The sequence below is a fragment of the Mucilaginibacter endophyticus genome, from assembly GCF_003351025.1.
Classification (GTDB): domain Bacteria; phylum Bacteroidota; class Bacteroidia; order Sphingobacteriales; family Sphingobacteriaceae; genus Mucilaginibacter; species Mucilaginibacter endophyticus.
This window is the reverse complement of sequence record NZ_QPCG01000012.1, coordinates 1-56,973: the sequence shown is the minus strand read 5'-3', so window position 1 is coordinate 56,973 and position 56,973 is coordinate 1. Positions and strand designations below refer to the sequence as shown.

Here is a 56,973-nt window from a genome sequence, read left to right as displayed (position 1 = left end):
ATATTAGATGAACTGTTGGCCAATCCGGCCGAGACAGGTTCTTTTTATGGTTATAACCTGCAGCAGTTGGTTGATGCCTATCCTCAAAGCGGGATTTTGCGCGCATTGCTTGCGCATGCCGGTACGAATAAGGATGTGCAGAAGGCGGCCGTTTACTATCAGCCTGTTTTACTGCATAAGCTGATTCATGAACCCGATGGGCTTGCTCCAATAAACGCGTCGCAGATTATTAACCTGGTTAATGCTGAACCAGCTGTTAATACTCCGGTTACCGAAAACTATTTCAATATAGGTTTGGCTGATGATCAGGAGGATGCTTTACCGCCGACACCTGAAGAGGCATCATCCGGTTCAACTGAGGAAGCAACCAGTTTTGATTTCAGCATTGCCGACGAGCCTGAACAGGAAGTGATAATCGATGCACCGGTAATAAATGAACCGGAAGCCGTTGCATCTGCACATGATATAGATGACGAAGTTTATGATGAAATTGTTGGGATTGAAAGCATAAGTATCGCTCAGGCTAATGCGAACGAGCCTGTTAACCATGTTGAGGCAGAGCCGGAACCAAGCGTTAAAAATGAAGCTATTGCCGATCCTGAACTTCTGACGCCGCCGCCGGTTCCAAATGAAACCAGGCCGGTAAAAGACGATGTAACTGAAAAATGGATCATCGGCAATATCGCATCAACCGATTACTTTTTATTTGATAACTCTGTTGCTGATACACGCATTGAGGAGAAGGCCACAGCCCAGGAATATGTTTCGCAGCTGGCAGAGATCGAAGCTCCGGAACAGCCGGAAGTTGTATCAAAATATCATGACGAAAAAATGCCGTATACCTTTATGTGGTGGTTAGATAAAACCCGTAAAGAATACGCATCTACTTATCAGCCCTATAATATCGAAACCAGTGCACCGCCAAAAGCACCGGTTGTGCAAGGCGAGCAGCCCGCCGATGCATTACAGCATCAGTATTATGAAAATATTTTCCATGCACAATCGCTGGAAGAACTGGAGAAAACCCCTCAACCTGATGTTCCGGAGATAAAAAGCAAGGAAGATCTTATTATTGAGAAATTCATTAAGGAAGAGCCTCAGATAAGGCCGCCATCAATTGAGAAAATTGATAATGAGAACAAGGCAAAGAAAAGTTCGGAAGACAGAAATGACCTGGTAAGTGAAACTTTAGCCCAGATTTACATCGATCAGATGCTATATCACAAGGCTATTGCAACTTACAAAAAATTGATGTTGAAATTCCCGGAAAAAAGCCGTTACTTTGCAAGCCAAATTGAGCAGTTAGAAAAGAAAACTAATTAATATAAAGAAATGTATATCGTTTTAATCATTGTTACCGTAATTGTATGCGCTCTGTTAGGGCTTATCGTACTTATCCAAAACCCTAAAGGCGGTGGTTTGGCATCAAATTTTTCAAGCTCATCACAATTAATGGGTGTACAAAAAACTGGCGATTTCTTAGAAAAAGGTACATGGGTGTTAGCTATAACCCTTATGGTATTGTCACTGGCTATTAACGTAGCTGTAAAAGGTGGTTCATCTTCAAGCAATAATGATAACCCGGCTTTGCGTGAGCAAATTGAAAAAGCTTCAAAACCAACTAACTCGGTTCCATCAGCAACTCCTGCGTTAACACCATCTGCTACACCAGCTCCAAAACCAGCAGATAGCAGCAAAAAATAATAAAGTAATTAACTAAGATATATTGAAGGCCCCTGGAAATATCCAGGGGCTTTTTTGTTAAGATTAAATACTAAAAAATGTCATTTCGATAGAGCAGGGGAGGGGAAGAAGCACCAGGGCGAAAGAGAAATCTTATGCGCTGTGTAAGCTAACATGCATGATGTATAAGATTTCTCCTCATGCCATCGCACACTCCCTGCCGGTTCGTCGTAAATGACAAAACTGTTTTATTCAAACATCAGAAGATAACCCCAACAAAAAAACGCCCCTGACGAAAATCAGGGGCGTTTTTTTGTTATACAAGTTATTCCGATTATAATATCAGGATCAATACTAAAATAATGATAATGATAGCACCTACTGAAAGGTAAATGCCGCCACCGCCAAGGGCGTTAGCTTCTTTCTTCATAGATTTTAATTCGGTACGCAATTCCTTACGCTCGGCTTTGTTAAGCTCCGATTTATCCATCGCTTTGATTTCATTCACCCGGGCTTTTATCTCCTCAACACGGGCTTGCTTTTGCTCTGTTGTCATGGTGGCTATCTCTTCTTTGCTCAGCGGGGTAAGCGCGTGACTATCGGCAGCAAAAGTATTCAAGGCTGTAAATGACAGCAATAAGGTGAGGGCTAATAAATAAACTTTCGTTTTCATAGTTTTAATATTTAAGTGATTTCTCTATGAAAGAGAAAAACTGTGAAAAATGTTTTAACCAAGTCTAAATTTTTTGTAACGCCAATGTTTACAAACAAATAAAATAGGCCGACTCAAACACATGCCCTACGCTTAATTTTTGAATGGCTTCTTTCTCTTTAATATCAACATGTTTCCCCTCGGTATCGGCACAGCCCAACCACGGTTCTATGCAAACAAAATCGGCCCCGGGCTTGGCCCATAAACCAAGATAATTGAAATGCGGAAACTCAAGAGCAAGGGTTTGGTCATGCTTATCACTTTTGATAGTTATCATGCGCGATTTCACATCTTTAAAAACCAGCGCGTCGTCATTAAATAAGTCGCGGGTTAAATAAAGTTTTTTATTTGGAGTAGGTACCGGATGTGTTATGCCATTAAAAAAGCCATCTTTTGATAAAAGGTGGGTATTAAAATGTTCTTCGGTTTCAAACTCAAGATAGTAATCTTCATAGTTTTCGCCCTTGTTGAAAGGTACGTTAAAAGCCGGGTGCCCGCCAACCGAAAAATATATTGTTTTTTTATCAAGATTGATCACTTTATAGGTAACACGGAGCGCATTGTCAATAAGGTGGTACAGGATCTGAAAGTCGAATTTAAAAGGATAAACTTTTAATGTGTTTTCGCAATTAGGTAACGAGTAACTTGCTGATGTTTCATCCGACTCCAACAAAAAAAACTCCGACTGCCGCGCAAACCCATGGCGCGACATGGCATACTTTTCACCACCTACCAAAAGCTCATTATTAATGAGACCGCCAACCACCGGGAAAAGGTTTGGTGCATGCCATGGCCAGATTTTTTCATCGGCCTGCCACATATGCTCAACGCCGGTGGCTTTGTTAATAAATGAACTTAGCTGTGCGCCTTTGGTGTCAATAGCTACTTTAATGTGCTCGTTTTCTAAATGAGTGATCATAGGAGTATAATTAGTTATCTGAACCGGAATTCTAAGAAATTATTCGAATTTCACGAATTTTCAATTGCTATTAAATTTAATTCGATAAATTCTTTAATTCTAAAAATTCGAGTTCAGACACAAGTTAACAAATCAATCATCATCCTGTTCTTTTTTAGGTTCTAAAATTACAAAGGCGCTCCTTTTTGGCGCAGGCATGACAGATGATTCGCCTTTTACGTACTTCCAAACCACCTCATTCAGCTCAATATCCGGTGCCGCGTCTTCTTTAGCAAAATTAAATAGCTCGGAGCGTTTGCTGCTTTCGTTTACGGCTATGTTGCGCTGTTCAAGGTCAACCTGTGCTGCTTTGGCTGTATAAGGTGTAAAGTCGGGCTTGCTGGTAAAGCAATCGTATAACGGCATAGCTGCGGCATCGTACTGGCTCATTGGAGGAAGACCTAAAATAAGCTCCATGGTGCGCAAAACGCCCGAGGTTGAATACATGCCATGAATCACCGCGTTACGCTTTACATACGGCCCTGCAACAAACACAGGCGAACGGTGAGCATCGATATGGTCGGGGCCGTTTTGAGCGTCATCTTCCAAAATAAAAACTACCGATTCCTTCCAGATCGTGCTGTGCGATAAATGCTCAATAAACTGGCCTATGGCAAGGTCATTATCGGCAACCGCCGCAATAGGAGATATCGCGCCTTTGCGCTGTCCGCTGGTATGATCGTTTGAAATACGTACCGTATTGAAATGCGGTACAGCGTTTATAGTCAGTAACGAATCAAAATCATGTGCCCAGATCTCGGTACGTTTTACATCTTTAACATTTAAATCGAATCCCGGCGATTTCTGGCAAAAATGCCCTTCCAGCGATTTTAAGTTTGCCTTGCCCGGGTTGCCATCGCTTACAAACTCACCGTAAGTACGGTAGCTTACGCCCGCGCGTTTGCAATAATCCCATATAAAGCCATCGCGTGGATAGGCTGCTTTGCGGGTGCCCTCAAAATCATAGTTACCACCGCGACCGCCATAGCTGGTTGGCCAGGTTTTTTCCACAAAATCCGTAGCATAGGCCGCCATGCTCCAGTTATGGCCGTCGGCACTTACTTCGGCATCAACATAGAAATTATCCAGCAGCACAAATTCGTTGGCTATGGCATGATGGTTAGGTGTTACTTTATTACCGAAGATACACAGCGAAGTATCGCCGTTACCCTGTGGCATATCGCCTAAAACCTGGTCGTAAGTACGGTTTTCTTTAATGATGTAGAACACATATTTAATAGGCGATTTATCACCTACCCGGCGCGGGATTGGATTGCCTTCTTCGCCTTTGGCTGTTTTTTCAACTTTGGCGGTAAAGGGCGTATTGGCGTAAACCTGTTTGGTATAAGTTTTCAGCTCGGCATCGGTTGGGGTATTGATAAAGGATAAGGTACCTTTAAACAAGCCGCCGATATACTGCTCGCGGCTATTGATTGCGCCTTGTTTGTAACCGCTGTTGTCAGTTTTTTTAACCGGCTGTGGCCCCCTGGGGTTAGCCATTGATGAAAAGCCCTTACCGTTTGACACCAGGATTTTATCACCTAACATTTTTACGTTGGTAGGGTACCAGCCAACCGGGATAAAACCCTTGCTTTTGCTGCTGCCCGGCATGGTTACATCAAATACGGCGAGACAGTTGTTATCGGCATTGGCTATGTATAATGTTTTCCCGTTAGATGACAGCGCCAGGCCGTTACTTGTTGAACCTGTGAGGCGGGTAGGGTAAAGGGCTGTAGCAATGGTTTCGACGATTTTATGTGTGGTTGTATTTACTACAGATACCGCATTGTCGTTAGCATTGGCCACGTACAGGAATTTTCCTTTTTTATCTAAAAGCAGTTCATTAGGATGGCTGCTGGTTTTGATAGTACTTAAAGTTTGGGTTGCAATGTTATAAAAGCCAAGCATATCGCCACCCCATAAAGAAATATAGAGCGTTTTTTCGTCCGGAGATAAAACGCAGCTATAAGCTTCGGCCGGAAGTTTTACCTGTTTAAGGATATCTTTTTTATCAGGATCGATAATATAGAGGGTGCTGTCTTCTTTGGTAACCGAATACAGGCGGCTGTTGCTTTTGTTGGTTACCATACCTGTAGGGCATACCTTGTTTTTAGGCCAGGCATTTGGCGCTAACTTAATGGTATCAGGTGTTCCGAGTTTATTATTTGCGATATTGAACACCAGGATCCAGTTATCATTACCGCCCGACGCATACAATTTTTTCTCGTCGCGGCTGAAAGCGAGGCCATACCATGATTTTTTTACCACGGCTTCATCAAGCAGTTTTTCATTTTTAGGGTCGATCAGCTGTACCGATTGTGTGCTTTGGCCGTTATTGGTAACTGCCAATAACTTGCCCGATGACGATAGCTGCATATTAAGAGGCAGATCGCCAAGAGGCAGTGAACGCCCGGCGGGACTAAGCTTCCATCCGTTAGGTAATAATACTTGTCCTGTTTGTTCAATTTTACCCGGAGTTTGGGCGAACGATTGTAGCGCCGCACTTAAAAGGGTAATGCCGGCGATGAATTTTAGTTTCATAAGAAAACGATTGTAGCCAAAATTACAAATTCGTTTTATTCTGAAAGGCTTATTAACGGAAACTTAACATGACTTTTGAACTACAGATTTCCTACAGAATTTAAAATGGTTATTTTAGTAAACTTGAAATGTTGAACAAAAGTCCCTGCCATGTTTAATTTATTCAGAAAGAAGCACATACCACTCATAATACATCAATATAAAAACTTGATTATTGCCCTTCCTGCGCATTGGCAGTATGAATCTGAAGGCGAGGATCAGGAGGCTTGTTTTGACCCGAAATCGAATAGTACCCTGCGTTTTAATATTATTGAGGCAATACCTCCACCGGGAATAACTGAAGAGGAAAATTTGAAATTGCTGATCGCTGATCTGCCTTACGCAACCACAGTACATGGAAACCTTTTGGCAGGGCCTGCTTATAAAGAGTCGGGCGATAATGGTACAATGATTACGCTTATTACCTGGCGATTGATAAAACCCGAACGAATGATGGCGGTTATCACGTATACTGTTTTATCTGCCGAGAAAGATTCATCATCAGAAAAGGAAACGCTTAAGCTGATCAGAACCTCGTTGCTAAATGCGCAATTAACGTAGTTAACAAGGTTTTGAAGTTTTAAAATGCTATATTGAACATACTTACTACTTAAACTTTATATCTATGAAAACTATTAAATTCTTCGCTTTTTTAACATTTATGCTGGCTGTGTCCTTTAAAGGTTTTTCACAAACTAAAACAGGACAGGTCTACCTGATTCGGGTAACGGGGTATGCAGGATCGGCGGTTAATTACAGGTTTTATGTTGATGATAAACTTGTCTGCAAAATGAAAAATAAATCTTTTTCTATACATGATATAGCTCCCGGTCAGCATACAGTTAGCGTAGTTAGCGGCGGCCTGTCAAACGGAAAAAAATCGGCTCCGTTAACAATAACTGTTGAAGAAGGAAAAGTGAATTATGTAAGCGTTGTTAGTACGGAGGCCGGATATGTAAACAAAATAACCTGCCAGGAAATTACCCAAAACTCAGCGGATCCGCTTTTAGCAAAGGCCAAACAGAAAAAAAATTGTGAAACAGCAGAGTAAAAGCCGTTAATTAACCAACTGTTTTTTAAATTGGTTAGGGCTGATACCTGTTTCCTTTTTAAACAACCGTGAAAAATATGGCAAGTTCTCAAAGCCGAGCTCGTACGCTATTTCTGAAACACTTTGATAATCGCTTTTGAGGCGGTTTTTGGCTTCGTTTACCAGGTAAATATGGATCAGTTCAATAGCTGTTTTTCCTGTTTCCTGCTTAAGCAAGTCGCTCAGGTAACGCGGAGAAAGGTTGAGTTGCGAAGCTAACGCGTTAACAGATGGCAGCCCCTGCGTTAGCAGCAATCCATTTTTAAAATAAGCGGCCAACACTTCATTAAATTTCGATACAGTTTTGCCCGAAAGTTCGGTGCGGTTAATAAACTGGCGTTTGTAAAACCGTTGCGAGTATTTCAGGATCGAGTCAATATGGGTGAGCATAATATCGCGGCTGTACTCGTCGGTATTATTGCGGTATTCGGCTTCTATCTTGTAATAAAGGTCCCACATAATCTGCTCTTCTGAGGGCGAAAGGTGCAGGGCTTCGTTGGCTTCGTAATCGAAAAAAGCATATTTGCTTATTTCGGTATGCAGAAAGTGGCCGTTCAGAAAATCTTCGTGAATGAACATGATAAATGCGTCTTCATCATATTCAACACTGTTAAACTGAATTACCTGCCGGGGTTTGATAAACATCATGCTGCCGTTATCATGGTCATATTTGGTGCGGCCATACATGATATGCCCAGCTTTAAGTTTTTTAAAGCCGATCATATAAAAATCGGATGTAAACTCCCTCTCGCCAAACCCGCAGGTATGGGTGCACCTGTACAAGCTAAAAAGCGGGTTCTCCGGCATCGGAAAACCGTTAGAGCGGTGCATGTCGGCCAAATTTTTAAAATGCTGCATGATGAATAAAGTTAAACAAATCTACGCCGGAATACGGCGTAGATTATGTCAGGATAATACCATTTAATATTATTTACCGTGTGCTGCTGCTGCAACCTCATTCCAGCTATCCCATTCAGCGGCGCGACCTTCATAAGTTTGTTTAACCCAAGGGTATGCGTATTTACCAAGGAATAAACGCAATGGAGGGTTATCGCTGTCAATCAATTTAAGTACAGCATCGGTAGTTGCTTCCGGTACACCGAAAATTTCGTCGGTTAAACCAGCCTGGAAAGCAGCACGGACAGCGTCATATTCTGGCATTGCCGCAGTTTGCGCGGCAGAAGCTCCCGCCCAGTCGGTTGCAAAACCATTTGGTTCAATCAATGATACTTTTATCCCAAAGCCTTTTACTTCGGCAGCTAATGTTTCGCTTAAACCTTCCACTGCAAATTTTGAAGCATTGTATATGCCCAGCACCGGCAGGGTAATGAGCCCCAGCACGCTTGAAAGCTGAATGATATGGCCGTGACCTTGCTGACGCATAACCGGTAATACGGCTTGTGATAACCATAGCAAACCAAAGAAGTTGGTTTCCATCTGCTCGCGGGCTTCCTGCTCGGTGGTTTCCTCAATGCTGCCAAATAAACCGTAACCGGCGTTATTGATCAGCACGTCAATGCTGCCGAAATGTTCTTTAGCTTTGTTGATAGCTGCAAAATCAGCAGCACGGTCGTTAACGTCTAACTGTAGTGGTAAAATATTGTTGCCATATTTGTTAACCAGGTCATCCAGCGAGCTTAAGTCGCGGGCGGTTGCTACTACTTTATCGCCTCTTTGCAATAATGCCTCGGCCCATAGTTTACCGAAGCCACGTGATGCGCCGGTAATGAAAATTGTCTTTGCCATTTTTGTTGTTTTTAAATGTTGAGACAAAATTAGATTGATCGGGGCCGCGCGATTTATACAGAAGTGGGGAACACTGATACATTTTTACGCAGGCGCTTATAATTGGTAATGGGAGTGTCATTAGCGTGAATTTCCGACCGGGTTGATAAAATAATTCAGATAGGAGTTATATTTATTAGCGAATTAAAGTAGTCGCTTTTAGGGATGATAAATATAAAAGTGTTGAATAAGTATATCTTATTGTTAGCCTTGTTAATTACCGCTTGCAAAGGGAAAAATCAAAGCATTGCTTTGCAAGTGCGGCATGCGCCAGAATTACGAATGAAACATAATGCCACCTTTGGCAGACCTAAACTAATTGAGGCATTCGCTGATAGTGTAAACGTTGGAAGGAAAAAAAATAATAAACTTGAGCTTGAACGATATGCGATTGGGGATAGTAATTATGTGGTTATCCGTTTTTTCTCGAAGGACAAAAACAAGTGGATGATCAGAAATGAATTTCACTTTCCAAAAAAAGATAAACTTACGGATTGCGGTACTGACATATCAGATTTTAATGGAGATGGATTTAATGATATGACTTTTATTTCAGCGATTGGTGCGAGAGCTGTTAACGAAGTAAGGAGGCTTTTTATCTATGACAGGAAAAATGACGGTTTGATAAATATTAAAAATTCGGAAGATTTTCCAAACATGCTTTATAACAAGGGCTTGAATTGTATTGATGCTTTTCTTATTTCCGGTTGTAATGCAACAGTTTTTCTCAAACTGGAGGCGGACAGCTTAAGAAAGTTAGCAAGCGTAGACCAGTGCGATAGTTTAACGGTAAGGACCTACGATAAAAAAGGGGTGTCGAAACTGATATTAACAAAGCAAACAAATCATGATGACTTTAGCCGTTTTAAAAATTATAGTCCGCTAATGGAATATACAACAGATGAATTAACGGAACAGATAGGTCAATAGATATCAAAAGGAACTTCCTGTTTCCAATACCCATTCTGTAGGGGCCTTGCCAAATTTTTTCTTGAAGGAATAGGAAAAATGAGCAAGGCTTTCGAAGCCAAGGTCGAGATATATGGCTGATGGCTTTTTGTTTCTTTTTTCTATCAAACGCCGGGCCTCTGTTAGCCGCTTTTCCTGCAGCCAATGACGGGGCGCCATACCGAATATTTTTTGAAAATCGCGCTTAAACCCGGCAAGACTTCTCCCGGTTAACCTCGCGAATTTTTCGACAGGGATGTTAAAATGGAAATTGCTGTGCATAAACTTTTCCAGGTCCATTTTATACGGCTCTGAAAAATCAAACAGAAAATTCTTTAACTCGGGCATCGTATTGATAAGAAGGTACACAGCCTCTTTTACTTTTAAAATGCCCATGGCATTGGTGATCTGTTCGTTCGGATGATGAACGTAGGGGATTACCGATTGAAAAAAAGCATGCAGGAAATCATTTTTAGGAATAAGTATGTTGGGCGGGCCGGCATACTTATTCCCTATTTCTATTTGTTCGTCAAGCGCAATTTTCCTGAGCAGGTCTTCTTTTAAACAAATAACAATAGTTTGATATTCCTCCCCTTCAAGTGGTGTTTTGGTGAGTTCGCCCAACTGGTTTCTATGAATCAGCAGCATTTCGCCTTTTTCCATCGAAATTTTCTCGCTGGCAGTCTCCATCGTAAAACGACCGGAAACCTGCAATACCAGGGTAGTATGTTCCAGGAATGCTACTTTATCCTTTCTCATTGACGAGAGGTAAGAGTAAAAGAGCACGCCCGGAATTATTTCAGTTGGGTTAACCATTACGTAAAGATATAAAATGAAGAGGGCTTATGGTAGCAAGCAATTATCGCTGCAAATAGGTACTGCCCAATATTGCGCCGGGCGCAAAGGTTGTATTAAGCGTGTCTATTTCAGCAGCAGTAAACTCAATGCCCATAGCTGCTATGTTTTCGGGCAGGCGCGAACGGCGGCTCATGCTTACCAGCGGCATGATATGATTGCCCTGGGCATTTACCCAGGCTATGGCTACCTGTGTAGGCGTATATCCTTTATCTTTTGCTATTTGTTTTAACACCTCAACTTTCTCCAGGTTCTTAACCAGGTTTTCGCCCTGAAAACGTGAAAAATGGTTGTGATAGCTATCTGCCGGAAGTGGGGCTTTCATGTCACCGGTTAGCAGGCCTTCGGCTGTATTGGCAAAGGCCACAACGCCAATTCCCAATTCTTTTGCTGTTGGGAGCAAGTCGCTTTCAATTTGCCTGTCGGCTAAAGAATAGCCTATCTCCAACGCTGATACAGGATATACACTATTGGCCTTGCGCAATTGCTCTGATGTGATTTCAGAAACGCCAAGATGACGCACTTTTCCTTCTTTAATGAGGTCGGCAATGGTGCCTATCACATCTTCTACCGGAACGCTGTTATCTAAACGGCATGGCTGATAAAGATCGATGGTATCTATACCCAAACGCACTAAAGAGTAGTTTATGAAATTTTTGATAGCTACCGGGCGCAGGTCAAGCCCAAGCCATTGGCCGCCATAAAATATCGCGCCAAATTTTACGCTGATAAAGGCATCATCCCTGCGGCCTTTAATGGCTTTACCTACCAGCAATTCGTTATGGCCTGCGCCATAAAAATCGCCTGTGTTCAGAAAATTAATGCCATTATCCAATGCCTCCTGAATGGTGGCAATACTTTCATTTTCGTCGCCGGCACGGCTTCCCCAAACAGAGGACATACGCATGCAGCCTAATCCAAGTTTTGAAACTAAGGGTCCGTTTTTGCCGAGGGCTATTTTTGATATTGTTGTCATCGTTGTTTTGTTTTATAAATTAACAATACAAAGATGCAGCTTGTTCGCCCCCGGCCGATTTCTTCTACGGCTCAAATTACTTACCTGTACGGCTCAGTTATGTTACGCGTATACTACTGGAGTTAATATTGATTTTGATACTAAAGTTGATCGGAAATATTATGTTCATTGCCGTTGACTTTAGTCAACGGTGCGAAATGCGCCTCAGCAGGGCTTTAGCCCAATTAATCAGGTTGCGTTTGGCTAAAGCCCTTTGTTTTTCCTATTATTCCGTTGACTAAAGTCAACGGCAATGAAGTAATTTATTGGATCGGATCTAAACAGTTTTAAGACTGCCGTGCTCTTCGTAAGAATTTAACTTCGGATATAAGTGTTGCCAAAAAAATGAGACTGCCGCCTAAAAGCAAACGCCAGGTAAACCCTTCGCCCAAAATGAAAAAGGCGGCTATAGCTCCGAATACCGGTTCGAAAAGGTAGATGATGGATACCCTTTCGGCGCTGATATGGCGCTGCGCAATATTGGACACCGTGTACATATACGCGGTAGAGAACAGGGAACAGTAGGCAATCCCTATCCAGAAAGTATTACTTTCCGGCAGCCAGTTGGTATTAACATCGGTTACAGCAATGCAACCGGTAAATAATGCGCACGCGGCAAACATGGGTACAATGGTGTTTACTATATCTTTCGATCTGGAATGTGTTTCTACCTTAATAAGGTAAACAGCAAAGGCAACGGCCCCGGCAATGGTATACAAATCGCCAATGTTGACTGAAAAATCTTTTTTGATTGAAATGATGGATAAGCCGATTAAAGCAATAGTTGCCGCGATCCAGATTTTAACCGGTGCTACAGTTCTGTATAATATGATTTTCATCAGGGGGATAATTACCACACACATGCCCGCAACAAACGAACATTGTGAAGCTGTGCTGTACTTAATACCCAGAGTTTGAAAATAGATACCGGCAGTAAGCGGAATAGCTAAAGTAAAACCTGTTTTTACAGCACCCCAGGAGATTGTTTTTAAGCGTTTCCAAAAGATGACGGAAAGCACCGTTGTAGCAGCCAAAAAACGATAAAATAAAAACGCCGATGAGGATGCCTGGCCAATAGCCAGTTTAGTCACCGAAAATGAGATCCCCCAAAAGGCGGTACCCAATATCAATAAAACAAGCAGTATATTTTTTTTACCCATCTCTTATCAGTCTGTTAACATTTTTTTCATCATTAAATCAATTTGCTCATCAGCACCTAACCGGAAGATATGCTGATCAAATTCTATAAAACCATTCTTTTTATAAAAGCTGATAGCCCTTTGATTTTTTTCCCATACCCCAAGCCATATATATTTCGCGTTGATCTCGTTTGCTATTTGGATGGCCTTGTCATAGAGCAGTTGGCCCACTTTTTTACCATGAAAGCCCTGCAATACATAGATCCGTTCAATTTCAAGCGCATGTGTGTCTTTAATTTCTGTTTGCGCCTGCCCCAGGTTTAACTTCAGGTAGCCAATTACTTCGCCGTTTAATGCCGCGAAGTAAAATTGAGACCACTCATTGTTTAGTTCGGCGGACAATCTTTCTACAGAAAAACTCTCGTTGAGATAGGCATTCATATCCTCTTCGGAGTTAACGGCCGAAAAAGTTTCAAAGAATGTATGGACGCTTATTTGCTGAAGTTGAATGACATCGGCTTGTGTAACCTTTTCAATCGCTAAATTTTCCATAGCACAAATTTACGATACCATTATATGCTATAAAATGCTATTTTTTGATCCATTAATGCGTAAATTGCATTAATGGATTTTCAGCAGATCAGATATTTTTTAGCATTAGCAAAAGAACTTCATTTTTGGAACACGGCCGGTAAAATGAATATTACCCAATCGGCGCTGAGCCGCCAGATCCAGTCGCTTGAAAGTGAGTTGGGGGTATTGCTATTTGAAAGAAACAAACGAAATGTTAAACTAACCCCGGCAGGTAAGTTTTTAAAGGATAAGTGGGAGGTGGAACTGAACGAAATGGAGTTTATTCATCAATTTGCCCGTCAAATACATTTAGGCGAAAGAGGAACGATAAGGATAGCGCATCCTGATTCTATATCCGCCTCAATTATTCCTGATATCATGGCGAGCATTTCTAACGCTTTTCCCAGGTTACAGATAGAACTGGTACAGGTACTCTATGAAAATCAGCAGGAATTTTTGCTGAACTATAAAATTGATCTGATCATTACCCGGGATATGAATAGCGCGCCCGGCATCCGGTCGGAGAAGATTTATACCGATAACCTGTCGATCGTTGTTCCTGAAAACCACCCATATCGTACCATTGACGATCTTTCTAAAGAAACGCTCCAGCAGCAAAAATTCATATTGCCAATCAAAGATGAGGGCAGCAGCTACAGCGACATTATTCATCAAATGTTTAAGGCGCTGGAGGTTGTGCCCGATGTTTACCTGCATTCAGAATTTGGGTCGACCATTATAGCACTGGTGCGGAAAGGGCTTGGCGTGGCGATACTGCCCGATTCATATATGTATCATGAAAGCCCGGGATTACGGTTTATCAAACTCCCTTTTAAAACCGATTTGTATCTTAACTGGCGTGCCGAAGACCATAACCCCGTGCTGTCAAACGTGCTTAAATTGATTTTGAATTAATAACAAACCATCGGTCGGCAGCTTCGTGAAGTCCATTCAAATCTGATGCTTGATCGGAAGCCCAGGCGATGATGCCGTCGGGGCGTATCAACAAAGCGCTCAAGCCTAATTGTTCTTTAGCGCTGCCGGAAATATAGCTGATCTGACTGCTATATTCAGTTGCAAAGGTTTTAAGCGAATCATTGCCGTCGAAATCAAGCAGGATGCCTTTGCCATTGTGCATTAATCCGCCAATGGTTGAACCATCTTCAAACTCAAAATTGGGAACGCTGTGACCGGTTAGCGGATGATTGCCGTTAAGCTGGTAATGAGTGTGAATGCCCCACACGCGGCCTGCAAAATACGTAGCACCATCGCGCGTATTGATCAAATCACGGATAACGGCATTCAGCGCGCGGGCACCCGGATCAGGTTTCATGATAGCTACCTGGGCACGCGACCAATCTAAAACCTGTGCACCAATTGGGTATCGCTCGCTATAATAACTATCCAACAAACTTTCGGGGGCTTTCTCCCGGGTAGTTGCGGCGAGTTTCCAGCCCAGGTTCATGGCATCGCCCAGGCCAAGGTTTAATCCCTGCCCACCCAGCGGCGAGTGGATGTGCGCTGCATCGCCGGCTAAAAGCACCCTGCCGTTGCGGTAAGTTGTGGCTTGTCGCGCGCGGTCGGTCCAGGTGGTAGCTGTATGCAAGGCGGAGATGGTAACGTTGGTTCCTGATACGCGGCGCAAAACCTCCTGGATATGTTCAAGCGTAATTGGCTCATCTGAACCATGAAACACACCGCCATCAAAATCCTGGATCACTACGTAACCCGGTTGCGACTGCATGTACATGCCTCTTTCTGTCACGTTCCGTCCCGGTTTGAGTTTTTCCGGGTCAGCCATATCAATCCGGGTGGTGTAGCCGGTAAATTCGGGCTCGGTACCGGCAAATTCAAAGCCGGCGAGTTTGCGCACAACACTCCGGCTGCCATCACAGCCTACAAGCCATTTGGCTTTAAAAGATTGATGGCCCGCCTCAACAGTAACTTCATCGGCGTTTTGCTGAAAGCCGGTAATGGCAAGCCCGCGTTTGATCTCCACACCGAGTGATTCTGCCCGGCGGGCGAATACCGTTCCAAGTTCCTGCATTTCAGAAATTAAACTTGTTGCGGGAGAGCCTGGCAGGCGGCATTGCCATTGCGAAGTGTCAACGTTGCCTTCCAGAAACGGAATGCCGGCAAAATGTCCTACCTGCCGTTGAGCTCCTTCTTTAGCGTGTAAATGAGGGTTTTTAATGCGTTTATGCACCTCAAGCTGATCAAGCAAACCGCGGCGATAAAGCGCTTCAATGGTAGGCGCTGAAAGGCCCCTGATGCCGAAAGGCAATTGTTTTAAAGGAGTATGTGGGTCTTGTGCCTTTTCCAGTATCAGGACTGAGCATTTGGCCAGGGCGAGTTCGCAGGCGAGGAACAGCCCTACAGGCCCTGCTCCGGAGATGATTACATCATATGTAGATTGATCTTGTGCTTTCATTTTAAATAAATTGATGCACAAAATTGTGGAATGCCGCTGGATCAGGATTGTATAAACGCGACAAAGTCATTACCACTTACAGCCTGTTTCCTTTTATTGGCTTTGCGGGCAAATGCCGCCGGAGTGGTGCCGCTGTAGCGTTTAAATTCGCGGCTCAAATGCGATTGATCGGTATAGCCCAACTCATGGGCCAGGCCCGCGAGATTGATATCCGGATTATGCCATAATTGGTTTCGCACCTGCTCAAAACGGATCAGGGCAGATACATCTTTAACCGTATGGCCGGATGATTGCTTAAAATTCCGTTCCAATGTACGGACAGTGGCATGGGCCGCCTCTGCTACCTGGCTCACGGGCATGGTGCCATTTGCCTTCCGCATGGCAGATCCGGCTTTGGATAACAGATTGTTTGCAGCAAGCTGTAGACGTGCATCAAGGAAGTACTGCTTTACTACAGTTATCGCTTCATCTACCTTATCGGTATTAATCAACTCATTCAACTCAGGTTGAATCCGGGCGACAGGATGTTCAAACACATGCATCCCACCTTTGCCGGATGGCAGGCCAAGCAGATCAAATACCGTCCAGGGAAAAAAACGCACGCCGATGATCTCCAACCGGTTCTTTGTGTAAAAAATAGCCGGTTGATTGAGCAGTCCCATCATAAACGGCGATGGTAATGCTTGTAAGCCGCCTTTGTATGAGGCACTAAAAATGCTGCCGAAATAAAAAATGATCTCCGCGTAGCCGTCAGGTTGTACTTCAAAACCCGATTGTTGTTCGCCAAAATCGCCGGTGTTGTACCAAAAGCATTTTATGATATCCTTAAGCTCTTCGGGAGGGGTAAATTCCTGGTGCTGCATTTTTAAAGATAGGGTATTTTGTTTGCAGTAGGTGCTGGTAGTCCGTCCCTAAACTACAGAATTTCATCAAACAAAAGCCTCAGATCTTTCGACCCAAGGCTTCTGTCTGATTTACTTAATCACCGTAACTTTTAAGTATGTGGCGTTTATGGACGTACTGTTTTCGGTATCGCTTTTGTTTTGACTGTTGAACAGTGTTTCCAGTTCCTGCTGTAGCTCTGCGCTTTTGTTGTTTTTTTCGGCGGCTTCAAATGCATTCATGGTAGGGCCGTAATAGTTTTTGAAAGCCTCAACAAACTTTATTGGGCTATAAGGAGCCTTGAAAGTAAAAGTCTCTTTAGCAAAGGAAATATTTTCCTTCCTGATGCCCGCGTTAACGAAGCGCTCTATCACACTTTCTTCAACTCCCCACAGCATCGGACTGATAAAGCCCTCGGGTGGCGGCGGCATATAAGCCGAACTGATTTTGAGTATCTGCGCTACCAGGGTAGGGTCGCCGGGAATCCAGTTGCCCATAACAATTTTACCGCCGGGACGTACCACGCGCACCATTTCTTTTGCAACATCCAAAGGTTTTGGCGCGAACATGGCGCCAAATATGCTAACCACAAGGTCAAATGAATTATCTTTTAATTGGTTCAGATCACTGGCATCGCCTTCGCTGAATGTACATTGGGTTAGTCCTTCTGCCTTGGTGCGCGCGTTTCCTGCTGCCACAAGGTTCGCGGCTATATCAACGCCCGAAACATCTGCGCCGAGCCTTGCCTCCGGGATGGCGGTTGTGCCATCGCCGCACCCGAGGTCAAGTACCCTAAGGTTTTTGGTGATTCCTAATTTACTAACCAGCTCTTCGCCACTTTCGCGCATAGTTGCCGCAATTTGTGTGAAGTCGCCTTTTTCCCATAGTGCTTTGTTGGGGTTCATAATGTTGGTGATTTAAATATTTGATTTTCAAATTGTTTATTTGCATTTAGTAATGTCAAAGGTAGCTTTGAAAGCAAAAGGGCGTTTGTCTGAAAAGTCCAGATAAATGACTTTGAAGTCCAAATGTGATAAAATTTAGGTTTTAGGTGTTTTATGAAAAATCTGTATGAAAGTGTGTTGCAGCATCCGAATTATCACCGGCAATTTAGCTGTAATGATTCACTGATCACCATATTCAGTTGCCCGGCAGAAGCGCGTTTGATGAAGAATAAATTCTCAACGCTTTGGACACAATTCAACTATCTTTTTTATGTGGTGGAGGGTAAAAAGATCTGGCATACATCTGAAGGTTCTTACAGTATTGAGGCCGGCAATTGTGTATTTGTGAGGAAAGGAGCTTTTGTACTGGAGCAGTTTTTTGATATCGGCTTTTGCCTGGTGCTGTTTTTTATTCCGGATGATTTTATTTGCCAAACACTCGGTAAAAAATTTAATCCGCCTGGTAAACAATCTAGCCACCGGCAGGTGATCAGGTTAAACTCCTCCGATACACTGGCCGGGTTCTTTCATTCCATGGCTTCTTATTTCAGTGAAGCAAGGGAACCCGCACAATCGTTACTGGAATTAAAATTTAAAGAACTGATTTTAACCATAGCCGATAACCCCGTTAATGCCGAGTTGTTATCTTATTTCTGCACGCTGGTAAACGAGCCGGGCACGGCGGCCCTGGAACGGATCATGACTGATAATTTTCGCTATAACCTGAAGATAGAAGAATTTGCCCAGTTGAGTAATCGCAGTCTCTCTGCATTTAAACGCGACTTTCAGGCTGTTTTTAATACTACGCCGGGCAGATGGCTGCTGGAAAGGCGTTTATTTTATGCCAAAAGCCTGTTAAGCATTAATAGTAAGAAAGCGGTAAGCGATGTAGCTTTTGAAAGCGGGTTTGAAACGCTTGCCCATTTTAGCAGGGCGTTTAAACAGCGCTTTGGCGTAACCCCGTCGTCGATGGCTGGTATACCGGCGGGAGCGAAAGTGGCCCCGGAAGAGTAAAAAAATAAGAAGCCTCAGATCGTATGATCTGAGGGGAGCTGATGAATAGCTGAGATCGCTATAACCTTGACCCAGCTAAAGATTGTGTTCGGCTTTGGAACGCTTTATCCTATTGAAAATATAATAAATAGTTAAGGCAAGAACTGTCCAGTAGAAGGCAAACCCGATAAGAAAGAATGGTGGCGGTGTATCCGGCTCTTGCCTCAAAAGGTTGACATAAGGCAACAAGGGGCCTATTAAGATTGCTTTAACAGGTAGTAAAATGTTGGAGATTATGCTCTTCCATCCGGTTTGTGATCCCGTTCCCAGAAAAGATTCGCCGTGCGCCGGAAACATCCGGATTTCTGACAAAGAAAGTGAGTTCGTGATAAATTGAAAAACGAACGCAATAACGAGGAAGAGAATAACAAATTTGGTTCTTGAAATCTTCATAGCCGTGATTTTAATGAATATTGCTAACGAATATAAAGTTAAATAAAAGAACTTTGTATTTCAAAGTTGATGATAAAAATATTTTTACGCCATGAAAAGCGGTAGCTATTTCCTGATATCAATCAATGTGCCCGGCATTACATATTTAAATAGCGTATCCATATCTGTATTAATTAGAGCGATACATCCGTTAGTCCAGTCTGTAGAGCTATCGCGTTGTGAAGGGGTGCCATGTATCATTACGCCTACACCCGGTTTAACTCCCCTTTTTAGTGCCAGAGTACGATCGGCCTGGTTAGGGTAGGAGATCCAGAAGCTTTTGTAATACTTATCATCCCGGTCTGTTTTGTTATCCAGGTAATAAACTCCTTGCGGAGTGCGGGAGTCGCCGTCCGAAATCTTATTTCCCCGGGGATTTCTACCCAGGCTTATTCTGAATTGAAAAAGATTTTTTCCGTTTTTCCTGAGATACATGGTCCGGGCACTTTTATATACAATTACGCTATCGGCCGTTGCGCAAATAGCAGCAAGATTTTTTAAAATTTCATCAGGGCTTTTGGAATGGCTGCCACGAATAGCTGCCCAACGGTCCCAGCGCGAAATGGCATAATCATCTTTATTTAAAGAATCAATAGCCGTCGTGGTGAACCGCTGTAATCTTAATGTTTCCTTTTCCCGATAGATCATGCCTTCGTTTCTCAGAAGTACAGGCATATATTGCCTGAAATTGAGTAATACGCCGGCATTGTCCCTAACCAAAATTGTTGTATCAATATTAGTCGGAATCAATTTCATCACAGAATCAAGTTCAGCGGTTTGTGACCGTGAACCACAGGAGTAACATGACAAGGAAAGAAGTACAATCAAATAAAACAGATAGTGATAAGGCTTCATTAGGTTTATGATAATATTATAAAGCTAATAAATTTCAGGCAAGGGATTATAAGATCTATAGTTAGCGGGCTTTTGATCGCCCCGTAAATTGTAACTTTTGTCTCAGTTGTAAGATGTTCAGGTATTTTAATTGATTTTTATCTAACTTTCGTTTTATTTTGTTGAATCCGTTTTCCGGTAAACCGGAGATCAACCAATTAATTTAGCTATTTATCTTCCCGGGACGCAGAAAGTGACGAGATCAATGGGTGCAATAAAGGATTTCACGGCCGCCGCTAAAGAAACAGATCTTTGGGATCTTTTCAGAGCGGGTAACCGGGATGCTTATACCGAGCTGGTGAGCAGGTATGCCAAAGCCCTTTTTAACTATGGTTACCGTTTTAACCAGGATGAAGCTTTTATTGAAGATTGTATACAGGACCTGTTTTTTGATCTTTGGCAGGGGCGGGAGCGCATTAACGCCACGCCGGCGGTAAAAGGTTATCTTTTTAAAGCTATGCGCCATCGTGTTTTTCGCGAACAGGCAAATTGGCAACGAAATCAGGCGCTTGACGAATCCTATGATTTCCTGGTTGATTTCAGTATTGAAACCCGGCTGATTGCCGAGGTTGATGTCACATTACTTAGCACACGGGTACAACAGGTACTCAACGAGTTGCCGCCACGGCACAGGGAGGTACTTTATCTTCGCTTTTTTGAAGAACTGGATTTTAACGAGATCGAACAGATCATGGGTATTAACCGCCAATCGGTACACAACCTGCTGCAACGCGCCTATAAAAGCTTTAAAGCCAACTGGGCGGTGTTTGTTTTTGTATTGATGCTCATAAAAACTTCTAAATTAATTCACTGATATTTAGTGTTTTACAAAATAAATTGAAATTTCTTCATTTTTTTCGCCGGTAAGTGAGTATTCCGGGGCGGTTTTCTGATATATAGGGTGTAACCAACTGTACACCGACGCCCAGATGACCGATTATTCGAACTTCGAAGTTGAAGACTTTCTGCATGATGATTTTTTTATTGACTGGGTTTTGAAAAAAGAACCGGATCATGATGCTTTTTGGGCGGCGTGGCTGAACCAATACCCGGAAAAACAAAAAACAATTGATGAAGCAGCGGCAATAGCCGGATCAATCAGGATCAAGCCCTTGAAAGTTAGCCTGTCTGACGAAAAGGTAAACGCAATGATTGCCGGTTTGCAGCAAAGGATCAGCGTGCCGGAAAAAAAGAAAACCGCTATTTACCGGACAATGTGGGTCAGGATTGCCGCGGCCATTTGCGTATTTGCTACTGTTGGTACCTGGTTTTACCTGTCATACTATAAAAAGATTAATCAGGGCCCGGTAATTGAGATTGTCAATATGCTGAATGTCTCCAACCAAAGTCATGTGGCTAAACTGATACGGATGAGTGATGGGAGCCTGGCGGTTATAAAACCCGGATCGTCATTACGATATCCTGCTACGTTTGGCGATACAAGGGACGTTGTGTTAACCGGCGAAGCTTTTTTTGAAGTACACAAAAATCCCCATAAACCATTTCTTGTCCATAACGGAAATATTATTGTTAAAGTGCTTGGTACCAGCTTTACAGTTAAAAGCATAGCCGGAAAGCAGGATGTTAAGGTAGTAGTTAACACGGGGCGTGTTTCGGTATATGATGGCGCCGCGGATGAAAAGGATCCCGATCGGCCTAAAGAAGTTATTCTTACCCAAAACCAGCAGGTGGTTTTCTCGGCAGGTAAGCAGAATAATGAAAAACAATTGCTCCCCCGTCCGCTCATCTTGTCGCAGGTACGGGCCCCTAAAGAATTTACGTTTGATAATGCCCCTGTTATTTCAGTTATAGAGAAGATCAATAAAGCCTACGGCGTAAACATTGAGTACGACCGGGAGAAACTGGAAAAACTTACCCTGACAACCTCCATTTCAGAAAAACCATTGGATGAAAAGGTGAGGATCATTTGTAAAGCATTAAATATGGAATGCAGTTTTAAGGACGGACGGATCATCATAGGTTCGCCGGATAGTAAACTCAGCTCCGGCAGATAATCAATTAGTACAATTTAAATCAAACTATGAAGAAAAGCAGATCACCTGACATCAACCCTCAATAAACAAAAACCGGCAATATTTGCGGTACTGCCGGTTAAGTTGTTTGCCCCATTTTTCACACGTTCAAATGTTTCTTGGCCCAGGGCCGAGGTGGGGCTTTTTTTGCCAGTTACCAAATCAATAACTAACCAAAACTAAAGTATGAAATATAAACCTATACTCCTAAAAATAATGAGAATTACGCTTGTACAGTTAACTATAATTCTTACATTATTCGGAAGTGCTTTTGCCAAAACTTCAAGGGCCCAGGCGGCTCTTGAAACCCGTGTTTCGATATCAGAATCAAATAAATCGCTTAAAAGTGTTTTGCGGACGCTGGAAAGCAAAAGTCATGTTTCCTTTACCTTTGTTTCAGAACTGATCAATGCCGATCAAAAGGTTAATTTATCGGTAAGCGACCTTAAATTAAGCGAAGTGCTTGATTTGCTTTTATCGCCAATCAATCTCAGTTATGAAGCTTCGGGTAATGTCATTGTGATCAGCAACAAGGATATTCAGCAAAACGTCATGACTATTATCCGCCCGGAAATAGATTTATCACGGGCACCTGTAAAAGGCAATGTGGTTGATGAAAAAGGCCTGCCGCTTCCGGGTGTATCTGTCAAAATCAAAGGCACCCAAACCGGAACAGTGACCGACGTAAATGGTGACTTTTCCTTAAATGTAGCTCCGGGTACAGTTTTGATAGTAAGTTATATTGGCTTTGAAACCCAGGAAGTTACTGCAGGTGCCGAACCGGTGAAAGTTAAACTGGTATCCAGCAGCAGCAGCCTTAACGAGGTGGTGGTTGTAGGTGCTACGTTTAAAAAATCAGATTTAACCGGCGCGGTAGCCAGTATCGAATCAAAAACACTTGAAGAAAGGCCTGTTACCAACGTGGGTGAAGCTTTGCAAGGCCGCGTTTCGGGTGTTTTTGTAAGCGGAGGTTCAAAGCCGAGCGATGATGCCAGCATCCGCATCCGTGGCATCAATACCATTAACTCCGGCTCAAGCCCAATATATGTGGTTGATGGTTTGGTTATGGAAAACAACCTGGGCGGCTTTAAATCTATTAACCTGAATGATGTTTCATCGGTTCAGGTGCTGAAGGATGCATCTGCTACTGCTTTATACGGTTCAAGAGGTGCCAACGGCGTTGTGATCATTACTACTAAAAAAGGTAAAAGAAAAGCAGGCGACGGCACGGTTACTTATGAAGGCTGGGGTGGTTTTACAAACATCATGCGCATGCCTTCAACTATGAATGCCAACCAACTGTTTGATCTGCGTACCGATGCCTACGCCAATGGTTACCTAAAAGATAATCCAACCGCAAACCGCCAGGATTATATCAACAACACACTGCTAAAAACCAATATCGCTTTTTCACAGCAGGAATTTGATACCCATAACAGTGGTCAGAGTTTTAACTGGCTTGACCAGGTAAAACAAACAGGATATCAGCAAAATCATTCGGTTGCGTTTTCCGGTGGTTCAGAACGTGGTACTTTTTATTTAAGTATGGGTTACGCGGGCACAAAAGGTATTATCGACGAAACCAAACAGAATAAATATACCGGCCGCTTTAATGCCGAATATGATGTTAAACGCTGGTTAAAAGTTGGTACCAATACCGGCTTTACCCGTACGGATGATAACATACCTACCGATGATGTGTATAACAAGGCGCTTAACGGCAACCCGCTTTTAAATTATAATCCTTACAAAGATCCGGCAACCCGTTATAACAGCGATTATCTTACGGTATATTACCGGTCGCACGGAGAACAGAATAATAACGATTTTAACCCTTTCAACTCGCTTGACATCACCCGTCAACAAAACAGGAACAGGCTGGTAACATCAAATTATCTGAACATTAACCCGATCAAAGGCCTGGATATCCGCTCAACTTTTGCCGTTGATTATGCGCAGCAAACGTTCTTTACGTTTACCCCTAACAACATCCAGGAGGCTATCCGTAATTACAACGGCGATGCGCGTGCAAAACATGAGCGCTGGAGCGATCTTTACTGGCAGTGGGATAATACGGCTACTTACAACACTACGTTTGCCGGAAAGCATCATTTTACCGGCTTGTTAGGTACAAGTACCAGCAAACGCAGCTCGAATTATACCCTTGCCCAGGGTGATCGTTTTGCCAGCAATGATCTTTCTTATTATGACCTTGGTGGCGCGGCAGCGGTAGAAAAATCGGTACTTGGATCGGATTTCTATGCCTATTCATTATTCTCAGTAATTGCCAGGGCTAACTATGATTACGACAACAGGTATTATTTAACAGCTACGGCCCGTCGTGATGGTTCATCAAGGTTTGCGGCTGACAAGCGCTGGGGTACATTCCCTTCAGTTTCTGCTGCCTGGGCTGTTACCAATGAAAGCTTTTTTAAAGGTCAGAAGGTTTTTGATCTGTTGAAACTTCGTGTTGGTTACGGTGTGGTTGGTAACCAGGATATTGGTAACTACGCTTACCAAACGCTTTATGGTTCCAGGATTGATAACGGCAGCGCATTGATCGTAAATGACGGCCGGAGAGGTAACCCGAATATCACCTGGGAAAAGCAGAAACAAGCCAACGTAGGTTTGGATATGGCGTTCTTTAAATCTCGCTTAAACGTAACCGCCGACGCGTTTTACATCAACAACGACAACTTGCTGCTTAACCGTTCTTTAGCCACCACAACCGGCTATACGCAGGAGTGGGAAAATATCGGTCGTATCAACAACAAGGGTGTAGAGTTATCCATTAACGGTCAAATTGTTCAAAGCAAAGACTGGAACTGGAACCTGGGTGGCAATATATCCTTCACCAGGAACAAGGTTGAAAAACTGTATGGCGGCGCTACAGAGATCTATAACTTGAACGAGAACGTTATCCAGCGTGAAGGCAATATCTTCCTTGGTCAATCGCTGCATACCATTTATACCTATGTTTCGGGTGGTATTGCGCAGGAATCAAACCGTGCCGAATGGCAGGGGCTTAATTACAACGGAAAAACAGTTGGCCTTGGCGACCTGTTTGCCAAAGACGTATCTGGCCCGAACGGTGTAAAAGACGGTGTTGTTGACCAGTATGACCGCCAGGTAGTGGGTAAGTCAGATCCTAAATTCTTTGGTGGTTTCTCAACAGATTTTTCATACAAGAATTTTGCTTTAAACGCGGTATTTGTTTACTCGGTAGGAGCAAAAAAGGTGAGCAGCTACTATGAAGGTTTGATCAACAGTTATGGCGAAAGCATGGCTTCAACAGACCTGCTTAACCGCTGGACGCCTCAGAACACAAATACCAATATCCCGAAAGTGATTGCTAATACCAGCTATAACAGGTACAATCCGTCGGATCTGGATTACAGCATACAGAACGCATCATACCTGCGCCTTTCAACCTTGACCTTATCTTATAATTTTTCGGATAAGCTGTTAAGCCAGTGGAAGATAAACCGCCTGCGTGTTTATGCAACCGGTTCAAACCTGTTCCTGGTAACCAAGTACAAGGGCATAGATCCGGAAACCGGAGATTATGGCTATCCGCCGGTTAGAAGCTTTGTTTTAGGCGTCAACTTTGGATTTTAAACCTGAATGATTATGAAAAAGACATTATTTACCATATGCCTTGCAGGCGCGTTATTAAGTACTGTTTCCTGCAAAAAATTCCTGACCGAGGATAGCCTGACCAAACTGGATGAGTCGAAGGTTTATTCCGACGTCAACCTGATCGAAACCAGCCTGAAAGGGGTGTACTCGAACTTTAAAAACTTCCGTACCGATGAGCAGGGCCTGATCACGATGATGGGTACCGACGAAACCCAACAGGGCGCTTTTCAAATGAAAAGCGATCCGCAAAAGGGAGGCCTCGACAGGTATGACCTTAACCTGAATTCTTTATTACCTCACCTGGCCAACCAATGGAATATCCGCTGGCCCGTGGTTAATGAATCGGCCAAGATCATCAACGGTTTGGAGAAACTGAATGCAAAAGCCGGTACCCGCGAGGGCAACTTGTTGGGTGAAGCCTATTTTGTCCGCGGTTTTGTTGACTTTGAACTGGCGATGTACTGGGGTGAGATCCCGATCCGCGATATCAGCAGAGAATCTACATTGGGCTTTAAACGTCAACCACTTAAAGATGTGTGGACATTTATAATCAATGACTTTACCAAAGCCTCTCAATTGTGCCCGCAAACCAACACGGCCGGAAGGGCCACCATTGGTGCAGCTTTTGCCATGCTTGGAAAAGCATATATGTCGGCCCCGGAAAGTACCGGTTTAAGGAGTTTTGACAGTGCAAGGCTGGCCTTTGAGCAGATGATGGGCAAATATTCGCTGGTGGCTTACAAGGATTTGTGGGACTATACTAAAAGCAATACAGCTGAGTCGATATTCGAGTTTCAGTTTAGCCCGGTTTATCCTAACAACAATAAACTGCAGTTCCAGATAGGCTCACGTGCAGTACAGGCTGCCTTTGGCGATGGCTGTTACTATTCGGGCTATGATAAGATTGTGCCAACCGTTCATGCTTATGAAACTGTTGCCAACGGCGGTATTTGGGAAGATGGTGACTTACGCAAGGACGAAAGCATCCGTTATGATTTCACTTATTATGGAACCACGCCTACTTTAGACCCAATCCTTTGGGAAGACCTCGGAACAAATTATGATGAGCTGAAACCTCACGTGAAAAAATATGAGGATTTCCGCACGGATAAACATTCTGACCAGAAGATCAACAATGAGTGGAACTCAGGAAAAAATATCCCTGTGCTGCGCCTCGGCGATATCAAACTTTGCTACGCGGAATGTTTGAACGAACTTGGAAAAACCAATGATGCCGTTAATGTGGTGAACGAAGTACGTACCCGCGCCTGGGGCGGAACCTTGCCTGCAGATAAACGGTGGACAGCCCTATCGCAGGATGCTTTCAGGACAGCGATCATGGATGAGCGCATTCGCGAGCTATTTGCAGAAAACTGGCGTCGTATAGATCTTATCCGTACCGGTAAGTTTATCGAATATGTAAAGACACGCAATAAGTGGGCAAAAGAGTCAGGCTCATTACAAGCCTTTCAAATGCTTTACCCAATCCCTGACGTAGAGATGAAGCTAAACGATCAGATCACTCCGGAGGATCAGAATCCTGGTTATAAATAAAGCAAAAAAGCCCGGCGCGATAGCGCCGGGCTTTTTTATGCTTATCAAATCTTGAAACAATTACTGAGCATAAACTCCGCTAATAAAACCGTTAACAGATCGCCCCAAAAGATTGAATTTTCTTTATTTAATCGCAAAAACCTATCGGTACGACCTCAATTCAAACAAGGTGAACCTTGAGGAGAAATCGAACTACGGGAAAATAGGTTAATAATATTTCAAACGCATTTTTTAGACCGTTATAATTAAACGGTTCAGGAATTTCTATGCAAAAATCGAACTGTTTTAAAGCTAGTTGCAACTGCCTGTTTAACAGATTTTTATGGATATAAAAAAAGGAAACAACTCCAAAGTGTTGTTTCCTTAAGTAGAAGGAACCGGCAAAAGTTCTAACTTTCATGGTGATATTGAGGCTATTGTAGATGCAAAAAACCTGTATCAAAATAATTTCTCTTCTAACAAGTCTTTCCAAAGGATAAACCCTTTATGATCATTTGTATAATCATGTACGATGCGACTAAATTGTTGAGGATTAGTTTCAAGATATTGCTGTCGCCCTTTTGTCCGTATCTGTCCAAGCAGTCCATCGATCTGCTTTATACTTCGTTCAAATTCATAGGCCGACTTCTCGATATGCCATATATAAGTTGCCTCTTCCGTGTCTAACTTTTCCCATACCAAATGGTACTGGTTATTACCAGAAAGCAAAAACACAAATGAGAAAGGCTCCAATACAAAACGAAGTTTTAATATCGTTCGTTCATGTTTTTGGGAAAGGTAACGGAGATGACGATGATGCTTATACTGCTTAAGAGCTAGTATGTATTCAAGGAGATCATCCTCGTTTGTATAAATCAATTTTTCACTTCCGCCTTGCACTTGCCCGGCATCCAATAGATTTTCTTCACCTGCCAGGATACCTTTAATAATTTCTTTATTTAAGAACCGGAACTTTACACTTTCAATGACTTCGCGGTTTATTTTGTCAAGATCATTTGAAGTAGCTGATTTAAATACCAGCCTGTTATTTTGGAAAGTAGCCCGGATATTAACTAACACAGTTGTGCTTTTGAGGAAGCGGATAAAGTAAGGTTTAAGCACGGTAAACTCCGGCCTTACATTTAGATTCTCTATTTCAAACTCAACTTTTTTATTATTAAAGCCAGCTATGAGATGTTTAAACGCAATACTACCAAACCTGAATTCTAATTGTTCTATCTGATCGTTGAACCCTGCCAATGTATTGAATCAGCTTACCCTCAAAAGCAAATGGGTAAACTAAAAATAGGCACTCAAAAAAGGCTGAACCGTTGACCTGACAGGTTCTGCATCAATCCATTAATTATTTTAGGTCAATGGCTGCTTGTTCTGGTTGACCGAGGTTTGTATAAGCAATAAATGCTTGTAGCAAAGTAAGCGTATGAAAAATTTCAATGGCAGTAAAAAGATATCTTTAAAGGCGGGTACCGTCGACGCCGAACTATATAAGACAATATTAGAGCAGGACCCCGGGCTTAAAAAACTCCTTGTAGAGCCGGGGCTTGCAGCGTACCTGACCAGCGATGGGACAACCGTTGAGATCTATGGTGCAGGTTTTGCTTTTCCTGATTATCTTTTCATGAGGTCCAACGTAGTGGTAAGCTATAAGGTCGATGACCTTGAGCAAATGGTCGGTGGACTTATACACCAAGGAGCCCGCCTGCTGGGAGAGATCGAGCATGTTTGTACATCGTATAAATACTGCCACCTGGTTACCCCGGAAGAAACGGTGATCGGTATCTATGAGCAGGCCTGATCCCAAGGTCATGGTTGCTTTTTTCGCCGAACCTCTTTATCATGTTCTTTTCGTATCGTTCCGTCCTCTTTACGCGTAACCTAAAGAAAGATTGTTTATACAAGCCATCAAACCTTTTCGTGTTTGCCCGGTCTTAATTAAAACCGCTTATGATACATAAACTAAATATTATCCTGATCTCTGTCGCTTTTCTGGCAGCAAGCTGCAGTAGTCAAAAGCAGGCGACGGGACTGGGTCAGCAGAACCCAGCGTCAGGCCTGAAAGTTGAAATGGAGCAGGCAGCAGCCACGGCGACCAAAGACTCTTTGATGATCACTTTTACCGTGATCAATGACACGGATAAGCCGCTAAGATTTGTGAAATGGGAAACCCCTTTTGAACCCCGCTTAGGCAAATACTTTGAGATCAAAGGAACAGATGGCAATGAGGCTGTGTTCAAAGGCGCAATGGCAAGACGCGTGATGCCTCCACCGCCGGAAGCCTACATGGAAGTAAAGGCGCATGACCGGATAAAGACGACGATTGATCTTAGCGATTATTACACCATAAATGAAGGAAGTTATGAGATCAACTATGTCGGCGGAGGTGTGAGTGGGTTGATTGCGCCAAATGGCATAGCAGTGATTATTAAATAAAGGCTATAAATGCATATTAAGAAAAGGCCGGGATAGTTCTATCCCGGCCTTTTTTAGTTTTCCCACCTGTTGATCAAAAGATAATAGTGATTGATCAGCTCTTGACCATTCAAAAAGTCTCTAGTTCCAGGAATTCGAATTAAATAGTTCGCCAAGGATAAGTTGACAAACCTGTTTGAGCTCGTCAACGCAACTGAAAATGCGCAAGCACAGATCCGTAACGTACTTAAATTCGGGGCTGTACCAATTATCAACGTTTTCGGCAGTACCGTGGAGTGCGAAGTCCCGGGAAACGGACCTTTGGACCATCGCGGGATAGTCACTGAGCGGAACCTGTACAGGATAAGGAACGGATTATATGAACGACAATTCCAAAAAATTTTCAAACCGTGACTTTATTTTGCTTTCAGCCAGCAGAAGGCAAATAGGTTAACCGTGAAGGCAAAAAGCCCGGGGCAAATTGTCATTAACGTTCATTCTCTTCAAAGATGCCGAAGAGGCTTTGACCCGCTGCACGGATATGGCAAAAGCGGAAGGTTTGGTGAACTTGTTGTATGGGCGTAATGATCTCAGCGCCTTTACGCCGTAATTCTACCACAGCTTGATCAATGTCTTCAACTTTGTAGCTGACAACAACGTCGGACCCGGCGAATAGATAGGGCGGATATACCGCTCCCGGCCCGTATAGTTCCATGATCGTTCCATCGGGAAGCCAGTGTGCCGTCAGACCTGGTGCAATCAATACCTTTTTAGAACCGATGACACTTGCTGCAAGGGTTGTATAAACCGGATCAGTGTTTCCGTTCACCCTGACCGCTATCTTTTTTAAACCACCATTTTTTTTCATTTTCAATACTGCCGGTTTGCCGATCAAGAGGATCGCCGACAGGACAAAAATGCTAGTCGTGCAGTTAATCAGAATTGATTTAGGATAAGAAAGGGCATTGATATTTGTCAATATTTTTAAACGCGAACGGCCTTTTCGATGAAGAAAGGGCCGCTCTTTACACCTATCTGGTCAGGCGCTTTACTTTTTAGCGGTCTGATTGCGTATGCGGCTTAAGGTCTCCGGATAAGATCCTTAAACATTCGCGCATTATAGGCATTTTCAGCCGCTGACGTGCAAATAGCAGCAACTCAATAACAATCAGGAAATAATCTGATCGAAATCATTTTGTTTCCTGAAACTAAGAAAACTACGCCATGGGAACGGCAGGCGTATCTCATCTCTATAAGTATTGGACTATAGGAAGACAACAAATAGTCACCCTGTTATTACACACTCAATTAACCGCAAAGCTTTACGACGACGTAAAGCTTTGCTTCGTTATGGATGGGCTTCCTCCATTGACTTTTATCAATAGTTTTTTTTTGCATAGGTCAATGTACAGGCGGTAAATCCTCGTCAATTTTGTCGTACACAAAACATAAAATTATGATATCAAATCCTTCGACCCACGTCTTTTTAAATAGCCGAAAAACCACTGTCTTGAAACTTTTGGCTGCCGTACTTATGATCGGCTCACCATTTACAACCTTTGCGCAAAAGCTTATAAGTTTTGATAAGAAGAAAGTTTCTGATGCAGCACTTGTTAGCAAACTACCAGGGTTTAAGAATGGTTATGCCAAAGTTAACGGAACCACTTTGCATTATGTCTCGGGCGGCAATGGCAAAACACTGGTCTTACTTCCCGGATGGCCGGAAACATGGTGGGAGTTCCATAAAATGATGCCCGCCCTCGCTAAAGACTATCATGTTATAGCAATAGATATACGCGGTATGGGATCGTCAAGTAAACCAACGTCAGGCTACGATAAAAAAACGATGGCACAGGACGTTTACGAACTATTACACTCCCTCGGTATTGAAAAAGCCTATATCGCCGGGCACGACATCGGCTCGATGGTTGCCTACAGCGTTGCAGAAAATCATCCTGATATGACGGAGAAGCTGATCCTAATGGATGTTCCGCATCCTGATCCTACATTTGCCGCTATCCCAATACTTCCTGCAAAGGGAACCAATACTGAAAAGCTGGATCCTTCAAAATCCTTTTTATGGTGGTTTGCTTTTAATTCGGTGGACCATATGCCCGAAGATCTGGTTGCCGGCAGGATGGCTATAGTACAGAAATATATCTTCAGGTACCTTTTAAAGAACGAAAGTGCTATCGGTCCGTTTGATAAAGCGGTATACAATACTGCCTATGACAGTAAAGATGGTATTCGTGCAGGCAACGGATGGTATAAAGCTTTTCCGCAGGACATTGAAGATTTCAAAACCTATCATAAAGTAGAAATGCCGGTACTGGCCATCGGCGGTGCCTTCTACGGTTATTTTCAATTCGTACTTCCCAATCATGCGGTAAACTATAAACTTGTCCAGGCAGAAGGCAGCGGCCATTTTATTCCCGAAGAGAAACCGGAAGAAGCCGTTAATTACATTAGAGAATTTCTCCGTTAATTCATCAATACATCTCGCGGCAGGTTACAAACTGCAATGCTGCCGCGAGATACTTTGGTTAATATCTCGGTCTCGTACCGCGATCATATGGTATACCGACACTACCTCCTTACACCATTGTCTATGCAGAAATTACCGACGCTATTTTGCCGCAATCTCGCACTGATTTGCTTCCGTTTTCGGCGGCCATCAACTTTCATCGACAGGAGGTCATTACATTTCTGCTGTTTAGAAATAAAAGGCCCTCCGGCTCCACGAAATCAGGTCTAACTGAGTAAAAAACGCTATAAATCGATGATTTATAGCGTTTTTTTTGTTTTTCAGTCTAAAAGAGTCTATAAAAATGCATGTTTCAGGAGACCTATTCAAGACCTGTTTGCACTTTTGTAAATTAGGTCTCGCAAAACTCCACAAAAAGCCTACAATCAATGTTTTGAAAAAATCGGCAAGGCAATTTGAAAGCAGTTTTTAACGTATTTTTTAACTATTTGGGAGACCTATTATGATTAAAAATTTTGCCCTTTCGTTTCAAGTATTCCGGAATGTAATCACATCGCTATCCGGCAATATCACACATAGATCAGGCTGTAAAAAAACTATAAAACTTTATCACTCTGGTCGTTGTTGCCTACTAGTTAAGTTTTTACTAATCAAAATTGTAAGATTATGTTTTTTCCTGTATTATTCACCCTCGGTGCTATATTTATAATTGTAGGTATAGTGGCCCGGATTTGATACACCGCTTTGGACTGAATAAATTCAGGATATTTAATCATCCAAGTACCGCTTGCCAAAAGTAACGATACAACCAGAAAGAATATCAGCGCCCATCGTTCAAGAAAATCAGGCTTTCTTAAGATAACTTCCTGACCTAACTCAGACCTTGAAGGATAGAATTTTGACGCAGCATTGCCTTTTTGTCGTCAACTGTTTGAAAATAGATTGATTTGTCTTCCATAATGGCTATGATCCAAGTTTAAGCTGATTTTTAACCAACTCGAAATATTTACCTTTCAATACAGTTAATTCTCCGTGTGGACCTTGTTCAGCCACTTCTCCTTGATGAAGGTCGATGATCTTATTGGCATTTCCGACTGTGCGCAGTCTATGTGCAACGATGACTACAGTTCGCCCATGAAAATTCACCGAGGTTTTCGACAATGACCTTCTCATTATTTGCATCAAGTGCGTTTGTTGCTTCGTCAAAGAAAAGATACGATCGATCTTTGTAAATTGCGCGGGCAATGAGGAGTCACTGCTTCTGCCCTTGGCTTAACCCTATCCCATCAGCGCCGAGCCTGCTACTGAATCCATTTGGATGAGACTCGATGAATACCGGTCGGCAAAGAAAACCGGTTCAGGTTCTATTGAGGTAAGTTATGTTACCAAATAAATATACTATTAAATGCGGCCCATATTCTGTAAAAGAGCCGCATTTAATATTAAAGTTTGCCTAGTGCTGCACAAATGTTGCATGTACAACGAGCAATACGGGTATTTTCTTTAGGGGTGCCCGTTACCACCTGCTGCACCATACACCTGTCCGGTAGCGTAGCTTGCTTCAGTATCTGCTAGCTGCACAAAGATCGACGCCAGTTCAGCAGGTTGCCCGGGACGTCCTAATGGCGTTACGGAACCGAATTTCTCAATTGCATCCTGTGGTTGGCCGCCGCTTACCTGAAGCGGTGTCCATACCGGTCCGGGTGCGACGCCATTCACGCGGATCCCTTTAGGGCCTAATTGCTTCGCCAACGACTTTACGAAAGCAACGTTTGCTGCCTTGGTTTGGGCGTAGTCGAAAAGATTTTCCGACGGATCATAGGCCTGAACAGAGGTGGTAACAATAATTGCGGAACCCTCCGGTAAGTGAAGTAGCGCAGCTTTAGTGATCCAGAACGGGGCGTAGATATTGGTTTTTATGGTGGCATCAAAACCTTCTTCGGTAATGTCCAATATCGAATCTACAGCCTGTTGCCTGCCCGCGTTGTTTACCAGGATATCCAGCCCGCCCAATTCGGCAACCGCTGTAGACACTAAGGTTTTGCAAAATTCGGGATCGGTGATATTGCCGGGGATAGCGACAGCTTTGCGCCCGGCCGCCTGTATCAACGCAATCACTTCGTCGGCGTCGCTTTGTTCTTCCGGCAGATAGTTGATAGCTACATCAGCACCTTCACGTGCGTAGGCAATTGCCGCTGCGCGGCCTATGCCGGAGTCACCGCCGGTAATCAGTGCTTTACGACCTTCAAGCCTTCCTGAACCCTTGTAGCTTTCTTCTCCATGATCTGGCAGCGGGTTCATTTTCGAAGCGAGGCCAGGTACTTCTTGCGGCTGCCTTTTAAAAGGTGGTGCAGGATATTTTCGCGCGGGATTTTGTAGTGTTTTGTGAGTTAGTTCTGACATGTTTTCCTGTTAGGTAATTTTTAATGTTATTAGTTAACAGGAGTTGACACCAAATTGTTGGCCGTTCGTGATTAAAGCGCTGAACATATCAATTGGTTTGATTAGCCCTTCTTCCTTTAACGCCAGTATCGACGAACCTATATAACTAATTTAATTACGAAAGTGCGTAACCCTGTTATTGCTGAAGCAACTTTGGACCAAACATCCCTAATAAATTCTCAGTTTCGGCATTTAGTTCAAACAATATCGGCAACAAACAAATTAATATGGATTTAACTTAGTTGGATAAGTTACTAACAAGCAAACGGCGATTTTAAAAATGAAAAACAAAAACTTTTTTGAGAAATTTTCAAATTGGGCTACGGCGGCTACGGGAAGCTCCGGCGCATTTATCGGAGCAATGGCGGTGATTGTCATTTGGGCGGTTACGGGCCCGATATTTAAGTATTCAGATACCTGGCAACTGGTGATTAATACGGGTACAACAATCGTAACTTTCCTTATGGTGTTTTTGATCCAGAAGGCACAGAACAAAGATTCGAAAGCGATTCATCTTAAATTAAATGAACTGGTTGCCTCACATGAGGGTGCGAGTAACAGGATGGTTAACCTGGAAGATCTCAATGAAGTTGAGTTGGATAAACTCCATAAGTTTTATATAACCCTATCCAAACTGGCGGAGAAGGAGGATGATATCACCTGTACGCATTCTATCGATGCTGCGGAAGAGAATCAGGTAATGAAGTCCAGCAATTTCAAAAAGCGTAAATCCTATACCCCAACCACTAAATCTTGATATCTCTATGTCCTTTATTTCTGAACGGCTTATTGCCTTCAATAAACCGTTGTTGCCGGATATGGTACAACTGAAATACCGTGGCATGGCTGAAAACGCATTTCGCTATTTCAGAGGGGCCTGCCACCAGTTTTATCAGGATCTTGAACAGGTGGAAGATTTTCCGGCCTCTTCGAATGTTTGGATTTGCGGTGACCTTTACCTGGAGAATTATGGAAGTTTTAAGGCTGATAATAAACTCGTTTATTTCGATTTAAACAATTTTGACCAAGCGATACTCGTACCGGCTCTTTAGGAGGTGGTCGGTTGGTCACAAGCATCTAATTGGTTTTGACAGCCAGAAGATAGAGGAAGAAAGGGCATCCAATATGGTGCGCCTGTTTTTAAAAACCTATGCTGCGCAACTGGCCAAGGAGAAAGCCACCAATATCGAGCCCAGAACGGCTAAAGGTATCGTTGAAAATTTTCTGCATTCCGCGGCGGTGAGCAAAATTCTGCACTGGTACAAAAACGTACGCCAAGGCGCAAGAAAAAACTGGTGCTGTCCTTCAGCGATGAGCGCCATTTCAAAATTGAAAAGCCCTTGAGCCTGAAGCTTATAGACCATATCCAGCTCTTGATCAATAAGAGCAACCATAGCCCCTAAAATTACAAAGTGAAAGGGACTGTTTTTCCGGCTGGCCGGTACTGGTAGCATAGGTGTAAAACGATATTTGTTTTTACTGAAGAGCATCCTTACTGAAGATAAATATCTTTTTTATTGATATGAAACAAAGCAGGCCATCGTCCCTTGCTCCATTCGTGAAAGTGAAACAACCTCAGTGGGATAACGACGCCGAGCGCATCACGGGCATACAGCCTGATGCAGGACCGGTCGGCGGCATTATTAAGCACTACAGTTTTTCGGGGTGAGCCGTTTGTTTTACAAGAGTTGTAGCCTGGTAAAGATTCTATTAAATTGAAGCTTCTCCGGGATCAGTACCTGGATATGTAGCAGAATATCGACGTATGGCTGTTTTAACAGCGTCCAGCCAGTTAAGAAGGGGGGATGGATGAATCGGCCATTATCGACGAATTGAAAGCTTTTAGCAAAAGGGAGGACTGGCAGAACACGATTGCTGGCTACGCTTTTGCCTATGCGCGTAAAATCAGGAAAGATTACCAACAATATTTAAGAGATTATGAACAAGGGCTATAAAACTGAAAATATCCTGAAATGAATCTTGATTGATCACATATTTTCCTACCCACAAGGTCTTGGGATAACGATTCGCAGTACAAAACCAACAGTCCCACCTTACGAAAATTCAAGCGCTCATTTTCAATCGAACAAGATGACCCGTTTACTCGTACAAGGTGTAAAACCTGGCAATTTGGAAAGGAAAAAAACCGAGCTGGAAAAGATTATGGCGTTCTCGCTCGATATGATCTGTACCATTAATGAAGACGGATGCTTTGTCAAAGTAAGTGCAGCTTCGGTTGCGGTTCTGGGTTACCAGCCGGACGAGTTAACGGGCACGCCGTATGTTCAATTCCTCTATCCGGATGACCGGGAGAGTACCGTCAATTGTGTCGAAGCGATTATGGCAGGCCGAATGGTCCACAACTTCGGGAACCGTTATATCTGTAAAGATGGCACTATCAGACCCATGCTTTGGTCCTCCAACTGGGACCCTGAGGAAAGAGTCATGTACTGTATCGCCCGCGATGGTAGCGCAAAAATACAGTCGGAAGCCTTGCGACGGTCTTTGGAGGAAAGTAACAAACGCTATGAATATGTATCCAAAGCTACGTCTGATGCTATCTGGGACTGGAATCTGGAGAAGAATACCTTATACTGGGGAGAAGGATTTACCACGGTATTCGGCTACAACCTTGACGAAATAGCAAGCGACATCAGTTCCTGGACGGGGTATGTACATCCGGACGATGCAGCGGCCGTTGTTAGCAGTGTTTACCAGCTCATTGATGGCGGCGAAACAAATTGGAAAAAAGAGTACCGGTATCAAAGAGCAGATGGCAGTTTCGCTGACGTAGTTGACCGTGGTTTCGTGATCCGTGATACATCGGGAAAGGCCATCAGAATGGTCGGCGCGATGCATGATATTTCCGAACGCAAGAAGTCACTTGCCGAGTTAAAGCAATTTGCAGACGACCTTTATAAACGGAACCGGGAACTGCAGCAGTTCGGATATGTGGTTTCCCACAACCTGCGTTTACCTGTGGCCAATATTATGGGTATCGCCAACCTGATGGAAGCCGATCGCGACAGCCCCGAAACCCTTGATCTATGTATCGGCAATCTGAAGGCTTCCGTGGGCAGTCTCGATGAAGTGATCCGGGACCTGAGTTCCATCCTGTCGGTGACCGACGGAAGTGCTGAAATCATTAAAGAGCATATCGATATCCTGGAGATCATCCATAAGGTGACAGCTGACCTGAATCAGTCCATAACAGAAACCCAGGCCTTGATACATGGGCCTGAAGGCTGTCATCTGCTGCATTCGCATAAGGCATACCTGTACAGCATTTTTTACAATTTAATCAGTAATGCCATCAAGTACAGGTCTGGGCAGGCCCCTACGGTTTTGATCACGGTGGATGATTCGCCGGAATCGCTGGTGATACGTTTAACTGATAACGGGATAGGTATCGATTTGCAGCGGCATCAGGATAACCTATTCAGGCCGTACACACGGTTTACCAACGAAAGAAAAGGAAAAGGCCTTGGCTTATTTTTGGTGAAGAGCCATGTGGAGGCATTGCAGGGCACTATCACGGTTCAAAGTGAACCGGGAAAAGGAACGAGTTTCGAGATTAAATTTTTGAAAGAAAAAGAATCCGAATCATCAACGGCCAAACCTATTGAATGATGACTACAGCCGAAGTAAAATTATAAAAGATTGTTAAGGAAGGTTTCAGGTTTCTTTAACTCCAATTTAGAGAGTTTATCGAACATTTTAGTTATGATAAGGTAAACCATTCAATCCAGATATTAGGTAATACGGCCGTACAGGCAAAACTTTTGCGCGATTAACTTCGACGTTTATAAATAAAGTTTGCATTGTTAAAATTACCTATTAGCCGTTAGCAACAAACCGGTGAACAAAATATTTATTAAATTAAAATGAAACCCAGTGTAACATCGGCTTTTAATCATTGGCTTATATTATGAGAATGGTGCGGTAAAAACACCGACAAGAAGAAAAACGCCCCAAACTCATATAATCAGATAGTTGGTCGGTTTAAACAGATCCCATTTGTTGATATAGATCAACCTCCGTTAAAACTTGGCAATTATATTTGTCAGGTATATTATCCCGACCAGCTGCCCACGAGCTGGCATTAACCGTGACCACGCGCATATCAAATTCCAGCGTGTGAACGAGAATACTAAAAGGAAGTACCTTACGATAAGATCGTTAAAGGTTATAAATACGATGATGATTATGGTATCATTGAGGATGCGGATTTTGAAGCGGCAGCCCCGGAAAAAAGCAAAGTGATCGACATTGAGAGCTTTGTGGACGTGGCCTCTGTCAATCCCATTTATTATGGGACGTTTTAATATACGGAGCCGGCTACCAAAAATAACAAGGCCTATGCTTCGTTGCAGCATTAAAGAAATCAGGTAAAGCGGGTTTAGCCCGTTTTGTTTTACGCAGCACGGAAAGCCTTTGTATAGTTCACCCGGTCGATGCCGCTATTGTTGTGACACGCATCCGTTTCGCGCAGCAGATTCGTGATCAGGAAGAGTTAAAACTGGACGACAAGATTTCGGTGAGCGATAAGGAATTGAAAATGGGTCTGGCCCTGATAGAGCAATATGCTGAGCCGCTGGACCTATCGAAGTACAAGGATGAATACCACACTGAGCTGATGAACATTATCGAGCAAAAAGCGAAAGGCAAACGCCCAACGATCAAGAAGCTTAAACCAAAAGCTGCAAAAAGCGACGATCTTTACGATCAGTTGATGAGCAGCTTGACCGCTAAAAAAGGTGCTTAAGATGATGAATCCGGTTCAAACGAGCATCCCGCAGCCAGATGGAAGCGACCGTTACGTATTAATCGAACCGATCCTGGAAAAGGATGGTGAACACGGCCTGCGTTCAACAGGTGTTTTCAAAATCTATAAAGACGCTTTTGGTGATGAAACGCATTTGTTTACCGAACCGACAGAAAGCGATGGGGCGATAAGTGATTTACCGGATTGGCAGAACCCAGACTATTTAGGCAAATTTCTGTTCGAAAATGGCAATGTACGGCAATTCGAGGGCGATGTTTTAAGCGTTGCCGAGCAGGCGTACCTCGCAGTTTTTATCGAAACTTTTCAGGAGCCGGATATTTAAATGCGTAAATTAGTGCCATGCTAACCATGGAACAATATCATGCGCTAAGTGAACCCGAAAAGGAGGATGCGATCAAACAGAGCAATTTTTTGGCGGACCGTGAAGAAAACGGCCTGATCGTACAACTGTACAGTCTTGGTAAGATCTATGGCGAGGTCCATTATGACCCCCTGGCTAAAAAGGTCTTGCGCTACCGGGCATTCGACGATATCGTGCAATTAGGGCCCTATCTGGCGCATATCCGTTTTAACCGCTAACAATTGGGGGTAAGTATTGTTACCCCTTTATGAAAAATCCATTTAAAAAAGAAGACCATACTGGCCTAATCGTCGGACTTGCCGTTGGTGTTACAGCGGGCATCGGCCTCGGTTGGTTATATCTTACCGATAAAGGCGCACAATACCGCAGGCAAATTACCCGTAAAGTAAAAGAGGCGGTAAGCGATACCGCAGCCGAGGTAATCGATAAAAAAACCATCATCCCTAAAAAAGCGGCGAAAATAGCAACGGACGCAGTGATCAAAGATTAATCGTATGAAAAGAGGCAAAGCATTGATTGGCGTTGCGGCAGCAGCATGGGTTGCCGGGATCGCCTACGCACTTTGGCCGAAGAAGAAAATTCCCGGCAGCGCAGTTGTCGACCCGTTTGACAAGGAAAGATATTTGGGTAAATGGAATGAAGTTGCCCGCCTGCCAAACCTTATTGAAAAGGACCTACATGACTTAACGGAAGAATATTCGTTAAACGAGGACGGAACGATCAAAGTGGTAACCCGCGCCTTTAACCCTGTCAAAAATAAAGCGGTAGAAGCTACGGGCACCATTAAATTTAAAAGCTCTCAAACGCGCGGCCAGTTGGAGGTCGCCTACTTCCTGCCGATCTACCTCGATTATAACATTCTGGATATCGATGACGATTATCAGTATGCTTTAGTTTCCGGCAGGGGATTGGATTACCTGTGGTTGTTGTCGCGCGAAAGCAGTATGCCCGAGGAAATGAAACAACGATTTTTGCAAAAGGCTATGAGCCTGGGCTTTGAGATCAGTGAACTGGAATGGATGGATTATTAAATACCAATAATTATGAAAACAGCGCTGGAACAATTGCCGCAGCAGAAGACCGGGCGGCAAACTGATTTTACCTACGAACAAAAGTTTGACACATTGGATGCCGCGCACAAAGCCTTCCACGCAGCCGCCGGGCGAATGCTGTCGGTGAACAATTGGCATGATTACGCGGGCGCCGGTTCGGCAGAGTTTACGCTATGCAATAACCAGGGTCAGGAATTAGAAGTGATGGCCGAAGAAGGTTTTTTTATCAGTATCGACCTGCCCGCTCCGGGGCCAGATGCCGGCGGCGGCGTCGAGTGGGTGCTGGTTGAGAAGCTGGCTTCCGAAGGCGGCGCGCATACGGCAGAGGAATATGTATTGATGACGTTGCGGCCGGTAGCCGATCCGCGCAAGGCGGCTGCGGAGATCGCACATTTCTACACTGATGAATCGACAAACACCTTTATTGTACGGCGCGACGGCCTGGTGTTAAGTGCAGGGGCTCACGGCAGGAACGAAACTCCGAATAATGAAGTGGTCGGCCTACATGACAAAATCCGCAATACGGCCATCGCACTGATGGCAAGGGTGGGATTGTCCGGCGGACAGTGGCAAAAACTGGTGAACGGTTTGATCGAGTACCAGGAAGCTATATAGCCCTTGGAATTGATTTTAATTTAGCTTTATCCCCGGCTGTGAAAACAATTCCGGGTTTATTTGTTTACTACCTACAGACTTTCCTATTTCGATAAGGTACCGTTTAAGTTTCCACTCTCTTACCCAGCACATGTTTATTTAGGCTAACCCGCATGAGCACCTTGCTTAGGTGCTGTCAAATAAATCATTTGAGCTATGAGCAGTGAAAAACACATTTTAACACTTTATATTGCGGGTCAAACCCAAAAAGCAGACCGCGCCATTGAAAATATCAATAAATATTATCAGGAGCATCTCCAGGATGGTTTTACACTGGAAGTCATCGACCTTAAAAAACATCCTGAATTAGCATCCAGTGAACAGATCATCGCTATTCCTACTTTAATTCGGAAACTTCCCGCACCTGTCCGGATATTGGTCGGCGATTTATCGGATAAGGAAAAGGTCCTGGTGGGGTTGAATATTAAACCGGCCTGAGCCCGATCACGGAAAAAATGACAGCAGCGCTGAAAACTTTTCATTCAAAATCTGCAAATTTTTCAGCGCTAACGGGTTGGCACAACCCTTGTAATAAGCCTTTTAAGTTTAATTAATTTTTTGTTCAATATTTTTTAAAGTAAAATTTAAAGGAGAAAAGGCCATGACCTTAGTTAAATTCAACAACAAAGCTAACAACACATTAATGCCAGGCTTTAATGATGTTTTCGATTCGATCTTCAATGACACTTTCTTCAGCGACCGCATGGTGGCCCGCGTACCTGCGGTAAACATTAGCGAAAGCGAGAACAACTATCATGTGGAGCTGGCTGCGCCGGGTCTAAGAAAAGAAGATTTCAAATTGAACCTGGAACGCAACCAGCTGAGCATTTCAGTGGAACAAAACGCCGACCACCAGGACAACCAAAAGAACTACAGCAAACGTGAATACAGCTATAGCTCATTTGTGCGTTCCTTCACCCTGCCTGAAAGCGCTGATCATGCCAATATCGAAGCTTCTTATACTGATGGTATCCTGCGTATCGATATTGCTAAACGTGAAGAAGCAAAAGCGGTTCGCCGTCAGATCGAGATCAAATAAGTGCTTAATAGTTTTCAACAAAGGGCTCCTGCTTGCAGGGGCTTTTTGAATTTTAGATGCTATGGAAACGCGATTTTATATCTTACTGAGCCTGAAAACACCGCAGGGTTTTTGCGACTATGGTCAATATTTTTTTGGCAATGATCGCCACAACGCCTATGAATTGTTCAGTCAACTGAAAGGCAGCGAAACAATCAAAGAAAATTGTCTCCTGCATATCGACCTGATGGAAACAGTCGATGAAATACCTGTAAAGATTAAGACAATTTGCTGTAACCTGGATGAACTGGCCTGTAACAGTAAGTTAATTGCGCGGGAAATATTTCGGCTTAAAAATTTGGAGGAAAAGATATGAGTAAGGTTGAACTATTTAGGTCACTGCTGTTTGCTGCACTGGTTTGCTTGCTGCTATGGGATGGGCTATCATGGATGACCGATCCTGTCCACCGCCTGCCTGCAGGGCATAAACAATTGCTGCTCACCGGGACGTTGCTGTGGTTTACGCTGGTGCTGTCTGGTAAGAATAGGGATGACGACTGGGCCAGTAGATTCTAATGTTTGGTCCACCACTTTAAAGGAAATTCGATCTTATCTACCGAGTTAACAACAAGATGTGGCCGGTAGCCGTATTTGATCAGTTGTTCCCTGTCTGCGATCCCGGAAAGCACGAGTACCGTTTTGAACCCCATATAGATACCGCCAATAATGTCGGTTTCCATTGTGTCGCCGATCACGGTCACATCTTCGGGCTTCAAACCCATATAAGCCGCCGCCGAACGCATCATGACAGGACTGGGCTTGCCGATCACAAAAGGTTCGCGCCCGCTTGCTTCTTCGATCATGGCCGCTGTCGCAGCAATACCCAGGTTGTTCCAACCTTCCCGGCGTGGCGACGGGTCACGGTTCGTGGCGATAAAGCGCGCGCCTGCCAGTATCATGTCAACCGCTTTGTGGACTCTATCTAAACTGAATTCCTGCCCCTCACCAAGAATAACCAAATCTGGCTTTTTATCCACTATGCGGATTCCTGCATTTTTCAGGCTTTTCAACAAACCGCCTTCACCTAAAACGTGCACGCTGCAATCCTTGTAATGTTCTGTCAGGAAGGTAGCGGTAGCCATTGCACTGGTATAAATATGTTTCTCGGTAACGTTGATGCCCAGCTTAGCCAATTTTTCTACAGCATCAGCGCGGCTCTTGGAGCTATTGTTGGACAGAAAGGTAAAGGGAACTTTATCCTTCAGCAGGCGTTTGACAAATACATCGGCTCCTTTTATCAGTTCTTCACCGGCGTATATAACACCATCCATATCAATCATTAATCCATGCTTCATAGCGTCTTTTTTTCGCTTCTTTAGTAACATTCATAATTTGGTTAGGAGGCCTGTTGTCGAAGATAACCGATCAGGTGTTCTTCCAGCAACTCAGCATTATAATCACTTTCCACAGCCAGTAGTGTAACGGTCAGTTCCACGTCGGTTACGGCTATGTTAAGGGCCGGGCCGTCGATGACTTCTGGAAATGAAATGTTGATTTCGTTGAAAACGTGTGCGTATTCAATAGCGAGGTTGGATCCTAGTTTGTTGTTGATATAATTTGCGAAACCAGTTTTTAACAAGTCAAACAGCTCTTCTGCGCTGAGTGGCTGAACGTTTTTGATAGTTGCCATAGATATACATAAGCACCAGGAGCAGATTAAGTTTTAACTCCGGCAACTATATTATGCCAGAGATGTTATATGCTTGTGAAAATAGCGACTTACAACATCAACGGTATTAATGGACGGCTGACCAATTTACTGCGTTGGCTGGCGGAAGCCAAGCCAGATATCGTTTGTTTGCAGGAATTAAAATGCGAAGATAACAGATTTCCGGAGCGGCCATTACTGGAAGCGGGTTACCACGCTATCTGGCAAGGTCAAAAAAGCTGGAACGGTGTAGCGATCTTATCTCGATATGGAGAAATCCAGGAAACCCGGCGGGGACTGGATGGCGACCCGGATGACACGCACAGCCGTTATATCAAAGCGTTCATCAACGGTGTTGTTATTGGCTGTTTATAGCTGCCGAACGGTAACCCATTTCCCGGCCGCAAATTCGATTATAAATTGAAGTGGATAAAGCGGCTGACGACGCACGGAAAAAAATTGCAGGGCTTTGGCTTACCTGTGGCGCTTATCGGTGACTTCAATATCATGCCAACCGATTTGGATACTTACAAGACGGAAAAATATGCCGATAATGCACTTTTCGTCCGGAAGCCCGGAAACTATGGAGGGCCCTGCTCAAAACAGGATGGACAGATGCCATCCGCTTCCTGTATCCCGACAAATGTATTTATACCTTTTGGGATTACCTGCGTAACGCTTTTGCGGGATTAAACTTCCGCCCCCTCAAACTAAGGTTTAGTTTGCCTGTTAAAATGGCATGGCAAAAAAGGTCATGATTTTTCTGGATTTATCAGGGTTCGCGGAGCAAGAGAGCATAATTTGAAAGACGTCAGTCTCGAAATTCCAAGAGACTCATTGGTTCTTCAAATGCAGGCATTAATGTTACGATCAGAGCAATTATACAGCCGGGCATCGCGCCCGGCTTTGTTTCCCTAATTAATTTAAACTGTATTTAACAAAAAAGATACGTGAACATCTATTGTATAAAAAAACATTGCAAAGATAGTTGAATTTAGCGCCGTTCGATGGATTAATTGGAAAAGAAAACGGCTTTGATTTTTCCAAAATCAATTGGCTTGGATAAAAAGGTTTCAACCCTTGGGTTCGCATGTGATTTAATGACATCCGTTTTGTTAATTGACGACGATAACACATAGATCGTACTTTTGTGCATCGGATCAATATTCAAACGGTCATGCTCATCCATGAATTGCCAGCCATCCATCATCGGCATTGCCAGATCGAGAAAATATAGTCTGGCAAAAGTTCGGCCCTTGTTACTTTAGGGCAGTAAGCTTTTCTATCGCTGCAAGCCCGTTTTTGCAGGTCTCAATAACAGGATGATCGAGCGTTTTTTTGATCATTAACTTAAAGATGACCGTATCGATTTCTGAATCTTCAATAAGTAGAATTCTGGGCTGATGGGAATCAAGCAGGCTGACATGCTTATGCCAGCCCGCCGGATCAATTTATTTAAGGGTACCTATCGTACGGTTTCTTCCCGAAAAGGTTGTTTAATAAGCAGGATTCTACGAGGCTACTAAGAAGAACATACCTGCGGATGAGATTTTTCGTATCACTATAGCCGTTTTATTAAGATGACGTATCTACCGTACGCCTGCTTTAACAATCGAGGACGCTATTTATTGCGTTAACCAGCTCGTCAATATCAGGTGGCTTGGGCATGTACGTGCCGGCACCCGCCTCCTTAGTCAGTACGGATATATTGCCATTTGCCGAAAAATACCACCGGGAAGTGCCGGGTTATGGGTGACCGTTTAAGCAGCCTTGTCACAACGATTCCACCTGTTTCCGGTATCGAGTCATCCATCGGTATCACATCAGGGTTTATTTGAAACCCGGTCTACTACACCCATGCAATCGGTGAATGTGATAATTCCATCTTCTCCTGTAGCTGTATATATTCTATTTATCTTCATCGTCGTCAAAGATCATGACTTTCCCGGATAGTTTAGTTATCATTCATATTTGTAGTATAGCCCATCTAATTTTATAAATGTGATAGCGTTCATTTGAAAAACAAAATGCAACTTGTTGGCATTTAAATTGGAAATTCCGATAATAACCTACCATACCTGTCAATGGAAAAATTTATCTATGTTATCATATTAATTTATAGGACCTTTAAGGTCTGTGCACAGGAAGTTCCTTCCGATACTTTAAAAAAAATAAATATTGGGGACACCCTAAAAAAAGATATTTTCACAACACCAAATACCGTAACATCTGCACAGCAAATCTATAGCGCTAATACCGCGGGCGGTATTGGGCGCTTATGGTGCAAGCTCCTTCGCATTCCATCCACCGAGAAGATTAGATCGCTCCGTATATAAAGAAGCAGGTGAGCATAACTTCGCCGCCAGGAGCCACATCCAAATTATCTGCAATATGCTCCTCCTGTCTGGTCTACCGGCTGAATCTTGCTGTTATCCATGGAAAGAACCCATTTGTAGACCGCACTTCGATACATGTCATGGCTAGGGCATGCTAAATATAACTACACTTTACATTATCAAACGTAAAGCATATGTTAGCCAGATAATACTGATTATAATTCATTTCCCCTCTGGCCATACCTGCAGCTCCTTTGCCGGCGCTGAATTTAGGTCCCAGGAACTGGGTGATAGATCCGCTACTTACAGTGTGGTCAGATACGCGTTCGCGACTACCACAAAGGTATTCAGGGTATATCATACAGACCATTGGCTCAGCGATGTCATAGCTGGCGCGGGGTTTGGGATCCTATCAACAAAAGCAGCACACTTGTTATATCCTAATATTCGCAATAACCTGTTTAAGGCAGGCCGCGAAAAGGAACAAAACAGAAACCGGCCCCATGACATGAAAAGTAAGAAAAAGGAAAATAACGGATCTATCTTGTTTCCCTCGTTTGGGAACGGAGCACTGGTACTGCAATTCGTTATGTCATTGTAATTAAAGATTAAAGGTTGGACAAGACTAACCTGAGACTCTTCATTTAGGTTTAATTGTTTTTCCTCTTACGGAAAGCGAATTGTTTCATTGATATGGACGGGCGGTATGCTGCAATGTCCGATTGCAAAGGATACTATATGCTTCAAGTTTAATTCAAAATTGGTTCGGCAAAGTTTAATTGACGTTTCTTTTCTCCGAAAGCCCGACGTATTTTCCTAATGGACAAACCCATAATTGAATCTACCTCAAACAACGAAATTTTATCTGAAACATAAGTTAAAAAATTTCGTTTTAGGAAACTGATGGACTTTACCGAATACAACCCCAAGATTCTGTTAATTGACGATGCGAAACTGGACACAACTATTTTTAAGTTGGTCATCAGGAAGGTATTGGGAAAGGCGGAAGTCAGCATTTGTGAGAACGGAAAAGTAGCAATTGAGTTTTTGCAAGGCCTAACTGTAAATGAACCCGAAAAGCTTCCCGATTTCATATTCCTTGATCTTCGGATGCCTGTTATGAACGGTTGGGAGTTTCTTAAAAAATATGAGTCGCTAAAAATTGATCCGCTGCACAAAAGCAAGATCTATATTCTCTCATCATCTGTCGATCAGACAGACGTCGAAAAGTCTATTGCTAATCCCAGGGTCAAAGACTTTTTGTCAAAACCAATACATATGGGCAAGTTACAATCCATTTTAAAATAGTCCTGGAAATACAGTTATGCAAATAAAAATTCTTGTAATTGAAGATGACGCCGACATTCTTTATGCTTTAGAACAAACCCTTATAATGAATGGGTTTTCGGTGCTGGGATTAGAGGATGGTGACAACATCATTGCAAAAATCATTGACTTCCGTCCTGACCTGGTCTTATCAGATTACATGCTCCCCGGCATTAACGGCGGACAAATATGTAACTTGATTAAAAGCACCGCCGATATTTGTCAGATCCCGGTCATACTGATGTCCGCCTACCATAAAACTGCTATAGCATTAGCGAATTTTAAATATGATGACTATTTGCCTAAACCCTTTGAGAATAAAGTACTCTTGAAGCAAATAAATAAGCTGATCCAAGGTTCTTAGTAAAAGTTGCGCCAATTAGCATCAAAAGTCACCAGGAATTCAGATCCATATTTTACTTAAAGAAAGAATTATATGCCATAACTTTGGATCCTACAGCAGGCAATCGGCCGCTTCGTGATAATGTTTTAGGGACCAAAATCGATGCGCAAGGCATTGACTTTGGTATAGTTGTTATGGCGAGTCCAAAATTTATAATATCCTAACGACGATCTTTTGCGTTTGGTCCGAGGGGTACAAATTAATTCTATAATTCAGGTTAGATTAGTTTATAAGTGTCTGGGGGCTTCGCACAGCGGGGCGGCACAATTAGAACGCCAGTCTGGCTTTAAAAGTTGCTCAAAGACTTTTATGACCCCATATATATTCCTGCTTATCCCGATTTTAATTGTATATCCGAGGGCTTGATAACCTTAAAGACCTAATCCTTCTTTTTCGCCCTCTGCTTCTTTTGAACTAAACAAAGTCAGAAATAAATAATCAAAAAATTAGAATACAAGCTGCCTGTCATTCCTTATTTTTTCGACAACTTCAAATTTCCAAAAAAAATTTCAGTTGTTAGATCACTAATGCTTTTTTGCCAAACACTTACTGATAGGTTTATTTAATATCTTGTAAGCCCAAAGCACGTCGCCTTATCACCGGCCGTGTCTAAAATATTCGATCATATCTATTTTAGAAGAATAACTTAAACAACCATTATACAAAATAATGCGGCCTAAAATCCTGTTACATAATGACGCCAGCGTTTTTGCGGGGCAAATCTTTTTATGCATTCACCCTGGGGGAATAGCTACAAATGCGAAAGTGATTAATGAGTACTTCAAAATCAGGAGCCGGCAACCACCTTTAACCCCTGGAGCGGAAGGCTTATTGTTTGCTCAATTAGGTAAATTTTTTATGCTTTCGATCGCAAGGAAATCAGAACCTATGATGATTCTTGTAAATCATCAATTGGTTACCCTAGAGGAATTCGAGACTTATATAATCTCAATCGAAGGCACGATGGTAATAATTCATGAATTACTGAAAGCGTTCAATGCAGCACAATTAAATTTCCATCATTTTATAGATGATTTCGAGGTTTCGGAAGTGGCAAGCCAGAACCTTAATTGCTGATACAAAGTCCAATTGGATCCATAGCGAATATATTGGAAAATGAAGCTCGGTGGAAATAGATGGAGTTCTCACTTCAAAGTTCCTTCGGATTAACCTAAAAAGCAAACTTATTTTTTAAAATTGGTATGATCCGGTTTTACGAATAAATAATCAGCTATACACAAAGAGTTAAAAGCCTTTTAACACCTTCAAATTGGGCGAGGTTGCGCATCCGGGTTCAATTGCCTTTTATAACTTTATCCAAGTAGAGGAATTATTTCAATATCAGCTTTCTTATGGTATTGCGTGAATCGGTAAAATACAACGTACTTTCATCTTTGATTATGCCAGATTAAACGCCAAAACGCTGACACCATTTCCAATCCCATCGTGTCCGTCATTGTTAGCGGTTCCAACGGGGCGATAGAGTTTATTTTCTGATATGCCAAAGATATTGCCACCTGAAGAAACGTACATGGTGTGGCTATATTTGTTAGTAATTATATCTTTTATAGGCGAGTCGAAGTAAAAGTTTGTAAAAAGCTGCTTGAGCAAGCCAGATGGTGTTAGCTTATAAATATAATTGTCATTAACAACCAAGTATTTGATATTGTCATATCAACGAATATTGTTAAAATGATGGGTGTGCATGAATTCATATCTCCTGTGAACGCTGACGGAGGAAAGCTTTGAGCGTTTTGTTCTTGCCAATGTTGATGCTCCAAGTCCAGTAAATCTCATCAGGCAGCTCGTTAAGTTTTTAGATACCAAAGGTGTAGGCATCTTATGTCATCGCTGGCATTCTACAGCGGAAGGGCAAAGCTAAAGGTCGAACCTTTTCCTTCCTCACTTTCTACCCATATTCTGCCTTCATGCCGCCCGATAATTTCGGCACTTAGGTAAAGTCCGATGCCAAATCCTGAAATATGGCTCGTCCGGTTGCTTTCAACACGGTAATAACGTTCAAATAACCGCTCCTTATCAGCATCACTGATGCCTATGCCATAATCGCGTACAGAGACAATAATGTTATTTTCACTTTGAAACGCAGATATTTCAATGCTGCTTCCCCTGGATGAATATTTGACAGCATTACTCAGAAAATTAGAAACTACCGAACTAATCTTTTCCCGGTCCGCGTCGATCATTAACTCACCCTCCGCCTGCAAGATGAATTCGTGCCCGGTAACCGTTAGTTTTGTTTCATAAATCACTTCGGTGATCACATTAACCAAATCAAAGATGCTTTTGCGTATCTCCAGCTTGCCGTTTTCCAGCCTGGAAATATTGAGGAACCCATTGATCATGTTTTCCATCTTTCTTATTTGCAAGTTTGACGTTTCCAGTGCTCCTTTGAGAAATTTATCTTGACTGAATTCCAATTTACGGGAGGACACTTGCAAAAGGGCCTTTAATGACGTCAGCGGCGTTTTCAATTCATGACTAACAATACCGATAAAATCATTCTTACGCTGCTCATCTTTTTTTTGTTCGGTTATATCCAGCAGAATACCACTAAAGCGTATCGGCTCCTTCAACTCGTTAAAAAATGCTTTTCCTTTCGCCCGGACAGCTTTTTTGGTACCATCCAGGGGATGTATGATCGTATATTCGACATCGTAGTTCCCGCCGGAAGTTTGATCCATGGCCCGACTGATCTCTTCCATCACACGCTGCCGGTCTTCCTCCGCTATTGAGCTGGTTGCAACCGAGAGTGCGATGTCCTCATCCGGTTGAAGGCCAAACCATGCTTTCGTCATGGCATTAGCTGAAAAATGCCCGGTTTGAGGATTAAGGTCCCATGTACCCAAGGCTGCCGCGTCAATTGCCAGCTGTAATTCATTCTGACTTATTTTAAGATTATCGTTAAGCTTTGCCAATTCATAATTCACTTTTGCCTGTTCTTCGTTCGCTGCTGTCAGCTCCTCATTGGTAGCAGCGAGCTCTTCATTTAATTGTTGGACAGAAAAGCGTGCGCTTACCTGTGCAGTCACATCGACCGCTGTTATTATAATACCAATAGTGTTTGCGGAAACGTCAGTATAAGGCTGATAGACAAAATCAATGTATACATTTTCGATTTCACCATTTCTTTCGAGTAGGACCAGACGCTCACGCGCCTCGATAGTTTCGCTGTACTCGAATACTGATTCAAGCAATTCTTCCAACCCCTGACCTGTCGCTTCCGGCAAGGCCCGGAAAAGTGGCATGTTCATCACGGCGGCCCTGTTTTTGCCCCAGATTTCGATCATCCGGTCATTCGCAACATCAATCCGGTAGTCAGCGCCGAACAGGATACATTTGGCCACCGGTGATTTCATAATGATATTGAAAAGGTTTTTCTGGCTGTTTTCAACCTCCATTTTTGCATTCATTAACCCGGTTACATCAGCCGCTGTATTCATGACACCATAAACCTCACCACTCTTGTCAAAAAGCGGTGTAAAATCGTAATTGAAATAAAAAGGCTGCAATACGCCGTCAACCACCAGGTCGACTCGCTGCTGAACTGCATGGAAAGCTATGCCCGTTGTGTATACCTGATCGAGTTGCTCATAGATGCCGGTTTCCGCAAGCTCGGGCAAAGCCTCGCTGTAAGTTTTGCCGACTACGTCTGGACCTTTGCCCCAAACATCAATGAGTGACTGATTAACCATTTCCACCCGCATTTCCCGTCCGGTATAAACCCCGATAGGAAATGGGGCGCTTTGAACGAGGCTGCGCATCTTTTGCTCCATAACAGCCAGTTCTTTGATTGTCTTTTCGAGATCATCTTTGCTATATATCAACTCTTCATTGGCCGAGGAAAGCTCCTCATTAATGGCGGTAAGTTCCTCGTTTAACGCCTGTTGCTCGCCTTCGCTCTTTGTCAATTCTTTCGTCCGTTGTATGACGCGTTCTTCCAGCTGCCCATTAATCAATGAAAGTTCGTCCTGTGCCTGTTTAAGCTCTTCGTTAATGCTGGTAAGTTCTTCATTAGTGGCTGCCAATTCCTCATTACTGGAGGCGAGTTCCACACTTGACAAGCGTTGCAATTCAATAGCTTCATTGAGGCGCTGATGACCACTTTGAAGTTCCTGCCCGCGTTGTTCGGCAAGCTTTCGGGCCATTACTAATTCTGTCACCTCATATTTGAAGCTAAGCACCGCGTAGATCTGTCCGTTCGAATCATGTAAGGCCTGATATACGACGTTGAAATAATGATCAATTAACTGGCCACCAACTTCGTCTGCAAGTACTACGTGCATTTCGTTCTGGGCGAACTGTTCCCCTGTCCGGTAAACCTTGTTCACTATATCCCATACTGGCTTGCCGGAGATCTCCGGGAGCGCAGCAAGAAGTGGCATTCCCAACACATTTCTGTTAGGAAATAACTCGCTTTGATATCGCGGATTAATGTAAGAAAAAGTCAGATCAGGTCCGCTAACGATGGCGATCTGGGCAGGAACTGCATGGAAAAGCATATCCATCTCATTCTTCAGCTGCTCGGTTCTACGTAAAACAGCTTCCGGACCCGGTGCCTGTTGCAATACCTGTAACAGGTAAATGATTTCTTTCTTGACGCTCAAGAAAGGTTTATTGGTCAACTGCCAATAGTTCTCTGCCGCTTCGCCAACGTTGCCGGTTTCGAAGTCATAGCGAAGCAAAGGAACCGTATGTGTCTTTTTGGTGGTGAGTGCCTGACTCAAGGATGCCCTAACGATGGCTTCCTGTACTTCAGACAGCTGATCAAACAATTCGAAGAGATTTTTACCACGAACCGCGTGAAGGTCTTTACCGATTAGCTCCAGGTATTCAGTGCTGGCTGTGATCACCCGAAAATCGGGGGATAGCAGTATACAGCAGATCGGCAGGGTTTCGTATATGTACAAAGCAGCCGGTGATAATTCCGGTTGTTCTAAATGGTCCATGAATGATACGGGATGAAGTTGATTAACAAGAATACAAATAAATCGCCAAAACGTTTGGATTTTATCCTAAAAGGAAAAATATTCAATTAGATTATTTGCTTTTGTATCTTCGTCTCGTAAGAAAAGGCATATCCCTAATGACCCCAAAACATATTCTGCTTATTGAAGACAGCAATGCTATTGCTGACATTGTTTGCGCCCTTCTGGAGGAGCAAAATTATAAGGTGACACATATTCCTCATCAGCCAGTCGAAACGCTTGCAGCTTTTAATTGCCATTTAATTGTTCTTGATGAATGGCTTAACGCACGGCAAAGCCATATGTATTGTCTTGAGATCAAAGCACTCCGCGACCTCCAACATATCCCAGTAATTATCTTTTCTACGGCATTGGACATTGAAGAGATCAGATCGCGATGCGGAGCAGATGGTTCTGTCCGCAAGCCTTTTGATGTCGATGAGCTGATCAATGAGGTACGCCGCTGTTGTCCCTGATTATTTGAATTATTAGGCGTACTAACAAAGCCTACCACGAACTATTGTGAAGACTATTAGCTGTACATTCATTAGACAACTTTTATTATTTTGATCCCTGATCGATTAACCGAAGTATAGTTGAATAACAACTAATTAAAGAGGCCAATATAGCGGGTCTCTTGCTAATTTACTAATGTGCGGCGTTTTTCTTTTCGGTAACATCTTTACGCAAATCCGTTGCGATGACCTTGATTTGCTGTAACGCGTTGCGAAGGCGTGTTCCTGCTGCCTTGTTGTTTTTCTCATAAAACGCGGTTCCCTCTTTTTCCGCGGTCTCTACTAATGCTTTAAGTTTGGCTAATTTTTCCATTTGTATGTTTTTAATTGGTGAAGCGCAGTGCGCAAGCTTCAAATATAGTATTTTGTTTAAACCCAAAATCTACGCTTCCTTTCTCCCGTTCTTAGCAAAAACTTATTGGCTGTTACAGGATTCTACAGTTATCTTCGGAAATGCCAATACTCGGTCGCTCAAGCAATTTTACTGAATTCTTTTTTCGTTTAAGGGTCGCTCTATTGCCTATTTATACCTAAGTCGAATAATTATCTGGCGATATATATTGGCTTGTTTTTCTGATAGTTAATGTAGGGATTTAACATATAAAACCATTGGCAATTAAAATATTCTTCGCTTTGAATTTGATTTCCAACTTTTCTATCCTGAATGTAATGGGCCTTGGATTATTATTATGGAAAAGCCCTTAAATATTCCGCAAACAGACGATCCGGTTAATTTTAAAATCAAAGATTATTTTTAGGATAAAAAGGTGATCAGGAAGTTTTAAGACCTGGAGGATGGGAATGTTTTCTATGCGCAGCGCCTGCAAACTACATATGGTAAAGACACCATTGAGGTTATTGTTGTTATTTATGAAGAGAATATATTCAAAGAAATTTTTCCCCAATATACGCGGGAAAGCCTTTTTTAATTTAGAAATGCGATTGTGTTATAAGGCTTAATGGATATGCGAACGTTTTACTTTATAATGAGTTTTACAAATTTTGCATCCCATGATGAACCCGGCCTTTCCCAAACCAAGGTTTAACACAATCTACATATTGTTCTGCCCAACAGGGTCGGTCCCAAATGTTTTTTGGCGATCTTCAGAATAGCGGCCGTGGTATACGTAAGCATGTTCAAATGCGGCGCCGAGATCTTCAATGCCATGAAAGTCACCATAATAGCCCTCTCGCTTACCACCTGCACTAATCCGCAACGCGTGATGGAACTCATCAATTCATTGACTGTCCAGTCCGTACCCCCCCTCTTTGAGCGGATCGATAAAACGGTGATCGTTCAAGTCGCATTCCGCGATCAGGTAATGTGACTTCCCGGTACATTGCTTCAATCATTGAGCGCAAGTGTTAATTCTTTCAGCACGTGTACAGGGCTGAAATCTTTAATGGCATGAACAGCATCCAATTCCAAGGCATCGACATGGAAATCACGGCACCACATCAGTGCGTTTTCAATGAAATAGCGCCTAACCTCGTCACAGCCTGCATCATCGAAATTGATGGCATTTGCCCAGGGCGTTTTGTATTTTTCTGTAAAAAAGGAATCAGATTTTTCGAAGTAATTACCCTCAGGACCTATATGGTTATAGACTATATCCAAAATCACGGCAAGGCCTTTCCTGTGACATTGATCAACGAGTTGCTGCAGCGCAGCCGGGCCGCCATAGGAATTATGTACGGTATAAGGAAAAACGCCATCATAACCCCAGTTGCGATCACCGGGAAACTGTGCGACAGGCATGAGCTCGATGGCTGTGATACCCAGGGCAGCCAAATAATCTAATTTTTTCGCGATACCATCAAATGTCCCCTCAGGTGTAAATGTGCCGGTATGCAGCTCATAGATCAGGTAGTATTGTAGCGGGATATTGTCCCAGCGCGCTGATCCGTCCATTTCATACCCGATACATCGAACGCGGACGAGGCTCCGTGTACACCGTCCGGCTGGTACAGAGAATGAATGTCAGGCCATGTTTCACCGTCGATGACCACGTGAGAATTCATTCCGGGGCGAAGTTCTCCGGTACGCATTTGCCAATAGCCGCGCGTTTTTTGCTCAAGTAACAGATCGTTGCCGGTATCCGGGCGAATTGATACCTGCTCTGCCTGCGGCACCCATAGCAAAATCTCGGCTATGCCGGCTTCAAAATTTACGCCTAAAGTCCTTCTATTCATCATCACCCTGATTTTGTCTTATTGTATCGTCTTTTAACAATACCACAGACCGGCCTTCAACATGAACCGTTTCCTGCGGTTTATAAATCCGGTCCGGGGCTGTATCGGAAGTGCTCGTGTCGAGGACGACCTTCCATTGCCTGCCATAAGTTTCATGGGGAAGTTTATAATCTAATCCCAGGTCATGCGCGTTAAAGACCAGGTAAAAAGTATCGTCCACAACTTGTTTACCATCGGAACCGACGCCATGAATTCCATTGCCGTTGAGATATATGGCCACAGACTTTGCGTAGTTCTGTTGCCAGTGGCTTTCTTCCATCTGTGTTCCGTCCGGAAGGAACCAGGCTATATCTTCTATGTTCGATTCATTAAAAGCAACGCCTTTGAACCATTCTTTTCTGGAAAAAACGGAGTGGCTGTTCCGTAAGCTGATCAGTTTTCTGGTGAATTCCAGGAGTTCATGATCTGCAGATTCCCAGTTGATCCAGGAGATTTCGTTGTCCTGGCAATAAGCATTGTTATTACCTTGCTGGGTACGGCTGATTTCGTCACCCGCGACGAGCATGGGCACGCCCTGGGACAGGAAGAGCGTAGTCAAGAGATTTCTTTTTTGACGCTGCCTTAAACTGATAATGTCCGGATCGTCAGTTGGTCCCTCGGCGCCGCAATTCCAGGACCTGTTGTGGCTTTCCCCATCTTTATTACCTTCCCCGTTAGCTTCGTTGTGTTTTTCATTATAGGATACAAGGTCGTTAAGCGTAAAGCCATCATGCGCGGTAATGAAATTGATACTGGCCGTAGGGCGGCGGTAATCTTTATAAAGGTCAGCGCTGCCTGTTACGCGGTCCGCGAACTCTGGTAGGGTATTCTCCGAGCCGCTCCAGTAGTCCCTTATGCAATCGCGATACTTTCCGTTCCATTCCGCCCAGCCCGGAGGAAACTTACCTACCTGGTAACCGCCTTCACCAACGTCCCATGGCTCGGCTATCAGTTTGACTTGTGATATTACCGGATCCTGGTGAATGATGTCGAAAAATGCGCCCAGGCGGTTTACTTCATGTAGCTCGCGTGCGAGGGTGGCCGCCAGATCGAACCTGAAA

The 56,973-nt window shown here is 43.3% G+C and carries 57 protein-coding genes and 2 pseudogenes (1 of these 59 only partly in view); 35 read left to right on the top strand and 24 right to left on the bottom strand.

Features of this window, described 5'->3' with window-relative positions; genetic code table 11:
- Both DUL71_RS30200 and secG read left to right on the top strand, forming a co-directional pair.
- Window positions 1-1,323: the 3' portion of a hypothetical protein gene (locus tag DUL71_RS30200; RefSeq protein WP_114941550.1), read on the top strand. 33 nt of this gene lie to the left of the window's left edge; the window shows 1,323 of its 1,356 coding nt (coding positions 34-1,356); its start codon lies beyond the left edge, outside the window; it ends in the stop codon at window positions 1,321-1,323.
- Window positions 1,324-1,332: 9 nt separating this feature from the next.
- Window positions 1,333-1,704 (top strand): preprotein translocase subunit SecG, encoded by a 372-nt coding sequence (secG, locus tag DUL71_RS30195; RefSeq protein ID WP_112575617.1) that lies wholly within the window; start codon window positions 1,333-1,335, stop codon window positions 1,702-1,704.
- A 313-nt stretch (window positions 1,705-2,017) separates the two neighbouring features.
- Here the strand turns inward: secG and DUL71_RS30190 are convergent, their stop codons facing one another.
- The 3 genes from DUL71_RS30190 to DUL71_RS30180 all read right to left on the bottom strand — a co-directional run bounded on the left by DUL71_RS30190 (window position 2,018) and on the right by DUL71_RS30180 (window position 5,894).
- A complete protein-coding gene (locus DUL71_RS30190) occupies window positions 2,018-2,356 on the bottom strand; it encodes a hypothetical protein (RefSeq protein WP_114941549.1) in 339 nt (112 codons plus the stop codon).
- 88 nt (window positions 2,357-2,444) lie between these two features.
- Window positions 2,445-3,314 carry an aldose 1-epimerase family protein gene (locus DUL71_RS30185; protein WP_244228884.1) on the bottom strand — a complete coding sequence of 290 codons (870 nt, stop codon included), beginning with the start codon at window positions 3,312-3,314 and terminating at the stop codon, window positions 2,445-2,447.
- A gap of 132 nt (window positions 3,315-3,446) precedes the next feature.
- Window positions 3,447-5,894 carry a bifunctional YncE family protein/alkaline phosphatase family protein gene (locus DUL71_RS30180; RefSeq protein WP_114941548.1) on the bottom strand — a complete coding sequence of 816 codons (2,448 nt, stop codon included), beginning with the start codon at window positions 5,892-5,894 and terminating at the stop codon, window positions 3,447-3,449.
- Between the two features lie 207 nt (window positions 5,895-6,101).
- Here DUL71_RS30180 and DUL71_RS30175 point away from each other — a divergent pair, with 207 nt between their 5' ends.
- Together DUL71_RS30175 and DUL71_RS30170 are read left to right on the top strand one after the other, a co-directional pair.
- A complete protein-coding gene (locus DUL71_RS30175) occupies window positions 6,102-6,494 on the top strand; it encodes a hypothetical protein (RefSeq protein ID WP_154402526.1) in 393 nt (130 codons plus the stop codon).
- 64 nt (window positions 6,495-6,558) lie between these two features.
- Entirely contained in the window at window positions 6,559-6,984 is a 426-nt protein-coding gene (locus tag DUL71_RS30170; protein ID WP_114941546.1) for a DUF2846 domain-containing protein, read from the top strand.
- A gap of 6 nt (window positions 6,985-6,990) precedes the next feature.
- On the opposite strand, the gene DUL71_RS30165 is transcribed toward DUL71_RS30170, so the two are convergent.
- Together DUL71_RS30165 and DUL71_RS30160 are read right to left on the bottom strand one after the other, a co-directional pair.
- Complete coding sequence (locus DUL71_RS30165) at window positions 6,991-7,881, bottom strand: helix-turn-helix domain-containing protein (protein WP_114941545.1); 891 nt, start codon at window positions 7,879-7,881, stop codon at window positions 6,991-6,993.
- 69 nt (window positions 7,882-7,950) lie between these two features.
- Window positions 7,951-8,769 (bottom strand): SDR family NAD(P)-dependent oxidoreductase, encoded by an 819-nt coding sequence (locus tag DUL71_RS30160; protein ID WP_114941544.1) that lies wholly within the window; start codon window positions 8,767-8,769, stop codon window positions 7,951-7,953.
- A gap of 204 nt (window positions 8,770-8,973) precedes the next feature.
- Between DUL71_RS30160 and DUL71_RS30155 the strand changes: the two genes are divergently transcribed.
- Window positions 8,974-9,738 (top strand): hypothetical protein, encoded by a 765-nt coding sequence (locus DUL71_RS30155; RefSeq protein ID WP_114941543.1) that lies wholly within the window; start codon window positions 8,974-8,976, stop codon window positions 9,736-9,738.
- 3 nt (window positions 9,739-9,741) lie between these two features.
- Here DUL71_RS30155 and DUL71_RS30150 read toward each other — a convergent pair whose 3' ends face one another.
- The 4 genes from DUL71_RS30150 to DUL71_RS30135 form a co-directional block, all read right to left on the bottom strand.
- Window positions 9,742-10,515, bottom strand: a complete 774-nt coding sequence (locus DUL71_RS30150; protein ID WP_244228883.1) for a helix-turn-helix domain-containing protein — start codon at window positions 10,513-10,515, stop codon at window positions 9,742-9,744.
- 100 nt (window positions 10,516-10,615) lie between these two features.
- Window positions 10,616-11,587 carry an aldo/keto reductase gene (locus DUL71_RS30145; protein ID WP_114941541.1) on the bottom strand — a complete coding sequence of 324 codons (972 nt, stop codon included), beginning with the start codon at window positions 11,585-11,587 and terminating at the stop codon, window positions 10,616-10,618.
- Between the two features lie 326 nt (window positions 11,588-11,913).
- Window positions 11,914-12,786, bottom strand: a complete 873-nt coding sequence (locus DUL71_RS30140; RefSeq protein ID WP_114941540.1) for a DMT family transporter — start codon at window positions 12,784-12,786, stop codon at window positions 11,914-11,916.
- A gap of 6 nt (window positions 12,787-12,792) precedes the next feature.
- Complete coding sequence (locus tag DUL71_RS30135; protein ID WP_114941539.1) at window positions 12,793-13,317, bottom strand: GNAT family N-acetyltransferase; 525 nt, start codon at window positions 13,315-13,317, stop codon at window positions 12,793-12,795.
- Between the two features lie 72 nt (window positions 13,318-13,389).
- Here DUL71_RS30135 and DUL71_RS30130 point away from each other — a divergent pair, with 72 nt between their 5' ends.
- Entirely contained in the window at window positions 13,390-14,253 is an 864-nt protein-coding gene (locus DUL71_RS30130) for a LysR family transcriptional regulator (protein ID WP_114941538.1), read from the top strand.
- On the opposite strand, the gene DUL71_RS30125 is transcribed toward DUL71_RS30130, so the two are convergent.
- From DUL71_RS30125 to DUL71_RS30115, 3 genes are all read right to left on the bottom strand, one after another.
- Window positions 14,234-15,769 carry an FAD-dependent monooxygenase gene (locus DUL71_RS30125; protein WP_114941537.1) on the bottom strand — a complete coding sequence of 512 codons (1,536 nt, stop codon included), beginning with the start codon at window positions 15,767-15,769 and terminating at the stop codon, window positions 14,234-14,236. The two genes, DUL71_RS30130 and DUL71_RS30125, sit on opposite strands and share 20 nt — an antisense overlap.
- Before the next feature lie 41 nt (window positions 15,770-15,810).
- On the bottom strand, window positions 15,811-16,632 hold the full coding sequence (locus tag DUL71_RS30120) for a helix-turn-helix domain-containing protein (protein WP_114941536.1): 822 nt from the start codon (window positions 16,630-16,632) through the stop codon (window positions 15,811-15,813).
- Between the two features lie 111 nt (window positions 16,633-16,743).
- Window positions 16,744-17,556, bottom strand: coding sequence for a class I SAM-dependent methyltransferase (locus tag DUL71_RS30115; RefSeq protein WP_208645699.1), 813 nt, complete (start codon window positions 17,554-17,556; stop codon window positions 16,744-16,746).
- Between the two features lie 153 nt (window positions 17,557-17,709).
- Here DUL71_RS30115 and DUL71_RS30110 point away from each other — a divergent pair, with 153 nt between their 5' ends.
- Window positions 17,710-18,609 (top strand): helix-turn-helix domain-containing protein, encoded by a 900-nt coding sequence (locus DUL71_RS30110; protein ID WP_114941534.1) that lies wholly within the window; start codon window positions 17,710-17,712, stop codon window positions 18,607-18,609.
- A gap of 537 nt (window positions 18,610-19,146) precedes the next feature.
- Here the strand turns inward: DUL71_RS30110 and DUL71_RS30100 are convergent.
- Window positions 19,147-19,836: a L,D-transpeptidase family protein gene (locus tag DUL71_RS30100; protein ID WP_208645698.1), complete on the bottom strand. Its 690-nt coding sequence runs from the start codon at window positions 19,834-19,836 to the stop codon at window positions 19,147-19,149.
- A 343-nt stretch (window positions 19,837-20,179) separates the two neighbouring features.
- Here DUL71_RS30100 and DUL71_RS30095 point away from each other — a divergent pair, with 343 nt between their 5' ends.
- The 4 genes from DUL71_RS30095 to DUL71_RS30080 all read left to right on the top strand — a co-directional run bounded on the left by DUL71_RS30095 (window position 20,180) and on the right by DUL71_RS30080 (window position 27,200).
- Window positions 20,180-20,788: an RNA polymerase sigma factor gene (locus tag DUL71_RS30095; RefSeq protein WP_114941531.1), complete on the top strand. Its 609-nt coding sequence runs from the start codon at window positions 20,180-20,182 to the stop codon at window positions 20,786-20,788.
- A gap of 115 nt (window positions 20,789-20,903) precedes the next feature.
- Entirely contained in the window at window positions 20,904-21,989 is a 1,086-nt protein-coding gene (locus tag DUL71_RS30090; RefSeq protein WP_114941530.1) for a FecR family protein, read from the top strand.
- A 234-nt stretch (window positions 21,990-22,223) separates the two neighbouring features.
- Complete coding sequence (locus DUL71_RS30085) at window positions 22,224-25,625, top strand: TonB-dependent receptor (protein WP_161964548.1); 3,402 nt, start codon at window positions 22,224-22,226, stop codon at window positions 25,623-25,625.
- Between the two features lie 12 nt (window positions 25,626-25,637).
- Window positions 25,638-27,200 carry a RagB/SusD family nutrient uptake outer membrane protein gene (locus DUL71_RS30080; RefSeq protein WP_208645697.1) on the top strand — a complete coding sequence of 521 codons (1,563 nt, stop codon included), beginning with the start codon at window positions 25,638-25,640 and terminating at the stop codon, window positions 27,198-27,200.
- Window positions 27,201-27,638: 438 nt separating this feature from the next.
- Here DUL71_RS30080 and DUL71_RS30070 read toward each other — a convergent pair whose 3' ends face one another.
- Complete coding sequence (locus tag DUL71_RS30070; RefSeq protein ID WP_208645696.1) at window positions 27,639-28,439, bottom strand: hypothetical protein; 801 nt, start codon at window positions 28,437-28,439, stop codon at window positions 27,639-27,641.
- A 181-nt stretch (window positions 28,440-28,620) separates the two neighbouring features.
- Here DUL71_RS30070 and DUL71_RS30065 point away from each other — a divergent pair, with 181 nt between their 5' ends.
- Together DUL71_RS30065 and DUL71_RS30060 are read left to right on the top strand one after the other, a co-directional pair.
- The gene (locus DUL71_RS30065) at window positions 28,621-28,995 is read left to right on the top strand and encodes a VOC family protein (protein WP_114941526.1); all 375 of its coding nucleotides are present in this window, start codon (window positions 28,621-28,623) and stop codon (window positions 28,993-28,995) included.
- A 149-nt stretch (window positions 28,996-29,144) separates the two neighbouring features.
- Window positions 29,145-29,630: a hypothetical protein gene (locus DUL71_RS30060; RefSeq protein WP_114941525.1), complete on the top strand. Its 486-nt coding sequence runs from the start codon at window positions 29,145-29,147 to the stop codon at window positions 29,628-29,630.
- Between the two features lie 466 nt (window positions 29,631-30,096).
- Here DUL71_RS30060 and DUL71_RS30050 read toward each other — a convergent pair whose 3' ends face one another.
- Window positions 30,097-30,588, bottom strand: coding sequence for a VOC family protein (locus tag DUL71_RS30050; RefSeq protein ID WP_154402524.1), 492 nt, complete (start codon window positions 30,586-30,588; stop codon window positions 30,097-30,099).
- A gap of 531 nt (window positions 30,589-31,119) precedes the next feature.
- Between DUL71_RS30050 and DUL71_RS30045 the strand changes: the two genes are divergently transcribed.
- On the top strand, window positions 31,120-32,094 hold the full coding sequence (locus DUL71_RS30045) for an alpha/beta fold hydrolase (protein ID WP_244228882.1): 975 nt from the start codon (window positions 31,120-31,122) through the stop codon (window positions 32,092-32,094).
- Window positions 32,095-33,597: 1,503 nt separating this feature from the next.
- Here the strand turns inward: DUL71_RS30045 and DUL71_RS30035 are convergent.
- Window positions 33,598-34,497, bottom strand: a complete 900-nt coding sequence (locus DUL71_RS30035) for an SDR family oxidoreductase (RefSeq protein WP_114941520.1) — start codon at window positions 34,495-34,497, stop codon at window positions 33,598-33,600.
- A gap of 319 nt (window positions 34,498-34,816) precedes the next feature.
- On the opposite strand from DUL71_RS30035, the gene DUL71_RS30030 reads away from it, so the two are divergent.
- On the top strand, window positions 34,817-35,293 hold the full coding sequence (locus DUL71_RS30030) for a low affinity iron permease family protein (RefSeq protein WP_114941519.1): 477 nt from the start codon (window positions 34,817-34,819) through the stop codon (window positions 35,291-35,293).
- 7 nt (window positions 35,294-35,300) lie between these two features.
- A complete protein-coding gene (locus tag DUL71_RS30025; protein WP_114941518.1) occupies window positions 35,301-35,588 on the top strand; it encodes a DUF2252 family protein in 288 nt (95 codons plus the stop codon).
- 96 nt (window positions 35,589-35,684) lie between these two features.
- Here DUL71_RS30025 and DUL71_RS32135 read toward each other — a convergent pair whose 3' ends face one another.
- Window positions 35,685-35,990 (bottom strand): hypothetical protein, encoded by a 306-nt coding sequence (locus DUL71_RS32135; RefSeq protein ID WP_154402523.1) that lies wholly within the window; start codon window positions 35,988-35,990, stop codon window positions 35,685-35,687.
- Between the two features lie 351 nt (window positions 35,991-36,341).
- Here DUL71_RS32135 and DUL71_RS32130 point away from each other — a divergent pair, with 351 nt between their 5' ends.
- The 12 genes and pseudogenes from DUL71_RS32130 (at window position 36,342) to DUL71_RS29970 (ending at window position 42,783) form a co-directional block, all read left to right on the top strand.
- On the top strand, window positions 36,342-36,491 hold the full coding sequence (locus DUL71_RS32130) for a hypothetical protein (protein ID WP_154402522.1): 150 nt from the start codon (window positions 36,342-36,344) through the stop codon (window positions 36,489-36,491).
- Between the two features lie 136 nt (window positions 36,492-36,627).
- Window positions 36,628-38,166: a PAS domain-containing protein gene (locus DUL71_RS30015; RefSeq protein ID WP_114941516.1), complete on the top strand. Its 1,539-nt coding sequence runs from the start codon at window positions 36,628-36,630 to the stop codon at window positions 38,164-38,166.
- A 545-nt stretch (window positions 38,167-38,711) separates the two neighbouring features.
- Window positions 38,712-38,861 (top strand): Ku protein, encoded by a 150-nt coding sequence (locus DUL71_RS32600; protein ID WP_341867759.1) that lies wholly within the window; start codon window positions 38,712-38,714, stop codon window positions 38,859-38,861.
- A gap of 98 nt (window positions 38,862-38,959) precedes the next feature.
- Window positions 38,960-39,301 (top strand): annotated as a pseudogene (locus tag DUL71_RS32595) (non-homologous end joining protein Ku); the annotation flags it as partial.
- Between the two features lies 1 nt (window position 39,302).
- Window positions 39,303-39,644: a hypothetical protein gene (locus DUL71_RS30005; RefSeq protein ID WP_154402521.1), complete on the top strand. Its 342-nt coding sequence runs from the start codon at window positions 39,303-39,305 to the stop codon at window positions 39,642-39,644.
- A 26-nt stretch (window positions 39,645-39,670) separates the two neighbouring features.
- Window positions 39,671-39,901 carry a hypothetical protein gene (locus DUL71_RS30000; protein WP_114941514.1) on the top strand — a complete coding sequence of 77 codons (231 nt, stop codon included), beginning with the start codon at window positions 39,671-39,673 and terminating at the stop codon, window positions 39,899-39,901.
- Between the two features lie 29 nt (window positions 39,902-39,930).
- Window positions 39,931-40,173 (top strand): hypothetical protein, encoded by a 243-nt coding sequence (locus DUL71_RS29995; protein WP_114941513.1) that lies wholly within the window; start codon window positions 39,931-39,933, stop codon window positions 40,171-40,173.
- A gap of 4 nt (window positions 40,174-40,177) precedes the next feature.
- Window positions 40,178-40,714: a lipocalin family protein gene (locus tag DUL71_RS29990; RefSeq protein WP_114941512.1), complete on the top strand. Its 537-nt coding sequence runs from the start codon at window positions 40,178-40,180 to the stop codon at window positions 40,712-40,714.
- Window positions 40,715-40,726: 12 nt separating this feature from the next.
- The gene (locus DUL71_RS29985) at window positions 40,727-41,350 is read left to right on the top strand and encodes a hypothetical protein (RefSeq protein WP_114941511.1); all 624 of its coding nucleotides are present in this window, start codon (window positions 40,727-40,729) and stop codon (window positions 41,348-41,350) included.
- Window positions 41,351-41,545: 195 nt separating this feature from the next.
- Window positions 41,546-41,827 carry a circadian clock KaiB family protein gene (locus tag DUL71_RS29980; protein WP_114941510.1) on the top strand — a complete coding sequence of 94 codons (282 nt, stop codon included), beginning with the start codon at window positions 41,546-41,548 and terminating at the stop codon, window positions 41,825-41,827.
- A 163-nt stretch (window positions 41,828-41,990) separates the two neighbouring features.
- Window positions 41,991-42,428 (top strand): Hsp20/alpha crystallin family protein, encoded by a 438-nt coding sequence (locus DUL71_RS29975; protein ID WP_114941509.1) that lies wholly within the window; start codon window positions 41,991-41,993, stop codon window positions 42,426-42,428.
- A 61-nt stretch (window positions 42,429-42,489) separates the two neighbouring features.
- Window positions 42,490-42,783 (top strand): hypothetical protein, encoded by a 294-nt coding sequence (locus tag DUL71_RS29970; RefSeq protein WP_114941508.1) that lies wholly within the window; start codon window positions 42,490-42,492, stop codon window positions 42,781-42,783.
- A gap of 196 nt (window positions 42,784-42,979) precedes the next feature.
- Here DUL71_RS29970 and DUL71_RS29960 read toward each other — a convergent pair whose 3' ends face one another.
- Together DUL71_RS29960 and DUL71_RS29955 are read right to left on the bottom strand one after the other, a co-directional pair.
- Window positions 42,980-43,792, bottom strand: a complete 813-nt coding sequence (locus tag DUL71_RS29960) for an HAD-IIA family hydrolase (RefSeq protein ID WP_244228880.1) — start codon at window positions 43,790-43,792, stop codon at window positions 42,980-42,982.
- Window positions 43,793-43,803: 11 nt separating this feature from the next.
- A complete protein-coding gene (locus tag DUL71_RS29955; protein WP_114941505.1) occupies window positions 43,804-44,097 on the bottom strand; it encodes a hypothetical protein in 294 nt (97 codons plus the stop codon).
- A 69-nt stretch (window positions 44,098-44,166) separates the two neighbouring features.
- Between DUL71_RS29955 and DUL71_RS32745 the strand changes: the two genes are divergently transcribed.
- The 6 genes from DUL71_RS32745 (at window position 44,167) to DUL71_RS29920 (ending at window position 49,257) form a co-directional block, all read left to right on the top strand.
- Window positions 44,167-44,490 carry an endonuclease/exonuclease/phosphatase family protein gene (locus DUL71_RS32745; RefSeq protein ID WP_341867757.1) on the top strand — a complete coding sequence of 108 codons (324 nt, stop codon included), beginning with the start codon at window positions 44,167-44,169 and terminating at the stop codon, window positions 44,488-44,490.
- Window positions 44,491-44,535: 45 nt separating this feature from the next.
- On the top strand, window positions 44,536-44,808 hold the full coding sequence (locus DUL71_RS32740; RefSeq protein WP_341867756.1) for a hypothetical protein: 273 nt from the start codon (window positions 44,536-44,538) through the stop codon (window positions 44,806-44,808).
- A gap of 1,794 nt (window positions 44,809-46,602) precedes the next feature.
- Window positions 46,603-47,052, top strand: coding sequence for a phosphatase PAP2 family protein (locus DUL71_RS29935; RefSeq protein ID WP_114941502.1), 450 nt, complete (start codon window positions 46,603-46,605; stop codon window positions 47,050-47,052).
- A gap of 302 nt (window positions 47,053-47,354) precedes the next feature.
- Window positions 47,355-47,759: a response regulator gene (locus tag DUL71_RS29930; protein WP_114941501.1), complete on the top strand. Its 405-nt coding sequence runs from the start codon at window positions 47,355-47,357 to the stop codon at window positions 47,757-47,759.
- Between the two features lie 16 nt (window positions 47,760-47,775).
- Window positions 47,776-48,141, top strand: coding sequence for a response regulator (locus DUL71_RS29925; protein WP_114941500.1), 366 nt, complete (start codon window positions 47,776-47,778; stop codon window positions 48,139-48,141).
- 708 nt (window positions 48,142-48,849) lie between these two features.
- Window positions 48,850-49,257: a hypothetical protein gene (locus DUL71_RS29920; RefSeq protein ID WP_114941499.1), complete on the top strand. Its 408-nt coding sequence runs from the start codon at window positions 48,850-48,852 to the stop codon at window positions 49,255-49,257.
- Between the two features lie 782 nt (window positions 49,258-50,039).
- Here the strand turns inward: DUL71_RS29920 and DUL71_RS29910 are convergent.
- Complete coding sequence (locus tag DUL71_RS29910) at window positions 50,040-53,147, bottom strand: PAS domain-containing protein (RefSeq protein ID WP_114941497.1); 3,108 nt, start codon at window positions 53,145-53,147, stop codon at window positions 50,040-50,042.
- 137 nt (window positions 53,148-53,284) lie between these two features.
- Here DUL71_RS29910 and DUL71_RS29905 point away from each other — a divergent pair, with 137 nt between their 5' ends.
- On the top strand, window positions 53,285-53,641 hold the full coding sequence (locus DUL71_RS29905) for a response regulator (RefSeq protein ID WP_114941496.1): 357 nt from the start codon (window positions 53,285-53,287) through the stop codon (window positions 53,639-53,641).
- Between the two features lie 172 nt (window positions 53,642-53,813).
- Here the strand turns inward: DUL71_RS29905 and DUL71_RS29900 are convergent, their stop codons facing one another.
- From DUL71_RS29900 to DUL71_RS32235, 4 genes and pseudogenes are all read right to left on the bottom strand, one after another.
- Window positions 53,814-53,993 (bottom strand): histone H1, encoded by a 180-nt coding sequence (locus DUL71_RS29900; RefSeq protein ID WP_114941622.1) that lies wholly within the window; start codon window positions 53,991-53,993, stop codon window positions 53,814-53,816.
- Between the two features lie 1,032 nt (window positions 53,994-55,025).
- Window positions 55,026-55,592: an alpha-amylase family glycosyl hydrolase gene (locus DUL71_RS32335; protein ID WP_167443322.1), complete on the bottom strand. Its 567-nt coding sequence runs from the start codon at window positions 55,590-55,592 to the stop codon at window positions 55,026-55,028.
- Window positions 55,544-55,876, bottom strand: a complete 333-nt coding sequence (locus DUL71_RS32330; protein WP_167443321.1) for an early set domain-containing protein — start codon at window positions 55,874-55,876, stop codon at window positions 55,544-55,546. Before DUL71_RS32330 ends, DUL71_RS32335 begins: the two co-directional genes overlap by 49 nt.
- Window positions 55,866-56,973 (bottom strand): annotated as a pseudogene (locus DUL71_RS32235) (glycogen debranching protein GlgX); the annotation flags it as partial. The pseudogene DUL71_RS32235 and the gene DUL71_RS32330, both read right to left, overlap by 11 nt.

What these genes read in the sequence shown, in the direction of transcription:
- secG (WP_112575617.1), top strand. Translation starts at nt 1,333, where the DNA reads ATGTATATCGTTTTAATCATTGTTACCGTAATTGTATGCGCTCTGTTA.
- DUL71_RS30190 (WP_114941549.1), bottom strand. Translation starts at nt 2,356, where the DNA reads ATGAAAACGAAAGTTTATTTATTAGCCCTCACCTTATTGCTGTCATTT.
- DUL71_RS30185 (WP_244228884.1), bottom strand. Translation starts at nt 3,314, where the DNA reads ATGATCACTCATTTAGAAAACGAGCACATTAAAGTAGCTATTGACACC.
- DUL71_RS30180 (WP_114941548.1), bottom strand. Translation starts at nt 5,894, where the DNA reads ATGAAACTAAAATTCATCGCCGGCATTACCCTTTTAAGTGCGGCGCTA.
- DUL71_RS30170 (WP_114941546.1), top strand. Translation starts at nt 6,559, where the DNA reads ATGAAAACTATTAAATTCTTCGCTTTTTTAACATTTATGCTGGCTGTG.
- DUL71_RS30165 (WP_114941545.1), bottom strand. Translation starts at nt 7,881, where the DNA reads ATGCAGCATTTTAAAAATTTGGCCGACATGCACCGCTCTAACGGTTTT.
- DUL71_RS30160 (WP_114941544.1), bottom strand. Translation starts at nt 8,769, where the DNA reads ATGGCAAAGACAATTTTCATTACCGGCGCATCACGTGGCTTCGGTAAA.
- DUL71_RS30155 (WP_114941543.1), top strand. Translation starts at nt 8,974, where the DNA reads ATGATAAATATAAAAGTGTTGAATAAGTATATCTTATTGTTAGCCTTG.
- DUL71_RS30150 (WP_244228883.1), bottom strand. Translation starts at nt 10,515, where the DNA reads ATGAGAAAGGATAAAGTAGCATTCCTGGAACATACTACCCTGGTATTG.
- DUL71_RS30145 (WP_114941541.1), bottom strand. Translation starts at nt 11,587, where the DNA reads ATGACAACAATATCAAAAATAGCCCTCGGCAAAAACGGACCCTTAGTT.
- DUL71_RS30140 (WP_114941540.1), bottom strand. Translation starts at nt 12,786, where the DNA reads ATGGGTAAAAAAAATATACTGCTTGTTTTATTGATATTGGGTACCGCC.
- DUL71_RS30135 (WP_114941539.1), bottom strand. Translation starts at nt 13,317, where the DNA reads ATGGAAAATTTAGCGATTGAAAAGGTTACACAAGCCGATGTCATTCAA.
- DUL71_RS30130 (WP_114941538.1), top strand. Translation starts at nt 13,390, where the DNA reads ATGGATTTTCAGCAGATCAGATATTTTTTAGCATTAGCAAAAGAACTT.
- DUL71_RS30125 (WP_114941537.1), bottom strand. Translation starts at nt 15,769, where the DNA reads ATGAAAGCACAAGATCAATCTACATATGATGTAATCATCTCCGGAGCA.
- DUL71_RS30120 (WP_114941536.1), bottom strand. Translation starts at nt 16,632, where the DNA reads ATGCAGCACCAGGAATTTACCCCTCCCGAAGAGCTTAAGGATATCATA.
- DUL71_RS30115 (WP_208645699.1), bottom strand. Translation starts at nt 17,556, where the DNA reads ATGAACCCCAACAAAGCACTATGGGAAAAAGGCGACTTCACACAAATT.
- DUL71_RS30110 (WP_114941534.1), top strand. Translation starts at nt 17,710, where the DNA reads ATGAAAAATCTGTATGAAAGTGTGTTGCAGCATCCGAATTATCACCGG.
- DUL71_RS30100 (WP_208645698.1), bottom strand. Translation starts at nt 19,836, where the DNA reads ATGAAATTGATTCCGACTAATATTGATACAACAATTTTGGTTAGGGAC.
- DUL71_RS30095 (WP_114941531.1), top strand. Translation starts at nt 20,180, where the DNA reads ATGGGTGCAATAAAGGATTTCACGGCCGCCGCTAAAGAAACAGATCTT.
- DUL71_RS30090 (WP_114941530.1), top strand. Translation starts at nt 20,904, where the DNA reads ATGACCGATTATTCGAACTTCGAAGTTGAAGACTTTCTGCATGATGAT.
- DUL71_RS30085 (WP_161964548.1), top strand. Translation starts at nt 22,224, where the DNA reads ATGAGAATTACGCTTGTACAGTTAACTATAATTCTTACATTATTCGGA.
- DUL71_RS30080 (WP_208645697.1), top strand. Translation starts at nt 25,638, where the DNA reads ATGAAAAAGACATTATTTACCATATGCCTTGCAGGCGCGTTATTAAGT.
- DUL71_RS30065 (WP_114941526.1), top strand. Translation starts at nt 28,621, where the DNA reads ATGAAAAATTTCAATGGCAGTAAAAAGATATCTTTAAAGGCGGGTACC.
- DUL71_RS30060 (WP_114941525.1), top strand. Translation starts at nt 29,145, where the DNA reads ATGATACATAAACTAAATATTATCCTGATCTCTGTCGCTTTTCTGGCA.
- DUL71_RS30035 (WP_114941520.1), bottom strand. Translation starts at nt 34,497, where the DNA reads ATGTCAGAACTAACTCACAAAACACTACAAAATCCCGCGCGAAAATAT.
- DUL71_RS30030 (WP_114941519.1), top strand. Translation starts at nt 34,817, where the DNA reads ATGAAAAACAAAAACTTTTTTGAGAAATTTTCAAATTGGGCTACGGCG.
- DUL71_RS30025 (WP_114941518.1), top strand. Translation starts at nt 35,301, where the DNA reads ATGTCCTTTATTTCTGAACGGCTTATTGCCTTCAATAAACCGTTGTTG.
- DUL71_RS32135 (WP_154402523.1), bottom strand. Translation starts at nt 35,990, where the DNA reads ATGCTACCAGTACCGGCCAGCCGGAAAAACAGTCCCTTTCACTTTGTA.
- DUL71_RS32130 (WP_154402522.1), top strand. Translation starts at nt 36,342, where the DNA reads ATGGATGAATCGGCCATTATCGACGAATTGAAAGCTTTTAGCAAAAGG.
- DUL71_RS30015 (WP_114941516.1), top strand. Translation starts at nt 36,628, where the DNA reads ATGACCCGTTTACTCGTACAAGGTGTAAAACCTGGCAATTTGGAAAGG.
- DUL71_RS30005 (WP_154402521.1), top strand. Translation starts at nt 39,303, where the DNA reads ATGATGAATCCGGTTCAAACGAGCATCCCGCAGCCAGATGGAAGCGAC.
- DUL71_RS30000 (WP_114941514.1), top strand. Translation starts at nt 39,671, where the DNA reads ATGGAACAATATCATGCGCTAAGTGAACCCGAAAAGGAGGATGCGATC.
- DUL71_RS29995 (WP_114941513.1), top strand. Translation starts at nt 39,931, where the DNA reads ATGAAAAATCCATTTAAAAAAGAAGACCATACTGGCCTAATCGTCGGA.
- DUL71_RS29990 (WP_114941512.1), top strand. Translation starts at nt 40,178, where the DNA reads ATGAAAAGAGGCAAAGCATTGATTGGCGTTGCGGCAGCAGCATGGGTT.
- DUL71_RS29985 (WP_114941511.1), top strand. Translation starts at nt 40,727, where the DNA reads ATGAAAACAGCGCTGGAACAATTGCCGCAGCAGAAGACCGGGCGGCAA.
- DUL71_RS29980 (WP_114941510.1), top strand. Translation starts at nt 41,546, where the DNA reads ATGAGCAGTGAAAAACACATTTTAACACTTTATATTGCGGGTCAAACC.
- DUL71_RS29975 (WP_114941509.1), top strand. Translation starts at nt 41,991, where the DNA reads ATGACCTTAGTTAAATTCAACAACAAAGCTAACAACACATTAATGCCA.
- DUL71_RS29970 (WP_114941508.1), top strand. Translation starts at nt 42,490, where the DNA reads ATGGAAACGCGATTTTATATCTTACTGAGCCTGAAAACACCGCAGGGT.
- DUL71_RS29960 (WP_244228880.1), bottom strand. Translation starts at nt 43,792, where the DNA reads ATGTTACTAAAGAAGCGAAAAAAAGACGCTATGAAGCATGGATTAATG.
- DUL71_RS29955 (WP_114941505.1), bottom strand. Translation starts at nt 44,097, where the DNA reads ATGGCAACTATCAAAAACGTTCAGCCACTCAGCGCAGAAGAGCTGTTT.
- DUL71_RS32745 (WP_341867757.1), top strand. Translation starts at nt 44,167, where the DNA reads ATGCTTGTGAAAATAGCGACTTACAACATCAACGGTATTAATGGACGG.
- DUL71_RS29935 (WP_114941502.1), top strand. Translation starts at nt 46,603, where the DNA reads ATGCTAAATATAACTACACTTTACATTATCAAACGTAAAGCATATGTT.
- DUL71_RS29930 (WP_114941501.1), top strand. Translation starts at nt 47,355, where the DNA reads ATGGACTTTACCGAATACAACCCCAAGATTCTGTTAATTGACGATGCG.
- DUL71_RS29925 (WP_114941500.1), top strand. Translation starts at nt 47,776, where the DNA reads ATGCAAATAAAAATTCTTGTAATTGAAGATGACGCCGACATTCTTTAT.
- DUL71_RS29920 (WP_114941499.1), top strand. Translation starts at nt 48,850, where the DNA reads ATGCGGCCTAAAATCCTGTTACATAATGACGCCAGCGTTTTTGCGGGG.
- DUL71_RS29910 (WP_114941497.1), bottom strand. Translation starts at nt 53,147, where the DNA reads ATGGACCATTTAGAACAACCGGAATTATCACCGGCTGCTTTGTACATA.
- DUL71_RS29905 (WP_114941496.1), top strand. Translation starts at nt 53,285, where the DNA reads ATGACCCCAAAACATATTCTGCTTATTGAAGACAGCAATGCTATTGCT.
- DUL71_RS29900 (WP_114941622.1), bottom strand. Translation starts at nt 53,993, where the DNA reads ATGGAAAAATTAGCCAAACTTAAAGCATTAGTAGAGACCGCGGAAAAA.
- DUL71_RS32335 (WP_167443322.1), bottom strand. Translation starts at nt 55,592, where the DNA reads ATGGACGGATCAGCGCGCTGGGACAATATCCCGCTACAATACTACCTG.
- DUL71_RS32330 (WP_167443321.1), bottom strand. Translation starts at nt 55,876, where the DNA reads ATGATGAATAGAAGGACTTTAGGCGTAAATTTTGAAGCCGGCATAGCC.